The 57,671-nt window shown below is 61.2% G+C and carries 47 protein-coding genes and 2 riboswitches (1 of these 49 running past the window's edge); of the genes, 27 read left to right on the top strand and 20 right to left on the bottom strand.

Annotated features, from left to right (window positions below):
- On the top strand, positions 1-398 hold the 3' portion of the coding sequence (locus HCK86_RS22450; RefSeq protein ID WP_176086728.1) for a M81 family metallopeptidase. It extends 1,066 nt beyond the left edge of the window; only the last 398 of its 1,464 coding nucleotides appear in the window; its start codon lies beyond the left edge, outside the window; it ends in the stop codon at positions 396-398.
- A gap of 346 nt (positions 399-744) precedes the next feature.
- Here the strand turns inward: HCK86_RS22450 and HCK86_RS22445 are convergent, their stop codons facing one another.
- Positions 745-1,254, bottom strand: a complete 510-nt coding sequence (locus HCK86_RS22445) for a hypothetical protein (RefSeq protein ID WP_176086727.1) — start codon at positions 1,252-1,254, stop codon at positions 745-747.
- Positions 1,255-1,924: 670 nt separating this feature from the next.
- Between HCK86_RS22445 and HCK86_RS22440 the strand changes: the two genes are divergently transcribed.
- Together HCK86_RS22440 and HCK86_RS22435 are read left to right on the top strand one after the other, a co-directional pair.
- Positions 1,925-2,695, top strand: coding sequence for a copper homeostasis protein CutC (locus HCK86_RS22440; protein ID WP_176086726.1), 771 nt, complete (start codon positions 1,925-1,927; stop codon positions 2,693-2,695).
- An 87-nt stretch (positions 2,696-2,782) separates the two neighbouring features.
- On the top strand, positions 2,783-4,000 hold the full coding sequence (locus HCK86_RS22435; RefSeq protein WP_176086725.1) for an META domain-containing protein: 1,218 nt from the start codon (positions 2,783-2,785) through the stop codon (positions 3,998-4,000).
- A gap of 125 nt (positions 4,001-4,125) precedes the next feature.
- On the opposite strand, the gene HCK86_RS22430 is transcribed toward HCK86_RS22435, so the two are convergent.
- On the bottom strand, positions 4,126-5,463 hold the full coding sequence (locus tag HCK86_RS22430) for a glycosyl hydrolase family 28 protein (RefSeq protein WP_176086724.1): 1,338 nt from the start codon (positions 5,461-5,463) through the stop codon (positions 4,126-4,128).
- A gap of 177 nt (positions 5,464-5,640) precedes the next feature.
- Between HCK86_RS22430 and HCK86_RS22425 the strand changes: the two genes are divergently transcribed.
- The 11 genes from HCK86_RS22425 (at position 5,641) to HCK86_RS22375 (ending at position 22,372) form a co-directional block, all read left to right on the top strand.
- Complete coding sequence (locus HCK86_RS22425; protein WP_246739734.1) at positions 5,641-8,766, top strand: glycoside hydrolase family 38 C-terminal domain-containing protein; 3,126 nt, start codon at positions 5,641-5,643, stop codon at positions 8,764-8,766.
- Positions 8,767-8,855: 89 nt separating this feature from the next.
- On the top strand, positions 8,856-9,926 hold the full coding sequence (locus HCK86_RS22420) for a LacI family DNA-binding transcriptional regulator (RefSeq protein ID WP_176086723.1): 1,071 nt from the start codon (positions 8,856-8,858) through the stop codon (positions 9,924-9,926).
- A 181-nt stretch (positions 9,927-10,107) separates the two neighbouring features.
- A complete protein-coding gene (locus HCK86_RS22415) occupies positions 10,108-12,057 on the top strand; it encodes an ABC transporter substrate-binding protein (RefSeq protein WP_176086722.1) in 1,950 nt (649 codons plus the stop codon).
- Positions 12,058-12,247: 190 nt separating this feature from the next.
- Complete coding sequence (locus tag HCK86_RS22410; RefSeq protein WP_176086721.1) at positions 12,248-13,234, top strand: ABC transporter permease; 987 nt, start codon at positions 12,248-12,250, stop codon at positions 13,232-13,234.
- A gap of 7 nt (positions 13,235-13,241) precedes the next feature.
- Entirely contained in the window at positions 13,242-14,378 is a 1,137-nt protein-coding gene (locus tag HCK86_RS22405) for an ABC transporter permease (RefSeq protein WP_176086720.1), read from the top strand.
- A gap of 7 nt (positions 14,379-14,385) precedes the next feature.
- Entirely contained in the window at positions 14,386-15,420 is a 1,035-nt protein-coding gene (locus tag HCK86_RS22400; protein WP_210260014.1) for an ABC transporter ATP-binding protein, read from the top strand.
- Between the two features lie 2 nt (positions 15,421-15,422).
- A complete protein-coding gene (locus HCK86_RS22395; protein WP_210260015.1) occupies positions 15,423-16,460 on the top strand; it encodes an ABC transporter ATP-binding protein in 1,038 nt (345 codons plus the stop codon).
- Complete coding sequence (locus HCK86_RS22390) at positions 16,457-17,719, top strand: HAD family hydrolase (protein WP_176086718.1); 1,263 nt, start codon at positions 16,457-16,459, stop codon at positions 17,717-17,719. The genes HCK86_RS22395 and HCK86_RS22390 overlap by 4 nt, the downstream gene beginning before the upstream one ends.
- A complete protein-coding gene (locus HCK86_RS22385; RefSeq protein ID WP_176086717.1) occupies positions 17,712-20,207 on the top strand; it encodes a hypothetical protein in 2,496 nt (831 codons plus the stop codon). The genes HCK86_RS22390 and HCK86_RS22385 overlap by 8 nt, the downstream gene beginning before the upstream one ends.
- 12 nt (positions 20,208-20,219) lie before the next feature.
- Entirely contained in the window at positions 20,220-21,302 is a 1,083-nt protein-coding gene (locus tag HCK86_RS22380) for a glycoside hydrolase family 88 protein (RefSeq protein ID WP_176086716.1), read from the top strand.
- Entirely contained in the window at positions 21,302-22,372 is a 1,071-nt protein-coding gene (locus HCK86_RS22375; RefSeq protein ID WP_176086715.1) for a CehA/McbA family metallohydrolase, read from the top strand. The genes HCK86_RS22380 and HCK86_RS22375 overlap by 1 nt, the downstream gene beginning before the upstream one ends.
- A gap of 77 nt (positions 22,373-22,449) precedes the next feature.
- Here the strand turns inward: HCK86_RS22375 and iolB are convergent, their stop codons facing one another.
- From iolB to HCK86_RS22345, 6 genes are all read right to left on the bottom strand, one after another.
- Complete coding sequence (gene iolB / locus HCK86_RS22370; RefSeq protein ID WP_176086714.1) at positions 22,450-23,244, bottom strand: 5-deoxy-glucuronate isomerase; 795 nt, start codon at positions 23,242-23,244, stop codon at positions 22,450-22,452.
- Positions 23,241-23,483, bottom strand: a complete 243-nt coding sequence (locus HCK86_RS22365) for a DUF3329 domain-containing protein (protein WP_176086713.1) — start codon at positions 23,481-23,483, stop codon at positions 23,241-23,243. The genes iolB and HCK86_RS22365 overlap by 4 nt, the downstream gene beginning before the upstream one ends.
- Before the next feature lie 25 nt (positions 23,484-23,508).
- A complete protein-coding gene (gene iolE, locus HCK86_RS22360; RefSeq protein WP_176086712.1) occupies positions 23,509-24,420 on the bottom strand; it encodes a myo-inosose-2 dehydratase in 912 nt (303 codons plus the stop codon).
- Positions 24,421-24,455: 35 nt separating this feature from the next.
- Positions 24,456-26,285: a 3D-(3,5/4)-trihydroxycyclohexane-1,2-dione acylhydrolase (decyclizing) gene (iolD, locus tag HCK86_RS22355; RefSeq protein WP_176086711.1), complete on the bottom strand. Its 1,830-nt coding sequence runs from the start codon at positions 26,283-26,285 to the stop codon at positions 24,456-24,458.
- The gene (iolC, locus tag HCK86_RS22350; RefSeq protein ID WP_176086710.1) at positions 26,282-28,222 is read right to left on the bottom strand and encodes a 5-dehydro-2-deoxygluconokinase; all 1,941 of its coding nucleotides are present in this window, start codon (positions 28,220-28,222) and stop codon (positions 26,282-26,284) included. The genes iolD and iolC overlap by 4 nt, the downstream gene beginning before the upstream one ends.
- 467 nt (positions 28,223-28,689) lie before the next feature.
- Positions 28,690-29,532 carry a MurR/RpiR family transcriptional regulator gene (locus HCK86_RS22345; RefSeq protein ID WP_176086709.1) on the bottom strand — a complete coding sequence of 281 codons (843 nt, stop codon included), beginning with the start codon at positions 29,530-29,532 and terminating at the stop codon, positions 28,690-28,692.
- 88 nt (positions 29,533-29,620) lie between these two features.
- Here HCK86_RS22345 and iolG point away from each other — a divergent pair, with 88 nt between their 5' ends.
- The 5 genes from iolG to HCK86_RS22320 all read left to right on the top strand — a co-directional run bounded on the left by iolG (position 29,621) and on the right by HCK86_RS22320 (position 34,322).
- Entirely contained in the window at positions 29,621-30,619 is a 999-nt protein-coding gene (iolG, locus tag HCK86_RS22340) for an inositol 2-dehydrogenase (protein ID WP_176086708.1), read from the top strand.
- 182 nt (positions 30,620-30,801) lie between these two features.
- On the top strand, positions 30,802-31,824 hold the full coding sequence (locus HCK86_RS22335) for an ABC transporter permease (protein WP_176086707.1): 1,023 nt from the start codon (positions 30,802-30,804) through the stop codon (positions 31,822-31,824).
- 44 nt (positions 31,825-31,868) lie between these two features.
- Entirely contained in the window at positions 31,869-32,726 is an 858-nt protein-coding gene (nikC, locus tag HCK86_RS22330) for a nickel transporter permease (protein WP_141150923.1), read from the top strand.
- A 4-nt stretch (positions 32,727-32,730) separates the two neighbouring features.
- The gene (locus tag HCK86_RS22325; protein WP_176086706.1) at positions 32,731-33,579 is read left to right on the top strand and encodes an ABC transporter ATP-binding protein; all 849 of its coding nucleotides are present in this window, start codon (positions 32,731-32,733) and stop codon (positions 33,577-33,579) included.
- Positions 33,576-34,322, top strand: coding sequence for an ABC transporter ATP-binding protein (locus HCK86_RS22320; RefSeq protein WP_176086705.1), 747 nt, complete (start codon positions 33,576-33,578; stop codon positions 34,320-34,322). Before HCK86_RS22325 ends, HCK86_RS22320 begins: the two co-directional genes overlap by 4 nt.
- 36 nt (positions 34,323-34,358) lie before the next feature.
- Here the strand turns inward: HCK86_RS22320 and HCK86_RS22315 are convergent, their stop codons facing one another.
- The 6 genes from HCK86_RS22315 to HCK86_RS22290 all read right to left on the bottom strand — a co-directional run bounded on the left by HCK86_RS22315 (position 34,359) and on the right by HCK86_RS22290 (position 41,647).
- Positions 34,359-35,792, bottom strand: a complete 1,434-nt coding sequence (locus tag HCK86_RS22315; protein WP_176086704.1) for an amidase — start codon at positions 35,790-35,792, stop codon at positions 34,359-34,361.
- A 20-nt stretch (positions 35,793-35,812) separates the two neighbouring features.
- A complete protein-coding gene (locus HCK86_RS22310; protein WP_176086703.1) occupies positions 35,813-36,712 on the bottom strand; it encodes an ABC transporter permease in 900 nt (299 codons plus the stop codon).
- Positions 36,709-37,764, bottom strand: a complete 1,056-nt coding sequence (locus HCK86_RS22305) for an ABC transporter permease (protein WP_176086702.1) — start codon at positions 37,762-37,764, stop codon at positions 36,709-36,711. Before HCK86_RS22305 ends, HCK86_RS22310 begins: the two co-directional genes overlap by 4 nt.
- Positions 37,761-39,248 carry an ABC transporter ATP-binding protein gene (locus HCK86_RS22300; RefSeq protein WP_176086701.1) on the bottom strand — a complete coding sequence of 496 codons (1,488 nt, stop codon included), beginning with the start codon at positions 39,246-39,248 and terminating at the stop codon, positions 37,761-37,763. Before HCK86_RS22300 ends, HCK86_RS22305 begins: the two co-directional genes overlap by 4 nt.
- Positions 39,249-39,341: 93 nt before the next feature.
- Positions 39,342-40,364, bottom strand: coding sequence for a BMP family protein (locus tag HCK86_RS22295; RefSeq protein WP_176086700.1), 1,023 nt, complete (start codon positions 40,362-40,364; stop codon positions 39,342-39,344).
- Positions 40,365-40,537: 173 nt separating this feature from the next.
- A complete protein-coding gene (locus HCK86_RS22290) occupies positions 40,538-41,647 on the bottom strand; it encodes a ring-opening amidohydrolase (RefSeq protein ID WP_281409629.1) in 1,110 nt (369 codons plus the stop codon).
- A 109-nt stretch (positions 41,648-41,756) separates the two neighbouring features.
- Between HCK86_RS22290 and HCK86_RS22285 the strand changes: the two genes are divergently transcribed.
- Together HCK86_RS22285 and HCK86_RS22280 are read left to right on the top strand one after the other, a co-directional pair.
- On the top strand, positions 41,757-42,566 hold the full coding sequence (locus HCK86_RS22285) for an IclR family transcriptional regulator C-terminal domain-containing protein (RefSeq protein WP_176086699.1): 810 nt from the start codon (positions 41,757-41,759) through the stop codon (positions 42,564-42,566).
- A gap of 176 nt (positions 42,567-42,742) precedes the next feature.
- Entirely contained in the window at positions 42,743-43,111 is a 369-nt protein-coding gene (locus HCK86_RS22280; RefSeq protein WP_176086698.1) for a hypothetical protein, read from the top strand.
- A 4-nt stretch (positions 43,112-43,115) separates the two neighbouring features.
- On the opposite strand, the gene HCK86_RS22275 is transcribed toward HCK86_RS22280, so the two are convergent.
- Positions 43,116-44,723 carry an IclR family transcriptional regulator C-terminal domain-containing protein gene (locus HCK86_RS22275; protein WP_176086697.1) on the bottom strand — a complete coding sequence of 536 codons (1,608 nt, stop codon included), beginning with the start codon at positions 44,721-44,723 and terminating at the stop codon, positions 43,116-43,118.
- A 183-nt stretch (positions 44,724-44,906) separates the two neighbouring features.
- Here HCK86_RS22275 and garL point away from each other — a divergent pair, with 183 nt between their 5' ends.
- Both garL and HCK86_RS22265 read left to right on the top strand, forming a co-directional pair.
- On the top strand, positions 44,907-45,698 hold the full coding sequence (gene garL, locus HCK86_RS22270; RefSeq protein WP_176086696.1) for a 2-dehydro-3-deoxyglucarate aldolase: 792 nt from the start codon (positions 44,907-44,909) through the stop codon (positions 45,696-45,698).
- 42 nt (positions 45,699-45,740) lie between these two features.
- Positions 45,741-46,631: a 2-hydroxy-3-oxopropionate reductase gene (locus HCK86_RS22265; protein ID WP_176086695.1), complete on the top strand. Its 891-nt coding sequence runs from the start codon at positions 45,741-45,743 to the stop codon at positions 46,629-46,631.
- Positions 46,632-46,658: 27 nt separating this feature from the next.
- Here HCK86_RS22265 and HCK86_RS22260 read toward each other — a convergent pair whose 3' ends face one another.
- The gene (locus HCK86_RS22260) at positions 46,659-47,405 is read right to left on the bottom strand and encodes a FadR/GntR family transcriptional regulator (protein WP_176086694.1); all 747 of its coding nucleotides are present in this window, start codon (positions 47,403-47,405) and stop codon (positions 46,659-46,661) included.
- Between the two features lie 235 nt (positions 47,406-47,640).
- On the opposite strand from HCK86_RS22260, the gene HCK86_RS22255 reads away from it, so the two are divergent.
- The 4 genes from HCK86_RS22255 to HCK86_RS22240 all read left to right on the top strand — a co-directional run bounded on the left by HCK86_RS22255 (position 47,641) and on the right by HCK86_RS22240 (position 54,086).
- A complete protein-coding gene (locus HCK86_RS22255; RefSeq protein ID WP_176086693.1) occupies positions 47,641-48,789 on the top strand; it encodes a mandelate racemase family protein in 1,149 nt (382 codons plus the stop codon).
- A gap of 76 nt (positions 48,790-48,865) precedes the next feature.
- Entirely contained in the window at positions 48,866-50,458 is a 1,593-nt protein-coding gene (locus HCK86_RS22250; protein WP_176086692.1) for an ABC transporter substrate-binding protein, read from the top strand.
- A 379-nt stretch (positions 50,459-50,837) separates the two neighbouring features.
- A riboswitch (Fluoride riboswitch) is annotated at positions 50,838-50,900 on the top strand.
- 19 nt (positions 50,901-50,919) lie between these two features.
- The gene (locus tag HCK86_RS22245) at positions 50,920-52,560 is read left to right on the top strand and encodes a DNA mismatch repair protein MutS (protein WP_176086691.1); all 1,641 of its coding nucleotides are present in this window, start codon (positions 50,920-50,922) and stop codon (positions 52,558-52,560) included.
- The gene (locus HCK86_RS22240; RefSeq protein ID WP_176086690.1) at positions 52,557-54,086 is read left to right on the top strand and encodes a DNA mismatch repair protein MutS; all 1,530 of its coding nucleotides are present in this window, start codon (positions 52,557-52,559) and stop codon (positions 54,084-54,086) included. The genes HCK86_RS22245 and HCK86_RS22240 overlap by 4 nt, the downstream gene beginning before the upstream one ends.
- 42 nt (positions 54,087-54,128) lie before the next feature.
- Here the strand turns inward: HCK86_RS22240 and crcB are convergent, their stop codons facing one another.
- The 4 genes from crcB to HCK86_RS22220 all read right to left on the bottom strand — a co-directional run bounded on the left by crcB (position 54,129) and on the right by HCK86_RS22220 (position 57,211).
- Positions 54,129-54,518 carry a fluoride efflux transporter CrcB gene (crcB, locus tag HCK86_RS22235; protein ID WP_176086689.1) on the bottom strand — a complete coding sequence of 130 codons (390 nt, stop codon included), beginning with the start codon at positions 54,516-54,518 and terminating at the stop codon, positions 54,129-54,131.
- 44 nt (positions 54,519-54,562) lie between these two features.
- Positions 54,563-55,834 (bottom strand): phosphopyruvate hydratase, encoded by a 1,272-nt coding sequence (eno, locus tag HCK86_RS22230; protein ID WP_176086688.1) that lies wholly within the window; start codon positions 55,832-55,834, stop codon positions 54,563-54,565.
- Positions 55,835-55,921: 87 nt separating this feature from the next.
- Positions 55,922-56,761 (bottom strand): universal stress protein, encoded by an 840-nt coding sequence (locus HCK86_RS22225; protein ID WP_176086687.1) that lies wholly within the window; start codon positions 56,759-56,761, stop codon positions 55,922-55,924.
- Between the two features lie 12 nt (positions 56,762-56,773).
- On the bottom strand, positions 56,774-57,211 hold the full coding sequence (locus HCK86_RS22220) for an EamA family transporter (protein ID WP_176086686.1): 438 nt from the start codon (positions 57,209-57,211) through the stop codon (positions 56,774-56,776).
- 149 nt (positions 57,212-57,360) lie between these two features.
- Positions 57,361-57,421, bottom strand: a riboswitch (Fluoride riboswitch).
- Between the last annotated feature and the right edge of the window lie 250 nt (positions 57,422-57,671).

The raw sequence follows: 57,671 nt of genomic DNA, 5'->3' as shown, positions 1-57,671 counted from the left end.
AAAGTCCGTCCATCACGCTGGCCGTGGACGTGCTGCAGCTTGATGATCCGGGTGACGCGGACGAGCGGCAGGCCGTTGTCGCCACGGGCGGCATCACGGTGGTGCTTTCGGCGCGCCGCCGTCCCTATCACAACATTGCCGATTTCACCCGTTTCGGCTTCGATCCCGAGACATGGCGGCTTCTGGTGGTAAAATCCGGCTATCTGTCGCCGGAACTGGCGCCGATTGCACGGCCCAACCTGATGGCGCTGACGGATGGCGCGATCAATCAGGACATCGAAGCCCTGCCGAATGCACGCCGGATCAAGCCGACCTATCCGTTCGAGAAGGGCTTTGATTTTGCGCCGCAGGTCCGCTGCTCGGCGCGCTGGGCCGCGGCGGATGGCGAGGACTGTTAAGCGTGACCAAAACGCCTTGTGAGGGCTATATTGATGGGGTTGCGCCTGCCTCTTCAATGTCGGCCATGTTCCCGCTCGTGCGGAGCACACCTGCCATCCGTATTCCAACGGTGGGGTGATTTTTGTTCGCAATCGCGCTGAAGGAGTTGGAAGAAAGGCTTGACCTTGCGGCAAAGCAGCCTTTCCTCAGAGCATTCTCCGTTTTTTCCGGTGCAGTGCTAGCGTAGACCAGAGATGCCGTGGTGCAGTTGATTGTGCAACCGATGCGGCATGCGTTGAGGCTACCCTAAACAAAACCCGCCAATGGGAATGATAGCGGGTTTGTCTTCCCAAATGAGAAAGTTTGTTATGCAGCTTTCTCGAAATGATGATGAACGGATTTTGTATGGTGTTTTGTTGATGCAAAAGCCGCTTTTTTCGCTGCTTCCTTGACCGGCAAAGTGATCACGATTGCCAGTGCCATCCATACAAAAAACAGAATGAACGCACCAAGGCTATTTGACAGGATCGATAGAGTGGCGAGCCGCAGAAACTGGAGAAGCTGGCGTTTATAGGGCGGATCTATCGTTTGCTGTTTGCGGCTAAAATTTTTCAGCTTCATGATTGCAGCAGAAAAAGAGAAGATAATGGTCGCAAACGCAAAACCCCATGCAGCACGGTTGCTGTATAGGCAGTCTAATATCATCTCGATCCCATTACGGTCTTGCTCCTTCATCCTGGGATGATTGAGCAGTTCTTCAGCGCGGTCGACAAGCTCCATCTTAACTGGATGGAAAAATCCAGATAATCGCCGTCCGGCGTAGGCATATGTGACCACGATAATCAGAGACCAGATGAGCGGCACGTACCAGGTCATCGATTTCGTCTCCTACCTTTCTTGGGTTTCTTCTTTCTTTTTGCCCTAGATGCTTCGAGTTTATCATTGTACTCAGAGCGCTCTTTGTCCACGGGTATATAGAAGAACAAATGGACCAAAACAACAGTGCAGACAAGAGCGATGATAACCCCGAATGGGTAATTGAATATCAAAAAACTGATAGTTTGAAAAAGAAGCGAGATTTTGTCGAGAAGCCATAGGGCGTGGTTATCCTGCTTCAGTCTAGGATCGCCATTGATGATGGCTGCGACCGTACCGCACGTTATAAGGAAGCCAACTGTGTATTTTATCACGCGAAACGCAGTGCGGATGAGACCCAAAATACGAACCCGATTTAGCGAATTTATGTCGGGAATATAGCCTCAAATTAATCTGCTTTTGCATATGTAGACTGGAATTAAATATTTATTTTTCGATTTTTCACATCTTTTTTCATCAACCAACTTTATGTGGTTACGAAATACCGACAGAACATTTCATGTTATCTGGCTGCAAAAGTGAGACCGATGATAATGTACCCATTTGAGAAGCTATTCAGTGAAACGGTTGCTCGGGAGAGATTAGCGAATTAGGCAGCGATCCTTGCCGCTGCGGCGGGCCTTGCCGGAGCGCTGCTGGTTCTTTATCTCGACGGTTTTCGGAGGCATCCATGACAGAGAGACCCAACGATCCTTTCCGGCTGGAAGTCTGTGTGGAAAATGCTGCGGGACTGGATGTGGCCATCCGCAGCGGGGCTGACCGGATCGAGCTCTGCGCCGCTCTGGATTGCGGCGGGCTGACGCCCTCGCCGGGTTTCATCACCCTGGCCGCCAAGACAAGGTTGCCGGTCAATGTTCTGATCCGTCCGCGCGCCGGCGGTTTCTGTTACGACGCGAACGAGCTGGCGATCATGTGCGACGACATTGCCTTTTGCCGGGCTGCCGGCGCTGCCGGTGTGGTGATCGGGGCGCTTGATGCTGGCCGACGGCTTGACCGGACGGCAATGGCGCGGCTTGTTGCCGCCGCCGGCGATCTCGACATCACGCTGCATCGTGCTTTCGATCTGACAACAGACCCCGATGCGGCGATGGACATGGCGATGGCGCTCGGCATCGGCCGGATCCTGACATCTGGCCAGGCACCGACGGCGCCTGCCGGGATCGCGCTGATCGCGCGGCTTGCAGCGCGTGCGGAAGGTCGGGTGTCGCTGATGCCGGGTGGTGGCGTCACCGCTGAAAATGCCGCATCCTTTCTGGCCATTCCCGGCATCGTCGAGCTGCACAGCTCCTGCAGCCGGGCTGCCGCGACAGAGCCTCTGCCGCTTGCCGGTTTTACCGCACCGCGCCCGCGTGAAACCGATGCGGGCGCGGTGCGTGCGCTCAGGAAGGCGATGGCCGAAACGTCCGTATGCGCTGACAATACGGACATAAAAACGGTCTGAGAGGCATATTCTTTTGCGCTGAGAGTTGTCTTTCTGTGCGTGACAGACAACATTGTCGCGACAGGCAAATCAGCAAGGGAGATGAAAATGTTGCGCTTTTTGATGGTTTTGTTGGCCATGGCAGCGGTGACGCCAGCGCTGGCTGACGAGATGCGCAGCATTTCAGGCAAGGCGGCCTATCGCGAACGCGTCATCCTGCCAAAGGATGCCGAGCTTGTGGTCGAGGTCACCGGATTTCAGGATGCCGAACTCGGCCTGACGACGGAACCGACCGACGGCAAGCAGGTGCCGGTCGATTTCAGCGTCGATATTCCCGACAAGATGCAGGGCCTTCTGCGGGTTGCCTTCACCGTTGAGGGGCAGGTGCGCTGGATCAGCGATCCGGTTCATATTGCCGCCGGTTCCGGGGCGCTCGATCTTGGCACCGTCATGCTGCATGGCTATGTCGACACCGGCTATTCGGATCTGCTGATCTGTGGTGACGAGACCATGCGCATCGGCTTCAATCAGGACGGCGCAGTGCTCGAGCGCAACGGTGTCGCCGAAGAACTTGCGCCCACGGTGGTGGTGAGCGGCGTGCGCTACCAGAGCCTTGATGGCAAGACCATCTTCAGCGGCAATGGAAAGTCCGGCACCCTGACACTTGAGGGCCGCGATCCGGCCGATTGCACGCTGAAGCCGATTGCCCGCAAGGTCTGGTCTGCGCAGGGCAATGAGCCGGGCTGGATGGCCCGGATTGATGACCAGCGCCTGACGCTGGATCTCAATTACGGCGCAGACCGGCTTGATCTCGATCTGCCCGAACCGGAAATCGAAAGCGGCGCCTATCATTATGGTTTCCCGCAGCTCGGTCTGGATTTTGCGGTCAGCGACGGGATCTGCCGTGACGATATGAGCGGGCGGATCTATCCCCAGACGATTACATTGAAGACTTTGACAGAAACGCTGAAGGGCTGCGGCGGCAACACGCTGAGCCTGCTGTCCGGCAAGGCATGGACGGTTGAGGAAATCGGCGGCCATGCGCTTGCCGTCGACAACCCGCCGACACTCACCGTGATGGACGACGGCACGGTTTCGGGCTTTGCCGGCTGCAACCAGTTCAGCGGCGCTTTCGTGATCGATGGCGAGGGCGCCGTCAAGATCGGTCCGCTCGCCGTCACGGAAAAGATGTGCGCCGCCGGCACGATGTCACAGGAAAAGGCCTTTCTCGACACGCTGGTCGCGGTCACCGCTTTCGATATCAGCAGCAACGGCAAGCTCAAGCTGATGACGGGCGATACGGTCGCGGTGCTCGCCGGCCGGTGAGGGCCGGGCGCCAGTGTGCCGTGCTAGAGCGCCGTGCGTCCTTTTGGACGCAGCAGGACGCTCTATCGTGTTGAATCTACGCATCGTTCTTTTTGAAAATCGAGTCCGATTTTCGAGCCGGTGCGCTAGGCCGGGCCCACGGCGACGACGGCCTGCTGGTTGAAGCCGTCGGGCAGCGGGTCCGGACGGGAAATCACGATTTCGGCGAGCGCAAGATCGCCGACATTGGCACTGAATATGCCGGGCATGCCGCCCGGATAATCGATCAGCCCAATCACCCGTCCATCGCTGCCTTTCCGCCAGGCATTCATGCGCCCACCTCCTTCGGGTGCGCCGCCAAGATCGGCGGGCGTTGGCCTGAGGTCATAGCTTCGCGCCGTTCCATGGAAGCCCTGACGCTGCTGCAACGCGATGTTCTTCAGGTTGACGCCGGTGATATCGCCGCTCTGTTCGGCGCAGATGTTGATAGCCCCTTCCATGGTGCCCGAAATATTGCTGACCTCGACATCACGGACCCAGCCGGCCCGCCGCTCTTGCGGTCTGCGACTGATGACGTTGATTGTCAGGGCCTCGCCGGACCCCCAGAAACCATCCGGCGTCTCGCGGCAGTCCAGCCGGATTTCGCAGAAGCGGATCCGCTCCACCGTGCCGCCATCACGGGAAAAGATGCCGAGCCCGCGATTGGAGCCGACGATCTCGCAATGTTCAAAGACGATGTTGCGGAAGGGCGAAAAGCTCTCGGTCCCGATCTTCAGCGCACAGGACTGCGACGAGACCCGGCAGTGATGGACATGGATCCGTTCGCAGCTTGCGGCAAGGCTGCCGTCGCGCCGCCGTGTCGTCTTCAGCACCACGCCATCATCGGCGGTGGCGATGTCGCAATCGCTGATCGTCACGTCGTGGCAGCCATCAATGACGATGCCGTCCGTATTGGGCATGCGGCAGTCATTGTCGATGGTGACGCCGCGGATCACAACCGCGCTGCAGTCGACGAAATGCAGGGTCCACATCGGCGAATGGACAATGGTGATGTCCGTTATGGTGATGGCGCTGCAGCTGTCGAGCACCAGAAGCCGGGGGCGATGCATTGCCGGGACCAGCGTCCCCATCTCCGGGTCGTCATCGCTGGCAAAGGCACCGGAATTGCATAAGATCCGGCCCTCGCCGGTAATCGCGATATCGCGCGCGCCTGCGGCAACCAGCATCGCCCGGTCGCTCTCCTCGGCGATGATGTCGACCGTGTTTCCCGCATAGGCGTCATAGCTGTCGGCAAAAATCAGCTCGGCCGCGGCTTTCAGATGCAACGTGACGCCGGAGCGCAGCTGCAAGCCGTCGCAATGATGCGGTCCCGGTTCCAGAACGATGCGGACAGGGCCGTCAACGGCGCTGTCTATCGCGTTTTGTATGCGCTGGGTCGCAGGGCTCGCACTGCTTGCGATCCGGATCTCCCGTGGCTGCGCCATGTCTCCTCCGATCATAAAAAAATTTTTATAATTCCGTCCATTCTGGACAACATAAGCACCAGCGGTCACTAGACTGATCCGCAATGATTTGCAATAGTGCGCTAAATTCAACCATCTTTGGAGGGATCTGGTTTTCAGATCAGATGGTGCAAAAAATTTTATGAATTTCGCATATGTTTGTTCAGGGAGGGCAAGCTGGCTCAGTTTTCCAAGGTCGCACATCTGCTTGATGTGCTTGCGCAGCGCATATTCACGACAACCGAACATAGCGTTGCCTTTCAATTTGCCGAGGCCGTGCCGGAGCAGCGCGATCACATGCTGGCGGGACCGCATGCGGACTGGACAGCCGTGACGCGGGACACGGTCTGGGGTGAGCCGCAACGCTATTTCTGGTTTGCCGGCCGGGTGAGCGTGCCGGCCGCGCTTGCGGGCAAGCGGCTCTATCTCGGCATTGAAGCCGCCTTCGGGCGGGTCATGGGCCGATCGGACCCGCAATGCCTGGTGCGCATCAACGGCAGGATCGCGCAAGGGGCGGACTATAACCACCGCGAGATCCTGCTGACGGAGACGGCGCAGGCCGGCGATTGCTTTGACATCATGATCGAAGCCGGAACGATCGAGGACCGGCGCCAGCTCGGCTTCGGTGCCCGGCTTTTGGTCCATGACCTTGCCGCCGAAGCGCTCTATTATGATCTTCGGACACCTCTCGACGTCGCAAAACATCTCGATCAGAATGACCATCGCCGCGATTTCCTGCTGAAATCGATCTATGAGGCGCTGAATGCCGTGGATCTGCGGCCCGGCGATCCGGCGCGCTTTGCCGCAAGCCTTGAGCGTGCCAGCGTGATCGCCGCGCGGATCTATGCCGCCCGCGACAGTGACATCGCGCCCCGGATCACCGTCACCGGTCATACCCATATTGACGTCGCCTGGCTGTGGCGGGTGCGCGAGACACGACAGAAAATGGCGCGCTCCATGGCAACGGCACTGGCGCTGATGGCGCAATATCCCGAGTACCGTTTCATGTATAATCAGGGCCTGCTGCTTGACTATCTCGAGCAGGACTATCCGGCGCTCTTTGACGAAATCAGCGCGCGGCAGAAGGACGGGCAGTTCGAAATCGAGGGCGCCCTGTGGCTGGAGCCCGATGCCAACATGACCGGCGGAGAATCGCTGGTGCGCCACATCCTGCGCGGTGTGCGCTATCATGGCGAGAAGTTCGGCGTCCGCCCGCATGTGCTCTGGCTGCCGGATACATTCGGCTACAGTGCCGCCTTTCCGCAGCTCATGAAGCTTTCCGGGCTGGACGTCTTTGTCACCCACAAGATGTCGTGGAACGACACCAACCGGATGCCGAACGAGACCTTCTTCTGGCAGGGGATTGATGGCAGCCAGGCGCCGACCTATTTCCTCACCACCCAGCCGATGGAGAGCACCTCGATCGGCACCACCTATTGCCCCGATCTCAAAGCCAGCCACGTGATGGGAACCTGGAAGCGCTATGCCCAGAAGGAGACCAATGACGAATTGTTTCTCGTCTATGGTTTCGGCGATGGCGGCGGCGGGCCGACCCGCGAAATGCTGGAACATATCCGCCGCATGGAACGCGGCATTCCGGGCTGCCCGAAAGTGGAGCAGGGTTTCATGGGCCCGGTTCTGAACCGGATCGTCGAACGCATACGCCAAAGCCCGAGCGATTACCCGGTCTGGGTCGGGGAGCTATACCTCGAGTTCCATCGCGGAACCTTCACCTCGGTCGGCGAGGTCAAGCGCAACAATCGCCGTGCAGAAGCGACGCTGCGCGAACTGGAAGTGCTTGCCACACTTGCATGGCGTGGCGGCGTTGCCGATTACCCGGCAGAGGCGCTGTCAGCACTCTGGGATATCGCCTTGCTTAACCAGTTTCACGATATCCTGCCGGGGTCCTCCATTGGCCTGGTCTACGAGGACAGTGCGCGCGACTATGCCGCCTTTTTCGCGGATGCTGCGGTCTTGCGGCAGGGCCTTGCTGAAAGGCTTGCCGGCGGTGACACGGTGCTTGTCGTCAATCCTTTCGCACAGGCTACGGGCGGCCTTGTCAGATTGCCGGGCTCTGGACCGCAGATGCTCGCGGACAAGGCAAGCCAGACGGTCTATTGCGCAGATGGGACAAAAGCCGAGGCGGCGCCGGTCGCGCCAGTTCCCGGCCTCTCCGCCAGTCGCCTGCCGGTGGGACCGGCGCCGGCCCCGGCTTCCGGCAGCGGCGGTCTTAAGGTTGCGCCGGATCGTCTGGAGAATGCACATCTTTTGGCGCGCTTCGACGCCAGCGGCCGTCTCTGCTGCCTGATCGACAAGGCCAGTGGTCGCGACGCGCTGGTGGCGGGAATGACCGGTAACCGGCTTCAGGCCTATCGCGATCTGCCGGCTGAATATGATGCCTGGGATATCGACCGCACCTTCGAGGATCAGCTTTTCGAGATTGACGGGCTGGTCGAAGCCGAGGTGGTCGAGCGCGGACCCTATCGCGCGGCGATCCGCTTTGAATGGCGCTACGAGTCATCAACGCTGGTGCAGATTGTTGCGCTGGAAGCCGATGATGACGTCTTGCAGTTTGATAGCTTCATCGACTGGCATGAGAAAAACACGCTGGTCAAGGCCGCATTTCCGCTGGAGATTGCCGCCGCCGAAACCGAGGCCGAAATCCAGTTCGGCCATGTGTCGCGGCCAAGCCATGCCAATACCAGCTGGGATGTCGCCCGGTTTGAATGCCCGATGCAGCGATGGGTCTCGATGAGTGAGCCGGGTTTCGGCGCCGCCTTCCTGACCGATAGCAAATATGGCTACGACGCCAGGGGCACGACCCTGCGCCTGACGCTTCTGCGCTCGCCCACCTGGCCCTTTGACGGGGCGGATCAGGGCGTACACCGCTTCCGTTATGGCATTATGCTCCATCGCGGCATCGCCGCCTCGCAGATTCCGGCCCGGGCGGAGGCTTTCAATCAACCGCTCACGGCCATTGGCGGGCTCGGTCCCGGCACGAAAGTGGACCTTTCGGCACCCATAAGTGTCGATAACCCGGCCATTGCCATCGAAGCGATGAAACGGGCCGAGGACAGTGAGGCCGTGATCATCAGGCTCTGGGAGCGCCACGGCGCCCGCCAGCAGGCGGTCCTTGCGCTCGGTGCGGATATCGCCACAGTGCATGAAACCGATCTGCTTGAGGAACAGGCGAGGGCCTTGCCGCTGGAAGGGGGCAGGGTGCAGCTTTCCTTCAGGCCGTTCGAGATCAAGACGATTGCGCTGCGCGGCAGGAAAGGCGATTGAGTAGCCAGGCGGCGGGGGCGCACCATGTGTTTCGGATGGCGACGCATCCGCTTTCGGCGGATGCATGACAGGATGGTGAAGCAGGCAAAATGGCACGGCAATCAGATAAAGGCACGGGAAGCAAGATCGGTATGCGGGAGGTCTCCGAGCGCGCCGGCGTGGCAATTTCCACGGTATCACATGTGCTGAACGGCACAGCGCCGATATCGGAGGAGGTGCGTGCACGGGTGCTGGAGGCGGCGCGCGATCTTGGCTATCTGGCCCGTCGCTCGGCCAAGGCCTCGCTCGCCTCGCTGAGCCGGATATTGCTGGCGGTGCCAGAAGACGCCCTGCCGGACAGCGATGTGAACCTCGTCTCCTGGACCATACTGAACGGGCTGACGCGCGAATGCGATGCGCAGGGCATCAAGATCGTCCCGCATACGCTGCGCCGCGATGCGCCCGTCAATGCGGTGGTGCTGGCGGCCCGCGACAGTCAGGCCAACGGCATCATCCTCATCAATGATGATCGCAGCGCCCTTCTGGATGCGATCGGCCGTTCGGACATTCCCGCCGTCCTGATCAATGGCGAGGATCCTGACATGCATATTGACAGCGTGACCCCCGGCAATCGCTTTGCCGCGCTGAAGGCGACGAAGCGGCTGATGGCGCTCGGTCACCGCAGGATTGTCCATCTCACCTGGAAGGGGCGGAAAACCGTGGGGCGGCGGCTCGACGGCTTTCTTGATGCCTTTGACGAAAATGGCATCGACCGGGAAAACGCCATCGTTGTTGTTGCCGAAGGGTTTGAGCCGCAGCATGGCGACGACGCCATGACGCGCTGGATTGCCGATTATCCGGATCTGGCCGGTGCGACGGCGGTGTTCTGTGCGGCCGACAATCTTGCTTTCGGCGCGATGCGGGCGCTGAAGCGGATGGGGCTTGTCGTCCCGGATGACCTCTCGGTGATGGGGTTTGATGGCGTGGCGCTGGGCGCGCTGAATGATCCGCCGCTGACGACGATTTTCATTCCATTGGAACAGTTTGGCCCGGCGGCGCTCAATCTCCTTCAGGAGCGCGCGCGCGCCGGTAATGAGACGCGGGCGGCACACCGGCTCGAGCTGGGCTGTGCCCTGATAGAGCGCGCCAGTGTCGCTGCGGTCAGGGCGAGGAGACAGTGACAGTCTTGTAACAATAATGAAATTGTTTGCATTATGACACATTTTGGAATGCTTATCGCGTGAAATAGAATTTTTTTATTGATTTTCATGCGTAGAGCCGTCAAAGATGGCATCGAAATCTGTATTGAGCAGGAAAATTGGGAAATTTCCGGCACATCTGGATTCAAATTGGGAGGAGTTCATGAAATTTTTTGCAATTGATTTGCAGCGTGTCCGTCATGTCGATGGCAGGACGTTCCGCACCGGGCTGGCGACAGCGCTTTTGGCGACGGTTGCTTTCGCTGGCGTCGCGCATGCCTTTCAGGAAGCGCCAATGCTGAAGGCCGAGGTTGATGCCGGCAAGCTGCCGCCGGTTGACCAGCGCCTGCCGACGCACCCGATGGTCGTCAATGCCGTCGAGGTTGGCCAGTATGGCGGCACCTGGCATCGCGCCTATACCGGCCCCGGCGACCGCTGGGGTCCGACCAAGCTGATGGAAGAGCGTGTTCTCAAATATGTGCCGGATGCCGACGGCAACATCTCGCTGGTGCCGGCCTATATTGAGAGCTATTCGGTCAATGACGATTCCACCGAGTTCACCTTCACGCTTCTCGACGGCATGAAATGGTCGGACGGCGAGCCGGTGACCACGGAAGACGTTGCATTCTGGTACAATGACGTCTTCATGAACAAGGCGCTGACGCCGACTGTCGACCCGACCTTTTCGCCGGGTGGCGTGCCGATGACGCTGGAGGTCAAGGATGATCGCACCTTTACCATCAAGTTCGCCCAGCCCTATGTCTATTTCCTCAACATTCTTGCCAAGGATTCGACCGGTGAGCCGAGCCTTGACCGCCCGTCCTTCCTGTATCCGAAGCACTATCTGATGCAGTTCAACGACCATTATGCAAGCGCTGACGATCTCGCCAAGGCGGCTGCAGATCATGGCGTTCAGCGCTGGATTGATCTGTGGGGCTCCAAGGGGCCGATCACGTCCTGGTGGCAGAATCCGGATCTGCCGGTCATTACCGCCTGGAAGATCGAGACCCCTGCGCCGGCGAATGTCGTGACCATGGTGCGCAACCCCTATTATTGGGCGGTCGATCAGGAGGGCAATCAGCTTCCCTATATCGATCACATCGAGCATCGCCTGTTCGACGCTGCAGACTCGTTCAACCTGATGATCGTTCAGGGCCAGATCGACATGCAGATGCGTTACGTCAACACCAGTGATTTCACCTTCTTCAAGGAGAATGAAGCCAAGGGTGACTACCATGTCGGCACCTCGATCTCGGCCAATGTCTGGTCTTTCGTTCCGAACCTGAACACGACGGACGAACAGCTCCACACCTTGTTCAACAATGTCGACTTCCGCCACGCGCTGTCCGTCGGCATCGATCGTGAGACGATCAATGAGCTTGGTTTTGCCGGTCTCGCCGAGCCTCGCTCCGTGTCTCCGGTCTCCGGCTCGCCCTATTTCAACGCCGACTGGGAGACCCACTGGACCGAATATGATCCGGATCTTGCCAACGAGCTTCTCGACAAGATCGGCCTGAGCGAACGCGATGCCGATGATTACCGGTTGCTGCCGAACGGCAAGCGCCTGCAGATCGTTGTCGAAGCCTATCAGGACTATGCTGCTCCGATCCTGGAAGTTGCCGCTGATTACTACAAGGATATCGGCATCGAACTGCTGCCGCGCATCATCGACCGCACCCAGTGGGACGACAACCGCGACAACAACAACTTCCAGATTCAGTATACGCCGGTCGACCGTCTCACCGTGGTTTCCGCTGACCCGCGCAACACCATGGGCAATGACAGCTACGCCCAGCAATACTACGTCTGGTATTCGACCGAAGGCAAAAGCGGTATCGAACCGCCCGCCGATGATCCGATCCGCACCATCTGGGCCGATTGGGACAAGGCTTCGGTTGCAGGCTCCGTTGCGGATGCCGATGCTGCCCTCAATGACATGATCGGCACCTTTGTTGATCAGGGCTTCGTCATCGGGCTGGTTGGCGAGGAAAAGGCACCCATGATTGTCAAGAACAACTTCATGAATGTGCGCGACAACCTCATTCAGGATGATGTCACACGTGGCATTGGCTTCGCCCAGCCGCAGCAGTTCTGGATCAAGCAGAGCCAGTGACAGAGGCTCCGGCGATCCATCCGGATACCTGAAATTTGTCATCGCGCGGCGCCGCAGCCATTTTGGCCCGCGGGCGCCGCGTGAACCGGGGCCTCCTCCCCGATAGCGATGGCTTCTCTGGAAGGAGGAGCCAGCCGGCTGCCCGTGCTCATCGGGCGGTCGGTGGATGGCATAGCGCGGAGAGCAGACGATGACTCAGTTTCTATTGCGACGACTTCTGTGGGCCATACCGACCCTGATCGTCGTATCCTTCATTTCCTTCATTATCATCCAGCTACCGCCTGGAGATTATGTCACAGCCTATGCTGCTGAGCTGCGCAATGGCGGCGAATATATAACCGCTGCACAGGAAGACCTGATCCGAACCCAGCTCGGGCTCAATGATCCGATCCTGGTGCAATATTTCCGCTGGATCGGCAATATTCTGCTGCATGGTGATTTCGGGCAGTCCTTCCACTGGAATGCACCGGTTTCCGATCTCATCTGGAACCGTCTGGCGCTGACGCTGCTGTTGTCATCGCTGTCGCTGGTGTTCACCTGGATCATCGCGATCCCGATCGGCGTCTATTCGGCCCAGCGCCAATACTCGCTGCTTGATTATGTGTTCACCGTCTTCGGCTTCCTCGGCAAGGGCATTCCTGACTTCCTGCTGGCGCTGATCCTGATGTGGATCGGTTTTGCCTGGTTCAATCTCGATGTCGGCGGGCTGATCTCACCAAGTTTCCAGGGAACGCCCTTCAGCATGGCCAAGGTGGTGAACATCCTCAGCCATGTCTGGATCCCGATCGTGGTACTGGCAACCGGTGGTGCGGCAGGTCTCATCCGTGTCATGCGGGCCAACATGCTGGATGAACTCGGCAAGCCCTATGTCGAGACCGCCTATGCCCAGGGTCTTTCCGAGCGGCAGGTAGTCTGGGGCTATCCGGTGCGCGTGGCACTGAACCCGTTCATCTCGACGGTCGGCTGGGCACTGCCGGCGCTTTTTTCCGGCGATATCATCACCGCCGTCGTGCTCAACCTGCCGACCACCGGGCCCTTGATGCTGCAGGCGCTGAAAATGCAGGACATGTATCTCGCCGGCGCCTTCATCCTGATCCTCAGCGTCTTCACCGTTATCGGCACGCTGCTGTCAGACATCCTTCTCGCGTGGTCCGATCCGCGCATCCGTTACGCGTGAGGCCATCATGACCTACGAAACGACCGTCTACGCGGAAGAAAACGAGCTCACCGGCGCCAAGAGCAGCATCTACACCGCCAATTCCTGGAAACTGATGTGGTGGCGTTTCCGCCAGCACCGGCTGGCGGTGGTGTCGCTGGCATTTCTGTTGCTGGCCTATCTGGTAGCGGTCTTTGCCGAAATCGTCGCGCCCTATGCGCCAAGCTCGATCGAGCGGCTGGAGACCTTCGTGCCGCCGCGCATGGTTCATGTCATTCATGATGGTTCGCTGATGCGACCCTTCGTCTATGAACTGAAGCGCACCCGAGATCCGGAGACAGCCCGCGTCACCTATGTTGCGAATACCAGCAAGCCGCAGCCGATCAGGTTTTTTGTCCATGGCGAGAAATACAAGTTCTGGGGCATCTGGAAATCCGACCTGCATCTCTTCGGCATCGATGCCAAGCGCGAGAAAATCAATCTTCTCGGTACGGATTCACTTGGCCGCGACCTGTTCTCGCGCCTCGTCTATGGCGCCCGTGTGACGCTTTCAGCCGGCCTTGTCGGCGTGTTCTTCTCCTTTGTCCTCGGCATCTTCTTCGGTTCCATTTCCGGCTATTACGGCGGCTTTGCCGATACGGCGATCCAGCGGATGATGGAGTTCATCCGCTCCGTGCCGACCATCCCGCTATGGATGGGTCTTGCGGCAGCATTGCCGATCTCATGGAATCCGCTGTTCGTCTACGTGCTGATCACCCTCATCCTCGCACTGATCGGCTGGACTCATCTCGCCCGTGTCGTGCGCGGTCGGTTCCTGTCGCTGAAATCCGAAGACTATGTGATGGCAGCGCGGCTTGCCGGTGCCTCGGAATATCGGGTCATCACCAAGCATATGTTGCCGGCGATGACCTCCTACATCATCGCGGCGATGACGCTCGCCGTACCGGAGATGATCCTCGGCGAGACGGCGCTGTCCTTCCTCGGCCTCGGCCTCAGGCCGCCGGTCGTTTCCTGGGGTGTGCTGCTGCAGGACGCGCAGAACCTTCGCTCGATTTCGCTTGCCCCATGGCTGCTTGCACCCGGTCTTGCCGTGGTCGCGGTCGTGCTGGCTTTCAATTTCCTCGGTGACGGCCTGCGCGATGCGGCCGATCCCTACGGACAATAGGTGACGCATGCTGGACACAGTAAAGATGCCGCCGGAACGGCTGCTGCAGCTCGATGATGTCGAGGTTGCCTTCAAGACCCGCGACGGGCTGGTGACAGCTGTCAACGGTGTCAACTATCACGTCAACCGCGGCGAGGTGCTTGGCATTGTCGGCGAAAGCGGCTCGGGCAAATCCGTGACGGTGCGCGCCATCATGCGGCTTCTGGCCAAGAATGCGCGCGAGGGAAATGGCACGATCCGCTTCAATCCTGACGGCGAGACCGAATATCGCCTCGACGGCGTTGCCCGCGACAGCCGGCTGATGCGCCGTCTGCGCGGCGGCAAGATCGGCATGGTGTTCCAGGAGCCGATGACGGCGCTCTCGCCGGTGCATTCGATCGGCACCCAGATCATGCGCACGGTGATGCTGCACCGTCACGTCGGCAAGGAAGAGGCCCGGCTGCGGGCCATCGACCTTCTGAAACGGGTGCAGCTTCCCCAGCCGGAGCGCCTCGTCGACAGCTATCCGCACCAGCTTTCCGGCGGCATGCGCCAAAGGGCGATGATCGCGCTGGCGCTGGCCTGCGATCCGGCGCTGCTGATTGCCGACGAGCCGACCACGGCGCTCGACGTGACGACCGAGGCGCAGATCCTCGAACTGCTGAAATCGCTGCAGCAGGAATTGGGCATGGCGATCATCTTCATCACCCACAATTTCGGCGTGGTCGCCGATATCGCCGATCGGGTGGCGGTGATGTATCTCGGCCGGGTCGTCGAGACGGGGCTGGTCGACGACATCTTCTATCATCCGCAGCATCCCTATACCCGGGCGCTGCTCGGCTCGATCCCGCGCCTCGGACAGCAGAAGCAAAGGCGGCTGAACGTGATCCGCGGTTCGGTTCCAGATCCCTATAACGTCCCGTCGGGCTGCGTGTTTCACACCCGCTGCGACTATGCCGATCCGGCCATTTGCGGGCGCGATGCGCCGCCGAACATTCCCTTTGCAAACGGTCAGGCAGCACTCTGCCACTTTGCCGGAAAACTGCCGGAGGCCGGCCAATGAGCATGAACAAGACCATTTCCCCGCCTGTGCCCGATGATGTGCTGATCTCCGTGCGCGGCCTGAAGAAGCATTTCACCGTCAAGGGGGGAAATCGCGGCCGCGAACTGCGGACGCTGAAGGCCGTCGATGATGTCAGCTTCGATATCAGGAAGGGCGAGACCTTCGGCCTTGTCGGCGAGAGCGGCTCGGGCAAGTCGACCGTGGCGCGGCTGATCCTCAGGGCCTACAATCTTACGGAAGGCCGGGTTCTGTTCCGCCAGAAGGATGAAAGCATCATTGACATTTCCGATCTCGGTGACAAGGAAATGCGTCCCGTCCGCCGCGAGATGCAGATGATCTTTCAGGACCCCTATTCCTCGCTCAATCCGCGCATGACACTGCTGGACCTCATCGGCGAGCCGATGGTGGTGCACGGCTATTCCAAGGCGGAGATCGCCGATCGGGTTGCCGAGCTGCTGAGCTGCGTCGGCCTTCGACCGGAATATGCGATGCGTTACCCGCATGCCTTTTCAGGCGGTCAGCGTCAGAGGATCGGCATCGCCCGGGCGCTGGCTCTGTCGCCGGCCTTCATCGCGGCCGATGAAGCGGTGTCGGCGCTCGACGTTTCGGTTGCGGCACAGAATATCAACCTCCTGCAGGACCTGCAGGAGCAGTTTCATCTGACCTATCTGTTCATCACCCATGATCTCGGCATGGTTGAGCATATTTCCGACCGGATTGCCGTGATGTATCTCGGCCAGATAGTTGAAATGGGGGAGACCGACCGGCTTTTCGCCCGCCCGCGCCATCCCTATACGGAGGCATTGCTGAAAGCCGTGCCGCAGCCCGATCCGCGCCAGCGGTCGACGGAAAAGCGCGGTGTGCTGAAGGGTGAGGTGCCGGATGCTTCCGATCCGCCATCCGGCTGTCCTTTCCATCCGCGCTGCGCCTATGCCAGCGATCGCTGTGCAGCGGAAAAGCCGTTGCTGCGCGACGTCGATGGCCTGCAGGTGCGTTGCCACCACGCCGAGACGCTGACGCTTGATGGGGTGGGGGCATGACGCTGCCAGTACCTGACGATTACCCCCTGCCCGTGGGCGTTGCCGAGGATGCCGATGCCGCCCTTGCTGCCCGCCATCGCCCCGTTCTGATGCTTGATGCGGCGGAGCCGGCGCCGCCGCTCGTGCTGGGTTACACGCTGATGCGCGCAGCAGGCCCCTCGCCATCGTCGAAATTTCTGATCCACCCGCAAAGTGGCGGCCTGGTGATTGAATATGCGATCTGGCACGACTGGGATATCCAGCACCTTTACGATCTTGAACATGTCTGGGTTCATATCGATGCCAGCGGTGCGGTTTGCCGTGTCGAGGGGTCGATGCATGGGCTGCGGGTGGCGATGGACCGGGGCTCCGGTCTGCCGGACATGCTGGGGGAGCGTCCGGTTGTCTATGTCGAGCCCGGAAAACACGCGATCTGGTCCTGCGCCCGCGCCATGACCTTCATGGCCCGCGCTAATATTATGCGCATGTGCGGGGCGGATGCCGGGCAGGAGGGCGTGCATCTCGGCAATCGCTTCGCCGAGCACGGCGCCTATGAAGCGCGCGCGCTTGACCACCGCCTGGCACGCCTGGCGATGAAACGCGCCGCCTTTACCCCGACCTTCAGCTTCAGCGCGGGCGAAACGGAACCGGTGCTGGTGCCCTGGGGTGAGCTTGAACGCTGGATCGGCGGGCGGATGCGCGCATTGATTGCCGCCCTTCCCGCCAAGGTGCCCCATCTTGCCGCGATCTTCCTCGATTGCGGTGACACGCTGATTGACGAGACGACGGAAGAGCGGGAAGCGGGCGACGAGATTGTCCAGCGTGCCGAGGAAATTCCCGATGCCATGGATGCGGTGCGGGCGCTCAGCGTTGCCGGGCACCGGCTGGCCCTGGTGGCGGACGGGCCGCGCGGCACGTTCGAGAACCTGCTCAAGCCACGCGGCATCTGGGCGCTGATGGAAACCCATGCGATTTCCGGCGATGTCGGTGCGCTGAAGCCTTCGCCCGCCATGTTTGCCGCCGCGATGGCCGGTATGGGTCTTGATGATGATGCCCGCGCGCGGATCGTGATGGCGGGCAATAATCTCGCTCGCGATATCAGGGGCGCCAATGAATTCGGCCTGATCAGCCTGTTTGTCGGCTGGTCGAAGAAACGCAGCCATGAACCGGCCGGCGCCGCCGAAGTGCCGGATTTCTCGATCACGCGCCTCGACCAGCTGGTGCCGATGATCGAGGCAATCGAGGTCGCACTTGAGGATCGGGAGGTGGACCATGACTGATCAGGCCATCTTCATCTCCCATGCCGGCGAAACGGTCACCGCCTTTGCGCTTGGTCCGCTGGAAGCGCGCTATTATCCGGGTGTCGTCAGGCGTGGCGTCGACAATGTCGATTATAAATTCGTCAACGGCTTCACCGATGTTGGCGAATTGCCCTGCCGCACGGCTGTGCGCGCCGAGATCGCCGCGCGCGGTGCTGTCCCGGTCCCGGACTTCGAGATCGTTGCCACCAATCTTCCCGGCTTCAACCGGCGGCTGGAGTTTTCCGGCTTCTGGCATCGGCCGACAAGGCTGTCGCGCGCCGTGCGCACCCGGCTGGTGCCCGAGGCTTCCGGCGACCTTCGCTTCCGGCTTTCGACCTGCGGCGGCGTGCATATCTTTGTTGATGGCAAGGCCGTCGCGGCCTTCGAACCCTATACCCGCAATGCGGCGCAGGAGACAGAGATTGCGTTGCCGCTGAAGGCTGAAGGCAGCGATGTCGTCATGCTGGTTGAGGAAATGGCCGAGCGCGATACCAATTATTTCGTCGAACTCACCTTTCTCGGTCCCGGCACGCTTGCCGCCGTCATTCCCGGCAATGCCGATAGGGATACACTCACCACGCTGATGGCGCTGGCGCGCTCGATTCATCCGGCCAAGGTCGTCTTTGGCGGTGATGAACCGCTGGAACTGGCGTTTGACCGCCCCGCCAGCAGCGATGTCGTGGTGGAGGCCAGGGTTCATCAGAGCGTTCATATGCGCCACCTGCCGCCGCTTCTGGAAGCCAGAGCAACGCTGAAAGCAGGGTCGGACCGGGTGATGCTGGCCCTGCCCGCCAGCCTGCCCGACGATTATCATGCGCTTGATGTCACGCTGTCCGTGGGGGAAAGCCGGGTTCACCGCGATATTGCCTTTGCCCTGTTGCGCGAACAGTCTGCGGCCACGTTTGCCGACGAGCTGGAAACACGCAAGCGGCTGGCACTCTCCTATCTCGCCGAACATGGCGAGCAGCGTCCCGGCCGGGTTCTGGCGCGCCTCGCCCTTGGCCTTGATCTCGGGCCCGCCTGTTTTGCCGCGCTGGACGATACGCTGACGGCCATCGAGGACCGGCGTGACTGCTCGGACTTTGTCATGGTGCCGCTGTTGTGGATCCGCAGCAGATGGGCGGATCGACTGCCGGCAAATGTCCGCGCCCGCATCGATGCGGCGATCCTTGGCTACCGCTACTGGATGGATGAGCCGGGCAATGATGCCATGTGGTTCTGGAGCGAAAATCACGTTCTCTGCTTTCATGTCAGCGAACTGATTGCCGGGCGGCTGTTTGCTGACGCGATCTTTACCAATTCCGGGCTTTTGGGCCGTGAACACGCCGCGCTGGCCGAGCGAAGGCTTGCCCGCTGGTTCGACGCGATCGAGGACCACGGGCTGGCGGAGTGGAATTCCGCCGCCTATTACCCGATCGATTTCATTGGCCTGCTGGCGCTTGAACATTGTGTCGGCGATAACCTGAAGGCGCGGGCGAAGACCGTGCTGGACCGGCTGTTCACCATGATCGCCCTACATGTGATCAACGGCGTCGCCGCCGGAACGATGGGCCGTGCCTATGACAAGGAATTGCGGGCCGGACCGTTAAGCGAGCTGGCGCCTTTCGCCACCGTTGCGTTTGGCCGGGGCTGGCTCAATCGCGGCGTTGCGGCGCTGCCGATGTTCTGCGCCGGTCGCTATGCGCCGCCGGCCGGGCTTGAAGCGCTGGTGAGGCCGGAAGACGGCCAGGCCGTCACCGCACGCTATGTGCAGGGCTATGGCCGCGCCGCACAGCTTTCGCTTTACAAGACAGCGACGATGCAGCTTTCCGCCAGCATTGATGCAGCGCCCGGCAAGAAAGGCCACCAGCAGCATCTGATTGATGTCCAGGCGGCCGGTCATCCGATGGCGCGGGTCTGGGTCAACCATCCCGGCGCCGACGATCCCTGGGGTGAGGACCGGCCGTCGTACTGGGCCGGAAACGGCATCATGCCGCGTGTGGCGATGTTTGAGAATATCGTTCTGGTGCTGAGCGATCTCGGCGATAATCCGCGTCTTGCCTTTACCCATGCCTATGCGCCGCTTTCGGTCTTCGACGATTGCAGGACCGGGCCTGACTGGCTGGCGCTCAGAGCCGGCGGTGGCTTTGTGCTGCTGAAGGCGACCGGTCCGATCCTGCCGGTGAACAGCGGCCCCGGCGCCGGGATCGAGCACCGGGTTCAGGGCAGGACGACGGGCTGGGCGATCATGATCGGCGATCTGCCGGATGGCGATCTCGCTCCTGTCGCCGAACTGGCGGAAGCAGGTGCATTGCGGCTTGAAACGGGTCCGCTGCGGCTGGTCTTCACTGCGCCCGGCCGCCCGGAACTCACCCTGGACTATCGCGATGGCCTTTCCGTCGACGGGCGTCCGCATCCCTTTCTGACCCAATCTCAACTGCCCGAGATCGCCTGGCACGCTGCCGCGACCCTTCCGGCCAAAACATAAAAGACGAGCATCATGCATCAGACACGACAGGAACTTCTCGGCCATCTTTCCAATGTCGCCACCGGGCTGTCGCGGATCCGCGGGATCAATGAGACCGCGCCGATTGCCGAAGGCGCCTTCTCGCTGCAGTTCGATGAATGGGACTGGGAGATCGGCGTCGGTGTTTACGGTCTCTACCGCCATGCCCGTGCGACCGGCGACAAGGCTCTGATTGCCGCTCTTGCCAACTGGTATGACTGGCAGATCGGACGCGGCCTGCCGCCGCGTCAGGTCAATTCGACGGCGCCGATGCTGGCGCTCTCCATGCTGATTGACGAGGTTGAGCGACCCGACTGGGAGGAACTGGTGCAGGACTGGGCCGACTGGCTGGTGACGGGCCTTGCCAGAACCGAGGACCGCGGCTTTCAGCACGTGGTCAAGGAGCGGATGAATGACGGCGAGTTATGGGATGACACGCTGTTCATGACCTGCCTGTTTCTCGCCAATGCGGGCAAGCGCTTCAACCGGGCAGACTGGATCGAGGAGGCCGTCTACCAGTTTCTCATCCATGCGCGCTATCTCTCCGATCCGAAGACCGGGCTGTGGTACCACGGCTGGACATTCAACGGCCGGCATAATTTCGCCAATGCGCTGTGGGCGCGGGGCAATTCCTGGATCACCATCGCCATCCCGGAGCTTTTCTCCATCGTCGGCGATCTGCCCGAGGCAACCCATGACTACCTCGCCAATGTGCTGGCGGCACAGGTCCGGGCACTGGAAAAGCTGCAGGATGCCGGAGGGTTGTTTCACACCTTGCTTGATGATGCGACCTCGCCGGTCGAGGCATCGGCAACGGCCGGCATCGCCTATGGCATTTCGCGCGGCATTGATCTCGGTATTCTGCCCGAAAGCTATCGTCCGGTGGCCGAGCGGGCTTTCGCCGTTGTCATCGGCTGTATCGGCGATGATGGCATTGTCGCCCATGTTTCCGACGGCACGCCGATGGGCCATACGCTCGATTTCTACAAGCAGATCCCCGATATTCCGGCACCCTACGGCCAGGCGCTGACCATGCTGATGCTGGTCGACGCGATTTCCCGCAGTGAGGCGGGCTGATGGGGCGCGAAGGCATCTGGCTGAAGGGCGACTTTCATCTCCACTCTCGCCACAGCAGCGATTCATCCCATAATCCGGTCGAAAAGATCATCGGCTTTGCCGAGGCTCATGGTTTCGACTATCTCGCCATTACCGACCATGATGTCCATGTTGCCGGCGATGTCGCCGGCCATACATGGGCCGATCCCGCCTATCGCTCGGAAAAACTGCTGCTGTTTTACGGCGCGGAACTGACGGCGCCGCGCGGGCACGCCAATATCCTGAGCGCTGAACCCTATAACCACCAGCGGGTTTTCGACCATCGCAATGCCCGCGACTGGGATCTTCTGACGCTGAAGCGCGATCTTGGCATTCACTGGTCTGCCAATCATCCGGTCACCAGCAATCACTACGGCTTTTCCTTCGATATCGCCGATTCCATCGAGATCTGGAACACCAGTGTCTGGCCGAAGAACGCCGCCAATGTCCGGGTCTGGGACAACATGCTGCTGTCGGGGCGGATGATCGGTGCGCGCGGCGGCTCCGATGCCCATCATGGATTGCCGGAAGATCCGGCGGATGCGACGCCATGGACCCCCGAAGCAACCGCCAATTATGTCGGCACGCCGACGACCTGGGTCTTTGCCGCCGAGCGGACCAAAACGGCGATCCTTGCGGCGCTTTGCGCCGGGCGCGCCTGTATCTGCGCCAATCCGTACAATCCGCGCGTCGCGCTTGTTGCCGATGCGGATGGCGACGGGACGATGGAGATGATGATGGGCGACAATGCGCCCGCCACCGGCAGGCCCGTCCAGTTTGAGATCCGGCTGTCCGAAGGCGGCATTGCGGGTGCGGCCTATCAGGCGCATATCATCAAGAACCGCCAGCCTTTCGCCACCGTGGCGATTGACCCGCAAACGCGGATTGCCCGTTTCTCCGATATCCCGGCCCAGGATGCGACCAGCTATTATCGCGTCGAGATTGACGGGCCGCAGGCAATCTATGCCGATATCCCCTATTCCATGGCGCAGTCGGCGCAAAAGGTGGCCCTGTCCAACCCGCTCTATTTCAATTACGACCCGGATTTTTAGGCCGGGCCGCAGCGCTGGTGCCTGTCCCGGATCATCGGGTTATCGAAAAGCCGGCGACCACTATTTCGCCCGATGCGTTAGAGCCGGGCGATCCAGTCGTGATCAGGATGGTTCTTGAAGCGCCACTTGCGCAGAGGACCGGCCATGACATTGAGATAGTACATGTCGTAGCCATGGGGCGTGCCGCAGGGATGATGGCCTTTCGGCACCAGCACCACATCGCCGTTCGAAACTGCCATGGTCTCGTCAAGAGACCCGTCTTCGGTGAAAACCCGCTGGAAGCCGAAACCCTTGGCCGGGTTGAGCCGGTGATAATAGGTCTCTTCCAGATAGGTCATATCGGGGAAATTGTCCTCGTCATGGCGATGCGGCGGATAGGAGGACCAGTTTCCGGCGGGCGTGAAAACCTCGGTCACCAGCAGGCTGTCGGCGACATCCCTGTCTTCCATGGCGATTGGATGGATATAGCGCGTATTGGCGCCCTTGCCGCGGGTTTCAGAACCGATATCGCCGATCACGCTCGCCTTGTGTCCGCCCTGGCCGGGCGCTGAGCAGACGGCAAGCGTGCAATCCGTTGCCGCCTTTGCGTGCCAGCGATCACCATTCGGCAGGTAGACGCAGGCCGGTTTGTCGCGTTCGAAGACATCCATGCGGCTGCCGAGAAGGCCGAAAGTCCGGTCGCTGTTGGCGATCTCCGCCTTGCCTTCGACAAGAACGAGAATGACCTCGCGGTCGCCGGTTTCCTCTGCCGCTGTTTCACCGGCCTTCAGCCGGTAGAGGGTGAAGCCGACATAGCCCCAGCCGGCTGAAGCCGGTGTAATTTCATGGACCTTGCCGTGATCGCCTGCGGGCTTCACCAGAAGCGTGCTCATTTTTCCTCCTCGTCATCAATTCTTGTGAAATAGTGCCTGTCCGACGACAGAAAGAAGACCCAGACCATGTAAAGGCCTGCCGCGATGACGGCGCCGGCCCAGAAGCGCGATCCGATGGTCAGCTCGACAGCAGCCCAGCCGAAGCAGACGGCGATCAGCAGAAGGCGCAGCCAGAGCGGTTTCAGCATCGGGTGTTTCAGGTCGAAATTCTTTCGCCAGTCTCGCTTGTCGTCTGCCATGTCGCTTTCTCCCTCGCGCGCGTGCTCAGCTTGGCGAAAGAGCTGCCGTAAGCCCGGCCTTTGCCGCCAGTGCCTTCAACGCCTTCAGCCCCATCGACTGATAGGCAAAGGGATTGCGCACAGCCGGGTCCTGCTCCGCCTCGATCACCAGCCATCCGGCATAGCCGTGCCGGGCGGCAATTGAAAGCACGGAAGCGAAATCCACCATGCCGTCCGGATCACCCGGAACGGTGAAGACGCCGCGCCGGACACCCTCGAGGAAGCTCAGATTGTCTGACCGCACCTGTTCCATGATCTCGGCGCGAATATTCTTGGCGTGGATATGGCCGATGCGATCCATATACCGGTTCGCCAGTTCGGCGGGATCGGCGCCGGCGAAGGTGGCGTGGCCGGTATCGAGCAGAAGCTGCGTCTTCGGCCCGGCAACGGCCATCAGCCGGTCAATATCGGCGGCACTCTGCACGATCGTGCCCATATGGTGGTGATAGACCAGCGCGATGCCAAAAGTGTCGCAATATTCGGCGATCTCTTCCAGGCGGCGGGCGAAATCGGGCCATTGGCAAGCACCCAAATGCGGCCGGTCATTCAGGCCGACGGCATCATTGCCGTGTATGGCGTTCGACGTTTCGCAGACGATCGCGACTTTCGAGCCGAGTGCGTTCAGCAGTTCAAGATGCGGCCGGATCGCCGCTCTCTCCGCCTCGACTGACCGGGTCAGCAGGTTGAGCGAATGCCAGCCGGAAACGAAGCGCAGCCCATAGGCCTCAAGCACACGTTTCAGGGCTGCAGGCTCGGTCGGGAATTTGTGGCCCTTTTCGATGCCATCAAAGCCGATCTCGGCGGCCTCGGCGAGGCAGGTCTCAAGCGGGGTATCCGCGCCAAGGCTCTGGTCATCATCATTGGACCAGGCAATCGGATTGGTTCCGAACAGGATCATATGCCTTCCTCCTCCAAGAAGACTGCGATGGCCGCCTAATCGGCCACGCGTTGTTTTGTCCGTGCATTGACATAAGCCTGCCGCGCCTGATTGACGGCGGGCCGTACTGAGACCTCCGGTACGGCGACATCCCACCAGTGGCCACCGGCCTTAGTTGTCGGCAGCGGATCGGTGTCGATGACAATGACATGGCTTTGCTGGCTCTGCCGTGCGCGCAAGAGGGCCTCCTCCAGCGCCGCGATGCCATCCACCTTTTCCGACATGGCGCCAAGCGCCGCCGCATGGGCGGTAAAATCGATCGCCGAGGGTGAAACGTGACGGGCGGTATCAAGCAGATTGTTGAAGCTTGCCCCGCCGGTCGCCATCTGTAGCCGGTTGATGCAGCCAAAGCCGCGATTGTCGAGCAGGACGACGGTGATTTTCAGCCCGAGCATGACGGCTGTGGCGAGCTCGGAATTGGCCATCATATAGGAGCCGTCGCCGACCATGACGACGACGTCGCGGTCCGGCTCCGCCATCTTGATGCCAAGGCCTGCGGCAATCTCGTAGCCCATGCAGGAATAGCCATATTCGACATGGTAGCCGCCGGGCCGGGCCGCCTGCCAGAGCTTGTGCAGTTCGCCCGGCAGCCCGCCTGCGGCACAGACGACGACCGTGTCCTCATCGCTCTGACGCTGAACGGCGCCGATGACCTGAGCGTCTGACGGCAGCTGATTGCCTTCAGGCGCAGCGGTCGCGGCGGCAACCGCGGCCATCCAGCCTGCTTTCAGCGCCGGATCTGGCAGGGCGTAGCGATGATCAGCAAGCCGTGCCTCAAGCGCTTCAAGCGTGGCCGCCACGTCGCCCGTCACCGCAATGGCATTATGCTTCACGGTATCGAAAGGGGCGATGTTGACCGAGATGATGGAGCGGCCGGGATGGTTGAACAATGCGCGCGAGCCGGTGGTGAAATCCTGAAACCGTGTGCCAAGACCAATGATCAGATCGGCGGATTCCGCCACATGGTTGGCGGCGGAGGACCCTGTGACACCGATGGAACCGAGGTTGAGCGGATGGCCGGCGGCGAGCGCTGATTTGCCGGCCTGGGTTTCGGCAACGGGGATCTGATGGCGTTCAGCAAAGACCCTGAGCCGGTCACAGGCCCCGGCATAGTGAACCCCGCCCCCGGCGATGATCAGCGGCTTTTCTGCGTGCTTCAGCGCCGCGAGGGCGGCGTCCAGTTCGGCACTGTCCGGCGCGGGACGCCGCCGGTGCCAAAGGCGCGGAGCGAAGAAGCTCTCGGGATAGTCAAAGGCCTCGGTCTGCACATCCTGGCAGAAGGCCAGTGTGACGGGGCCGCAGCGCTCGGGGTCGGTTAGCGTTGACATGGCGCGCGGCAGCGCGGTCATCAGCTGTTCCGGCCGGGTGATGCGGTCGAAATAGCGGCTGACAGGGCGGAAGCAGTCATTGACGGAAACGGTTCCGTCGTCGAAATCCTCCAGCTGCTGGAGCACCGGATCCGGGCCGCGCCCGGCAAAGACATCTCCGGGAATGATCAGCAGCGGCAGGCGGTTCACATGGGCGAGTGCTGCGGCGGTCACGAGATTGGTGGCCCCGGGACCGATCGAGGTGGTCACCGCCATCAGCTGGCGGCGGGCCTTTGCCTTGGCAAAGGCGATTGCCGCATGGCCCATGCTCTGCTCGTTATGGCCGCGCCAGGTGGGAAAGCTATCGCCTGCCGCATGGAGGGCCTCGCCAAGTCCTGCAACATTGCCATGACCGAAGATCGCCCAGATCCCGGGGATGAGCGGTTCACCCTCGGCATTCTTCTGGTGCGAGAGATAGCGCACCATGGCCTGTGCAGCCGTCAGACGGCATGTTGTCATGACAGGGCCTCCTCAGCATGGCTCATTTCGGGGTGGAGCTGGTCCCAGGCGCTGCAGAGCCTTTCGAAATTGTCGCGCATGACGGTTACGGCCTGATCGTCACTGATCTCGCCGGCAAGCCACAGCCGTGCCGCCTGGCCGAAAATGGTGCGGCCGACGGCGAAGCCCTTGACCAGCGGGAAGGCTTTCGCGGTGCGGAAACTTTCGATCAGCGTTTCCTCCGGCTGATCAAGGCCGAGGATAACGATGCCGCGGGTGAAGCGGTCGTGGCGCTCGATCACACCGCAGACCCTCTCCCAGGCTTTCTCGGAGGTCAGCGGCTCGAGCTTCCACCAGTCGGGATAGATGCCGATGGCGTAGATCCGCTCGATCACCTGCGACAGCGTCGCATCATCCGTATCGCCGGATTTCGAGGCTATGATTTCCAGCAGGAATTCCAGCCGGTGGCGGCGGGTTGCGACAAAAAGCCGGTGCAGCGTTTCCTCCTGCTGCTGCCTGAGGTCGGGGGGATCGTCGGGATGATAGAAGCAGAGCACCTTGACGACATGACCGGCCGGCCATTCCGAAAGCCCGCCGAAATCGGCGCCGAGTTCCTGTTCCAGCGTCAGCGGGCAGGAGCCCGGCCATTCGGCCGGCCGGCCGATCCAGAGCCCGGTATCGGCGGCTTCATACAGAGCGTCGCGGCCAAGACGGTTGTCGCAGAGAATGCCAAAGCCTCCGTCTGATCCGGCAACCGCAACGGCAGCCTTGAGGCAGAGGCGCTTGAAGGCGGCGATGGCTGCTGCATCGGCACCCGTTTCCGCTGCCATGTCCTCCAGCTGGATACGGTGATCGAAGGCGAAGATGCGGATCTCCGGCCAGTCGCCGGCGCGGTTGGTCGACCAGTGGACCTGTTCCAGCTTCTCATCCTTGCGCAGGGCGGGCGTGGTGGCGCCATTTTTCAGGAAAAACCGCAACTCCTCAAGGCTTGGATAAGCGGGCGTGCAGCCATGCCGTGACACGGCAAAGGCGCCACAGGCATTGGCATAGGTCAGGGCTTGCGCCCAGCCCGCATCGTCCAGCCAGCCCTTCAGCAATCCGGCCATGAAACCGTCGCCAGCGCCGAGAACGTTGAACACCTCGATGGCAAAGCCCTTGCCGGCGATGCCACCATCGAGACTGTCCGGGATCGCCCCGGTAAAGGCGGAAGCGCCTTTCGCGCCGCGCTTGAGAACGAGCGTTGCGGCGGTGACGGCGCGCACCTGGCGCAGCGCTTCAAGCGTATCCGTCGTGCCGCCGGCAATATGAAATTCCTCCTCCGTGCCGACGATCAGGTCGAAGAGATTGAGCGTCGAGCGCAGCTTCGCCGTGACCTTCTCGGAGGCGATGAAACGGTTTTCGCCATCGCCATGGCCGGAAAGGCCCCAGAGATTGGGGCGGTAGTCGATATCAAGGGCGGTGCGGGCGCCGCCTTTGCGCGCAAGGCCAAGCGCTTTCAGCACGGCAGCTTCGGTGCGCGGATGGCTGAGATGCGTCCCGGTGGCGACAATCGAGCGGGTCCGGGCGATCAGTGCCGGATCGATATCATCCTCGCTCAGCGCCATATCGGCACAGTTTTCGCGATAGAAGATCAGCGGAAAATGATCCTCGTCGCGAATGCCGAGAATGACGAGCGCAGTCAGGCGTTCAGGGTCTGTCGTGACGCCGGTGACATCGACCCCTTCGCGCTGCAACTGCTCGCGGATGAAACGGCCCATATGTTCATCGCCGACTCTGGTGATCACGCCTGCCTTCAGCCCGAGACGCGAAGCGCCCGCCGCCATGTTGGTTGGCGAGCCGCCGAGATATTTATCGAAGGAACGCATATCCTCCAGCCGGCCACCAATCTGACCGCCATAGAGATCCACCGATGAGCGGCCGATCGTCAGGCAGTCGAGTGTCTTGTCGTGAGCATTCATAAAAGATCTCCTCCGCGCCACGCTCGCGGTTTCATCACCAGCCCGGTGTCAACGGGCCTGAGCGCCGGATGGGCCGGCGACTTGTGATACTTGCTGACCGGGAAAATGCGCCGCCAGAGCGGCGCCGAGGCACAAGATGCATTTTCAGCCCGGCGCGTTTCCGGGAAAAATGGGCGCTGCTGTTCCGTCCGCAGCCGCATAAGAACAATGAGACGAAGCGCTCTTCGGGGAAAAGCGGATGCGATCCAGAGCGCCGTGCGTCCTTTTGGACGCGGCAGGATGCTCTATCTTATTGAGCCGATGCGCTAGGTGCTGGCTGGTCCTGCATTGCAGCACTTCGGCGCGATGAACCGGATCATGTTCCATGTCTCCTCCCTCATTCCCCCGGAACGGCATTTCGTCCCGTGCCCCGTGCGGCAGGCACTCCCTCCTGCGCAAGAGAATTTATATTCCAATATTTTCTCAATTCAATATTTATTTTCCATTTTTAACGTATCGCGCTGCGAACCGACCGCCACGGCCAGCGTCAGTGCCAGCGACAGGCTGGCCGAAAGCGCGCGGAACGCGCCGACATCCAGTTCGGCGACGTAAAGCGGGATTGCCGCCGGTTTCACCAGCGGTGAGGTCACGTAATCGGTCATGCTCACCAGCGTTGCGCCCTGTCGGGACGCCGCTTCGGCAAGGGCAATCGTGTGCTCGCTATAGGGCGCGAAACTGATGGCGATCAGCGCATCGCCCGGCCGGATGGTATGGCTGAGTTCGATATCGGCGAGGCCGCTATGCAACAGGCAGGCAATCCCCATCTTCTCGAACGCATAGGCCAGATAGGTCGCGATCGGAAAGGCGCGGCGGAAACCGGCGAGATGGATGGTTTGGGCGTTTGCGAGCGTCGTGACCGCCTGCTGCAGCGCATCCGGATCCACCGATGTCAGAAGATTTTCCAGAGACATGCGGCCGACATCGACGAATTCTGCCAGAAGGGCGGCGGGAGAGCCATTGCCGTGATCGCGCAGCGCCTGAATGCGGGTGGAATAATCCGGCCAGCGGCGGGAAAAATCGGTGCGGAACAGGCGTTGCATTTCGGAAAAACCGGAAAAGCCGAGCTCCTGACAGAAACGCATGAAGGCCGAGGGCTGTACGCCTGCTGCTTCCGACAGTTCAGCGACGGTGGAAACGGCGACCCGCTCCGGATTGGCGGCGATATAATCACCGCATTGCCGGAGCCGCTTGGGAAAGCCCGGCAGCTTTTCCGACAGGCGGTCGAAAAAGACATCGATTGTTTCCGGTGGCGTGTTGCTGGCCACATCCATTTCGCTTCATCCTTGACATATTCTAGAATTGGTGTTTTTAGAATTTTTATTCTATCGTGGCAAGTCCGCGATTTCTGGGAGGATATTCATGACAATCGGATTGGCGCTGATCGGGGCAGGCCGGATCGGCAAGGTGCATGCACGCGCCATAGCACAGACGCCGGGCGCGAAACTTGTAGCGGTGACAGATGCTCTGGCGGAAGCCGCATCGGGTCTCGCCGCACAGTATGATGCCGCAGTGAAAACCATTGACGCGATCGAGGCTGACGCGGATGTGGCGGCGGTGGTGATCTGCTCGCCGACGGATACCCATGCGGATCTGATCGAGCGTTTTGCCCGTGCGGGAAAGGCGATCTTCTGCGAAAAGCCGGTCGACCTGTCGGTGGCGCGGGTGCGGGCCTGCCTTGCGGTGGTGCGGGCGGAAAAAGCGAAGCTGATGCTGGGGTTCAACCGCCGCTTCGATCCGCATTTTCGCGCCGTGAAAGCGGCGATTGACGCGGGGCGGATCGGCACGGTTGAAATGGTGCAGATCACGTCGCGTGATCCTGCGCCGCCGCCGCCGGCCTATGCCGCTGTTTCGGGCGGTATCTTTCGCGACATGACCATCCATGATTTCGATATGGCGCGCTTCCTGCTCGGTGGAGAGGTCGAGACCGTGCAGGCCAGCGCTGCGGCCATTGTCGATCCTGAAATCGGCAGAGCGGGTGATTTTGACAGTGCCTCGATTATCCTGACGACAGCGGACGGGCGGCAATGCCAGATATCCAATTCGCGCCGCGCCACCTATGGCTACGACCAGCGCATCGAGGTGCTGGGTTCGAAGGGTGCCGTTTCGGCCGAAAACCAGCGGCCCGTTGCCATCGAGATCGCCGATGCCGAGGGTTTTCACCGCCCGCCGCTGCATGATTTCTTCATGACACGCTATATCGAGGCCTATGCCGCCGAGATCAGTCATTTTGTCGCTGCGATAGAAAACGGCACTGCGATCGCGCCGGATGGCGAGGACGGCCTGAAAGCGCTGATCATTGCCGAAGCGGCGCTGCTGTCCGTTGCCTCCGGTCGCAGGGTGGCGCTGTCGGAGATTTGAGCCGGCGCTTGTCAAAGGCAGTCGATCGGGACTGTTCCGTCATCACTCCAAGGCCGGTGCCAGCAGCGCCGGCCTTGTTCATTTCAGCTCTTCCCAAATCCTGTATAACAGATTATAAGGATATGTAATACAGGAATGGGCTGCCCTGAATGGCCCGTTCCGGCACTTTGGGAGGAGTTGCAATGACAGATGAACAGGGCCGGACAGGTGCGCTGTTCGAGCGGGCCGGGTCCATTTTGGTCACGCTTTTCGGCCTTCTTGTCCTGACCTTCGTGATCGGGCGCGTCATGCCGGTGGATCCGGTGCGAGCCATTGTCGGTGAGGATGCGACCAAGGAAGTCTATCAGAACGTCTATCACCAGCTTGGTCTCGACCGGCCGATGTGGGAACAGTTCTTCTTCTATATCCGCGATGTCCTGACCGGCAATTTCGGCACGTCGGTGCGCACCGGCCAGCCGGTTATCCAGGATATTCTCCATGTCATGCCGGCGACGATCGAGCTTGCCACCTTCGCCATCATTGTCGGCGCCGGACTTGGCATTCCGCTTGGCGTTCTGGCGGCGATCAAGAAGGATCGCTGGCAGGATCAGGTGATCCGCGTGTTCAGCCTGCTCGGCCATTCCATGCCGATCTTCTGGACCGGCATGATCGGGCTTTTGATCTTCTATGCCGGGCTTGGCTGGGTCGGCGGTTCGGGGCGGATGAGCCAGTTCTATATCGGCATCGTGCCGGAACGGACCAATTTCCTTCTGATCGACAGTGCCCTTGCCGGCGACTGGGATGTGTTCAGGAGTGCGATTGATCACATCATCCTGCCGGCCTCGCTGCTTGGCTATTCCTCTGCGGCCTACATCACCCGCATGACCCGCAGTTTCATGCTGGATCAGATCAATCAGGAATATGTGACCACGGCCCGGGTCAAGGGACTGAGCCAGCGCCAGACCATCTGGTTTCATGTTTTCATCAATATCCGCGTCCAGCTCGTTACCATCATCGCGCTGGCCTATGGCGGCCTGCTCGAAGGCGCGGTGCTGATCGAGACGGTCTTCGCCTGGCCGGGCTTCGGCCAGTATCTCACCTCCAACCTGCGTATCGGAGACATGAATGCGGTGATGACCTGCGTTCTGCTCGTCGGCCTGATCTTCATCGGCCTCAACATTCTCTCCGATGTTCTCTACCGCGTATTCGATCCGAGGACCCGATGACCATGTCCGATAGCACGCCGCTCAAGGCGACCCGTTCCAGGACCATGCCTCAGGCGCTGGTCACGACCAAGAATATCCTGATCTTTCTGGCGAAATCGCCAACCTCGGCCTTCGGCCTCCTGGTGCTCGCCATCCTGATCATCGGCGCCCTGTTCGGCCCGATGCTGGCAACCCATGATCCCTATCTGCAGGATCTGCAGGCGACATTGCAGCCGCCAAGCGCGGCGCATTATTTCGGAACCGACGAACTCGGCCGCGACATCTACAGCCGGCTTCTCTATGGCTCGCGGATCACGCTGAGGATCATCTTTCTGGTTTCGATCGTGGTTGGGCCGATCGGCCTCCTCGTTGGCACGGTGGCCGGCTATTTCGGCGGCCGCATTGACAATATCATGATGCGGATCACCGATATCTTTCTCTCCTTCCCCTCGCTGATCCTGTCGCTGGCCTTTGTCGCAGCCCTCGGCCCGAGCCTCAACAATGCGATCATCGCCATCTCGCTGACGGCCTGGCCGCCGATTGCCCGGCTTGCCCGTGCCGAGACCATGACCTTTCGCAGTGCCGACTATATTTCGGCGGCACGGCTTCAGGGCGCGTCATCGGCGCGCATCATCTGGCGCTCGATCGTGCCGATGTGCCTGCCGTCGGTGATCATCCGGCTGACGCTGAACATGGCGACAGTGATCCTGACGGCGGCTGGCCTCGGCTTTCTCGGCCTTGGCGCCCAGCCGCCGCTGCCGGAGTGGGGGGCGATGATTGCCACCGGCCGGCGCTACATGATCGACAGCTGGTGGCTCGTCACCTTCCCCGGCGTTGCGATCCTCTGCGTCAGCCTCGCCTTCAATCTCCTGGGCGATGGCCTGCGCGATGCGCTTGATCCGAAACAGATGAACAGGCGGTGAGACCATGAGCGACGACAGACTGCTTGAGGTCGAGGACCTCTCCATCCATTACCGTGGAACGCCCGAACCGGCGGTGCGCCATGTCAGCTTCACGCTCGGCCGCGAACGGCTCGGCATTGTCGGCGAAAGCGGATCGGGCAAATCCACCGTCGGCCGCGCGCTGCTGAAGCTGCTGCCAACCGCCGACATCACCGCAAAACACATGCGGTTCGGGCAGACGGATCTCCTCGCCGCCAGCGAGCGTGCAATGCTGAAGATCCGCGGCGCCCATATGTCGATGATCCTGCAGGACCCGAAATTCTCGCTCAATCCGATCCAGCGCTGCGGCGATCAGGTGGCGGAAGCCTTCCGGACCCATGTTCATTGCTCAAAGGCCGATGCGCACGCGAAAGCGATCGCGATGCTGGAAGCAGTGCAGATCCGCGATCCGGAACGGGTCTATGAGCTCTATCCGCACGAGGTATCCGGCGGCATGGGGCAGCGTATCATGATCGCGATGATGCTTCTGACCGATCCGGATTTGGTGATCGCCGATGAGCCGACCTCGGCACTTGATGTGACGGTGCGGCTGCAAGTGCTGAAAATCCTCGACGATCTGGTGCGCGAGAAAGGCATCGGCCTGATCATGATCTCGCATGACCTCAATCTGGTGCGCAATTTCTGCGACCGGGTGCTGATCATGTATGCCGGCCGCGTTGTCGAAACGCTGGCGGCGGCCGATCTCGACAGGGCACAGCATCCCTATACGCGCGGGCTGCTTGCCGCCCAGCCGCGCATTGGCGGCGCCCGCACGCCGCTGCCGGTGCTGCATCGTCAGAACAGCTGGCTGGACGCGGAGGAGATGCGGCCATGAAATCGATTACCGTTGACAAGATGACGATCCGCTTCGGCGCGCTGACGGTTCTGCCGGAGGTGAGTTTTACCGTGGAGCCTGGCGAATGTTTCGGTCTCGTTGGTGAAAGCGGCTCGGGCAAATCCACCGTGCTGCGCTGTGCCTCGCTGCTGCTGGAAAAATGGCAGGGCCGCGTGCTGATCGGTGATCGCGATGTGCGTGAGATGAAGCGGGAGGAGCGCTGCCGCACGGTGCAGATGGTGTTTCAGGATCCTTATGGCTCGCTGCATCCCCGCCACTCGATCCGCACGGTGCTGAGCGAACCGCTGAAGATCCACGGCATTGGTGATCGCGAGGCGCGGATGGCGCGCGCGCTCAGCGATGTCGGTCTGCCGGAGGATTTTCTTGATCGCTATCCGCACCAGCTTTCCGGCGGCCAGCGCCAGCGCGTTGCCATCGCCCGCGCGCTGATCATGGAGCCGGATGTACTGTTTCTCGATGAGCCGACCTCGGCGCTTGATGTTTCGGTACAGGCCGAAATCATCAATCTGCTGGTCAGGCTGCGCGCCGAGAAGGGCTTCACCTATCTGATGGTCAGCCACGATCTCGCCGTGATCGACTATATGTGTGACCGCTTCGCGGTGATGCAGGCCGGCAATATCGTCGAGGTGCTGCCGCGCGAGGCGATCCTTGGCAATGGCGCGAGTGACCCTTACGCGCGGGAGCTGATCGGTGCCAGCCTGACCTACGAACAGGCGATGTGAGGTTCTGCCGTCGTCAGGCGCGCTCCTCCTCTCCCCTCAAAAGGCGCCTGATGATCCATGAAGGGCGCGGCCGCTCTGCTGAGTGGCCGCGCTTTGCGGCAGATCCGGCAGGGCGATGCAGTGCTGCCAGAGCCCCTCGGCGAAGTCCAGCAGCGCTGCATCCGCGCCAAAGGCGGCAACGAGCTGAATGCCGATCGGCAGCGTCTCCCGCGAGATGGCGATCGGCAGGCTGATGGCGGGCAGGCCGCCGACATTGACCCAGCCGGTAAAGACGGCATGATCGCGCGGCCCCGCCGGCCGGCCGTCAATCATGTCAGGATAGGGTTTTTCGACCGGCCAGGGCAGCGCACCGGCGGTTGGGGTGATCACCAGATCATATTGCGCAAAAAGCCCGGCGAGACCGGCGCGCAGGGCAGCCGTCTTCTCCAGCGCACCGATATAGTCGGCGCCGGAAATGGCCGCACCGTCTTCGGCAAGCGCCCTGACGCTTGGCGAGGCGCCTGATTTGAGCGCGCCGTGATGCCAGTCCATCATATAGGCAACGCCGGAGCGGGAGATCACCCGCCAGATCTCGTTGACGCTGTCGAGGTCGAAGAACAGTGCGCTTTCGGTCACCGTGGCGCCCCTCTCCCGCAGGCCGTCAACGAAGCGGCGGCAGGCCGACGAGACTTCCGGGTCGACGGGGATATCACCGAATGTCGGCACGAACAGAATTCTCGGCGCTGCCGGGATCGGCGGTGCTGTCGTTTCCAGCATGGAGCGGCGGTCGCGGGGATCAGGCGCGCGCAGAAGCTGATCGAGGATTGCGGCATCCCTGACCGAGCGGGTCAGGAGGCCGATGACCTCGAAATCGGTCAGGATCGCAGGAAAGCCATCAAGCCGCGGCATATGCCCTGAAGAGGGTTTCCAGCCGACCAGCCCGGTGTGACAGGCCGGCCTGCGCGTCGAACCGCCGCCGTCCGTCCCCATTGCCGCGGGCACAAAACCCGCTGCAACGCTTGCTGCAGCGCCGCCGGAAGAGCCGCCAGGCGTCAGCGCATTGTTCCAGGGATTGCGGGTGGTGCCGAAAAGATCGTTGCTGGTAAAACCGTCCAGTGTCAGTTCGGGCACATTGGTCTTGCCGATGATAATGGCACCGGCGGCACGCAGGCGGGCCACGGGCAGTTCGTCCGTTGCCGGCATGAAATCGGCAAAGGCCCGGCTTCCCCAGGTCGCAGGCATGTCCTTGACCAGAATATTGTCCTTGATCGACAGGGGGATGCCATCAATGGGCGACAGCAAAGCACCGCGTTGACGGCGGGCATCGCTGGCTTTCGCAGCCCTGCGGGCGCCGGCGACGTCCATCGCAACGAAGGCATTGAGCGCCGGATCACCGGCTGCGATCCGTGCCAGGCTCCGCTCCAGCAAGGCTTCTGCCGTAAGCGTGCCGTTCGCAAGCGCCTCTGAAAGGCTGCTGATGTCCTCCATCATGTCTGTCTCCGTCACGATTTTCAAAGGGGCTTGCCGATCGAAGCCGGCAGGCGGCTTGACCGGCCAATGCCTGCCAGAACGGCAATGGCGATGATGTAGGGCACCATCTGGATGATATAGGAACTGACCGGCACGCCGAAGCTCTGAAGCCGAAGCTCAAACGCCTCTGCGGCACCAAAGCCGAGGCAGGCAAGCGCTGCTCCGAAGGGGTTCCAGCGGCCGACGATCAGCGAGGCGAGCGCCAGATAGCCGCGCCCGCCGGTCATGCCGTCGGTGAAGGTGCCGATCTGGCCAAGCGACAGCGCCGCACCGCCAAGGCCGGCAATCGCGCCGCAGGCGATCACCGCGATCATCCGGGTTCGCATCGGATCGGCGCCGGCGGCAAAGACGGCTTCAGGGTTCTCGCCGACGGCGCGCAGCAGCAGTCCTGCCTGGGTGCGGTAAAGCACGAAGGCGAGAACGATGCAGCCGAAAATGACGCCATAGGTGAAGGGCGGCAGCGAAAACAGCAGCGGTCCGGCGACAGGCAGGTCAGACAGGCCGGGAATATGGATGGCGGTCAGAGGATCAAGGTTGATCGCCAGCGTTCCGTCGCCGATGATGTGCATCAGATAGGTGGTGAGCCCGAGTGTCAGGATATTGCTGGTCAGTCCCGTCACCATGTTGTCGGCGCGATAGCGCACGGTGACGATGGCGATGATGAGGCCGATCACGGCGCCGCCGAAGGCCGCAAGGGCAATGCCGGCAAGCGCGCTGCCGCCGGCCCAGGTGCCGACGATGGCGGCAAAGGCGCCCATCAGCATCATGCCTTCAAGACCGACGGCGAAGACGCCGGCACGTTCCGACAATATGCCGCCAAGGGCTGCGAAGGCGAGCGGGGTGGCGATACGGATCGCGGCGGAGGCAAAATCAACAATCATGCGCGTCTGACCGTGGCTGTGAGGATGAAGAGCATGGTGATCCCCTCGATCACCACCACAAGGGCGGAGGGCACGCCGATCTGACGCTGCATCGACAGCGATCCCGTCTCCAGAAGACCGATAAAGAGGGCTGCCGGAATGACGGCTGCAGGTTCGATTGCGCCCAGAAGTGCCACCGTGACAGCCTTGAAACCGAAACCTTCGGAGAAGCCCTCGATCATGCGGTGATGCAGGCCGAGAATTTCCATGCCGCCGGCAAGCCCGCCCAGCGCTCCGGCAATCAGCATGACGCTCCAGGTGATGGCGGGGACGGAAAAGCCGGCATAGGCGGTGGCGCGGCGCGACCTGCCGACAACGCGGAGTGCAAAGCCGAAGGGCGTTTTCCAGAGGATGAAGGACAGTGCGATGGCAATGACGATGCCGACGACAATCCCGATATGGAAGCCGAATTCGGGGATCCGCGTCAGCCAGACGGGCTGCGGCATGCGCGGCGACTGCAGGAACCCCGCCCCCTTCTGTCCCATCGGACCGGAGAGAACCTGCTGCACGAGCAGGACGGCGACGAAATTCAGCAGCAGCGTTGCCAGCACTTCATGCACCCGGCGATAGAGATGAATGCCGGTGGCAAGGGCCGCCCAGCCGGCGCCGAGAAGGGCGGCTGCCGCCAGGGCTGCAAGCAGGGTCAGGATCCCGGGCTCGCCCGGCCAGAATAAAACGGTCGCCGTTGCGCCAATGCCGCCAAGCGCGATCTGTCCGTCCGATCCCATATTGATGACACCGGCGCGGAAGCACATGGCAAGGCCGGAACCGGCGAGAAGATAGGGACAGGCGCGGTTGAGCGCCACACCGATCTGGTGCGGTGAGCCGAACGCGCCGCTGATGATGGCGCCAAAGGCCACGAGCGGATTTTTGCCGGCCAGAGCCACTAGCACAGCGGCGCAGAGGATTGAGAGTGCCAGTGCGATGACGATCCGCACGAAGAAATCCTCGCGGCGGAAACGCAGACCGAAACCGCGCGGTTGCGGGGTGAGAATGGTCTCCTGCTCGCTCATGCCGCATGCTCCGACATCCACAGGCCGATCTGGGTCATGTCGGCGTCAGCGCGGTTGACCGTGCCGGCGATCGTGCCGCCCGACAGCACGGCGATGCGGTCGCTGATGGCCATGATTTCCTCCAGCTCGGAGGAAATATAGATGACAGCGCCGCCGCGATCGCGCAGCGCGATCATCTGCTCCATGACAAAGCGTGTTGCGCCGGGATCAAGCCCCCATGTCGCCTGATGGGCGACGAGAACGGAGGGCTGGCGATCAAGCTCGCGGGCGATCACGATCTTCTGCTGGTTGCCGCCGGAAAGGCTGCGCGCCGGGGTCGTCGGCTGCGGCGCACGAATATCGAAACGCTGCATGAGATCCTTTGCTTTGGCGATGGCCGCGCGGGCGCGCAGCACGCCGCGGCGGCTATAGGGGCTGCGGCGGCTATCGCGCAGCATCAGATTGTCGGCAATCGAGAGCCCCGGCACCAGCGCCGTCGTCGAGCGATCGGCCGGCATATAGGCAAGACCGGCGCGCGTGCGTGCAGCGACCGGCATTGCAGTGATCGGTGTGCCATCAAGCGTGATATGGCCGGCACGAACCGGCCTGAGACCGGCGATCGCTTCCGCCAGTTCCAGCTGGCCGTTGCCGTCGACACCGGCAATGCCGAGAATTTCGCCGGCTCTGACATGAAGCGTCAGCGGCCCGAGACCATCGGCCGAAAGCGCGGACAGTTCGATCCGGTCCGCGCCCGGCCGGTTGGGCTTCAGCACGTGCGGGCTCGAAATATCGCGGCCGACCATCATCGCCGAAAGCTCAGCCCGCGTGACCTTGTCGGCGCTGGTCCTGCCGGTCACACGGCCGGCACGCAGCACGACGATAGTGCTGCAGACCGCCAGCACTTCTGGCATTTTATGGGAAATGAAAATGATGCCTTTGCCCTCGTCGCGCAGCCGTTCCATGATGGCGAGCAGCTCCTGCACTTCGACGGGGGCAAGGTTTGAGGTCGGCTCGTCAAGCACCAAAAGCTCGGCCTCGCGCAGAACCGCCTTCAGAATTTCGATGCGCTGACGGCGGCCGAGCGGCAGATCGGCAACCACGGCGTCGGGATCGAGCTCAAGCCCAAGCCTGCGGCTGACGGTACGAATGTCTTCAGCAATTGCCGCCCGGTTCAGGACGCGACCGGCGCGCGGCCAGCCCAGCATGATATTTTCAACCACGGTCATGGCCTCGACCAGCATGAAATGCTGATGGATCATAGCAATGCCTGCCGCCATGGCCTCGCGCGGCCGGTGGCCGGACAATTCACGATCGCGAAAGACAATGCCGCCGCCATCGGCGGTGACCATGCCGAACAGGACCTTCATCAGCGTGCTCTTGCCGGAACCGTTCTCACCGAGAAGGCCGACGATCTCGCCCTCATGAACGTCAAGATCGATACCGTCATTGGCGCGCAGCGGGCCGTAGCATTTGACGATGCCGCGCATTTCCAGAAGTCTTGCCATCAAGGCCTCACCGCAGTCTCAAGAAAAGGGGCAGAGTGGCGCGGATCACCCGCGCCAATCCTGGATCTCAAGGGGCATGCCCCGCTTCCGCCATCAGCTGCCGCTGCGGGCGTCCTCTTCCGTCGGGTCGAGCTTCAGTTTGCCTGACTTGAAATCATCCGCCAGCGCGTTGACCTTGGCGACAACATCGGCCGGAACGATCGGGTTGAATTCGGCATCTTCGCTATATTTCAGCGTCGCGCCGGTCGTGCCCTCGGTATCGTAGCCGTACATCATGTAATTGCCGAACAGCTTGCCCTGCTTCACCTGGTCGGCGGTGGAGCCGATCATCTTCGGCCAGTCCTCGACAATATTGGTCAGAACGAGATCGGGGGCGATGGCTGTCTGGTCGAAGCCACGGCCGGTGACATAGACGTTGTTCTCCTTGGCCGCCTGAACGAGGCCCGCCTCTCCGGCGTTGAGCTTGCCGGTCAGAACGTCGACGCCCTGATTGATCATGGTCAGTGCCGCTTCCTTGGCCTGGGCGGCATCTTCCATGTCCTTGACATAGAGAATGGTCACTTCGGCGCCCGCCTTTTCGGCGCAGATGCGGAAACCGCCAGCCTGGGCGGTGATGTTATAGACGCCCTGCAGCCCGTAAATGCCGCCGACCTTGTGGTTCTTGCTCATCAGCGCGGCCAGCGTGCCGACCTGGCAGCCGAACTGGGCGTTGTTGTAGTCGATCGACATCACATTCGGATCCATGCCCTCATTGCCGCTGACGGCAATGAACTGGGTATCCGGGAAATCGGGGGCGACATCTTCCATGGCGGAAACGAAGCGGCCGGAATGGCCAAGCACGATCTTGTAGCCCTGGTTGGCATAGTCGCGCAGGGCCTCGGCCTCGTCGGCATCGGCAACATTTTCGGAATAGGCGGTCTCGAAGCCATCCGTGCCGAGGCTCTGGATGATGGAGTAACCGAGAGCGTTCCAGCTCTGGTCATTGATGCTGCCGGGCAGCAGGATGGCCGCCTTGTCTTCAGCAAAGGCGGGCGTTGCCGCGATGGCAGCGAGCGAAACGAGGGCAACAGCGGAGGCTGCCTTCAGCCGCGAACGGCTGATGGATTGGGTCTTCATGGCGATTTGTTCCTCTGGTTGGTTCAGTCTTCAGTTATATTGATGCGCATTCCTTTACGCGGCGCCGGCGGATCTGTACCGGTTTCGCGCATGCCCCGGCGTCATATCGTGGGAACGGGACCTGCCGGTGCTCCCGATCCTGAAGCTGCGGCGCGTCGGCGCGCCATTTCGGATCAGTTCGGGACCGAAACGATCGCCGCAATCGGCGCCTCTCCGGGCTTGCACTGATGCTCGGTCCCGCCGGAAACGAAGATCCGCGGATCGCCCGTGACCGAGGCGATCACGGCGCCAAGGGCGGCGCGGGCGTGACGCTCGTAATTGATATCGGCATCCGACAGCATGGTGGTGCGCTGACCGTTCAGCAGGCCGCCGACCGGGGCTTCGGCCTTGGCAAAAATCGCCTTTACCAGCGACGGGTCGATGCTGGCATCCTCGCCAACGCCGAGCGCATCGCAGACTGCGGCGCGCACGCCCGCGGCATCAATCACACTTCTCAGCACCCCGTGGCCGATCTTCAGATCGCCGGTCGCCTTGTCGGAATTGCCGAACAGCAGCACTTCGCAATTTTTCAGTTCGCCGCCGGCGGAGGTGTTGGCGACGAGGGTGTAAAGATCCATCGCCCTGGCAATGACAGCATCGTTCAGCGCGCCTTCATCCACCTCGCCCAGCGCCAGCGCCACGCCGAGCGCGGTTGCACCGCGGGCATAGGGCTTGGACCCATTGGGATCGGCTGTCACGAGCTTTGCGCCGCGTTTTGTTGCGTCCTGCACGGCCGCGGGCGTCAGCAGCGGGCCTTTGACCTGGACATAATGCACATCGGCCGGATCGCTGATCTCGGCCTCGGCAAGCGCCGCCTTCACCGCTTCAGCGACGGCTTCAACCTCGACCATGGTGCCGACTTCTTCGGGCAGAAGATCGCGGGTGATTCCGATGCCCATCGACAGGCGCTTGCCCGAGGGGGGCGTGCTGTCGGGGCTGCGGGTGAACAATGTTGCATGCGGGCTCAGCACGCCTTCGGTCCCGCCGGACCAGACAAAGGCGATCCGCTTTGTCACCGCGTCCGGGGTGATGCCGAGATGGGCCGAGAGCGCCAGCGCCAGCGACTGGGTGGCGAAGCCACGGGTAAAATCATTGGCGCCACCATTGCCCTCTGTCTTGCCGATCAGCGCAGTGATCTCCTCCGGCTTGACGGTGCCATCCGCAATCAACGCCTCGAGAGCGGAAACATCGCCAGGATTGCCCATAGACAGCTTGTGAACACCAATGCGCATCATCGTCTCCATGCCTGTTTTGCCTATACTCTATGCAGGGGCATTTTTTGTGCAATGCATCTTGGAATAAATTTCACGATGTGGAATGGTGGCGGCTCTTTATCACGGAGCGGGTGCAGCAATGAATGAGATCGCCAAGGCGGACAGGACAACGGCAAGCAAGAGCGAAGGCGGCGTTCAGTCGATCGTGCGGGCGCTTTCGATTCTTGATCGGCTGGCCGAAAGTGATGAGGGGCTGACGCTGACCGAACTTGCCCGTGCCGTCGGCCTGCCGCCCTCTAGTGCGCACCGCATTCTCACAACGCTGCAGCGGCAGCGCTTCGTGCGCTTCGAAAACGCCACCATGTGCTGGCTGATCGGGGTTCAGGCCTTTGTCGTCGGCTCGTCCTTCGTGCGGTCGCGGGATGTGGTGGCGCTTGCTATTCCGCATCTGCGGCGCCTGATGAAGGAGACCGGCGAGACGGTGAATTTCTTCATGCTGGAGGGCGAGGAGGTGATGTGCATTGCCCAGGTGCAGAGCCAGCAGATGATCCGGGCGATCTCGCGGCCGGGCGGCGGCGTGGAGATGCATCGTTCCGCTGCCGGAAAGGCGATCCTCGCGCAGGGGGATGACCGCGATGTCGATGCCGTGATCGAACGCACCGGCCTGCCGCGCTACACCAAGAACACGATCACAACGCCGGAGGGACTGCGCGCCGAACTGGCCAAAATCAAGCAGCTTGGCTATTCCGTCGACAATGAAGAATTTTCACTCGGTCTGCGCTGCATTGCAGCACCGGTGTTCGACGAAAACGGCGTCGCCTATGCGGCTGTTTCCATTGCCGGACCCGCATCGCGTATTACCGAGCAGCGCGTCGCCGCACTCGGTGCGACGATCATGACCTGTGCCGGACATGTGACAGAGGAGATCGGCGGCTGCGCCAAGGACTGACGCAGCGAGATATATTCCGGAAATTTTTGTCATGAGCACCCATCTGGCTCACTCTGTCCTGGCTGCAGCAAAAGCTGAGAAAAGGGGGAATGATGGGACAGGACGGACAAAAAACGCGGTTGCACGGATCGAAACCGCCTCGATGCAGGCATACGGACAGCGCCATTGACGCACGGATGGTAGCGGCCGGTCTGTTCGCTCTGACAATGCTTCTGGCCGCCCGTCCGGTCAGCGCCACCGAACTGCTTGGCAAGGACACCTATTCTCCCGTTCCCGGCACGATTTGCGACACGTATATCTGCGCTACGGGTACGGGTGGACTTTCGGTTGAGATGACCGACAAATATGTCGGACCGGCCGCCGCGGCCCAGCTGCAGAGGGACATGAAGAGCGAGCATTTCTCCGGCACCTCCTTCACCTTTGCTGATGGCGTCAACTGCGACATGACTCTGCGCCAATGCTATGTCGATCGATACTTCACCGTGGGCGACGGTCGTTCGGCGGTGGATGAGACCCACAGCAACGCCCTGTTTCCATCGCGCTGACGGATCAGCTTTTCACCGCCAGCATCAGCAGCCTTCCCGAGAGCGGGGCATTTTCGAGAATGTCGCGCGCAATACCGATCCGTTCGCTGGTGACGTAGAGTGTCGATCCGGCGTTGCCGCCAAAGGCTATGCCCGTCGGGCGCGGCACGGGCAGCGCTACGGCTTCGGCAATTTCGCCGTTCTCATCCAGGCGCACGACACTCCAGCCATCGCTGAGCGCGACCCAGAGCCGGCCGCGCCGGTCAAGCGTGAGCGCAGTCGGAATGCCGGAACCGCGCGGGATCCGGCTCAAGACCATCGGCACCTCGCGCCCGGTCTGCAATGCGTAAATGGTGCCTTCATGCGGGCTGAGCGCGAAAAGGCTGCTGCCGTCTTCACTGAACGCCATATCGGTGATGTCATGGCCGACGCGCCAGGCGGGCTGAAAGCCGTCCCGCGCCGAAAGCCGGCCGATCTGCGTGACCCCGCCCAGATGTCGTGCCGCCCAGAGTGACCCGGCCGGGCCACGGGCAAGGGCGTGTTCATCGCCGGCAATCGGCCGGTCGATGGCGACGCAGCCGGCGTCTCTGGTCACGTTGAACCAGCCATTCTCGCAAATGAGATCGAGCCCGCCGGACCTGCCAGGCAGCGCATGGGTGATCGGCCCCGGCGGCCGGGCGATCGTTTCGGCGCCTCCGCCCTCCGGCAGCACATAAACGGCCGGTGCCAGCCGGTCGATCCAGTAAAGGCAGTTCTCTCGCGGCAGCCAGAATGGCCGGTCCGCGTGAAAGGCGGCCGGCCCCGTGGCAGTAACATCATTGCGTGCCGGCCGGGCCGTCTTTGCCGTCTGGCTTTGCACCATGAGCCCCAGCCGGCGGCCAGCGGCGATCAGTTCGGGTGCCAGCTGTTCAACCCGTTCCGGTGTCATCCGGTAGATCGGTCCGGAAACGCTGATGGCGGCGACGGGCACCCCCTTTTCATCCAGGACCGGCACGCCGATGCAGCGGGTTCCAGCGATATTTTCCTGATCATCAATGGCGAAGCCGCGCTGGCGCACGAGGGTGAGATTGCGTTTCAGGCTTGAGATATCCGTCAGCGTGAAGGGGGTGATGGCCTGAAACGCAAGCGTCGCCATAATCTGCTCGGCCTGACGTTCCGGCAGAAAGGCGAGTACCGCCTTTCCCTGGCTGGTGGCATAGACCGGCTTTGCCTTGCCCATGGCCGCTGTCGATGCATTCTCATGGGCGCCGACGGATTTGGCGAGCGAAACCATCTGATTGCCGGCAAGGGCCGCGAGATAGGCCGTCTCACCGGTCATCTCGCGTAAGCGCCGCAACTCGTCCGCCGCAAGGGCGGCCAGATCCTGCCCGGCGCCGACATTCTGCGCCAGATCGAGATAGTGGAAACCCAGCAGCAGGCTCTGTCCATCCGCCCCGTTGCGCAGGAAACCGCGTGTCACCAGCGCCGAGACGATGCGGTAAAGCGTCGAGCGGGAAAGCCCGGTCTCGGCCACCAGCGCGCTCACCGTCCACTGGCCCGGCGCCTCGCCGACAAGATCGAGGATATCGCAGGCCTTCATCAGCAACCCGGCGCCCTGTATCGCCGGTTTTTGTACGGCGCTGTTCTGGCTCATCGCGATCTCCCGCATTTAGGAAAGTTGTGATTCTCACAATGTGAAACATAATTCGCCTAAATCGGCTTCATTTTCAATATAAACCCACATTGTGGTTGACCTGAAAAGCGTTCGGAGAAAATCCTCGCTCCAGATCCGGCGCCGGACATCATGATCCGGCTACCGGGAGGAAAGGAGCAACCAATGTCTGAAACCACGCCCTATCAGGGGATTCCAAACCGCTTTCGCCAGAACATACTGGCGCGCAAGGTACAGATCGGCTGCTGGTCGGCACTGGGAAGCCCGATCACGGCAGAGGTTCTTGGCTGTGCCGGTTTCGACTGGCTGCTTCTGGATGGCGAACATGCGCCGAATGATGTTCTGAGCCTCATTCCGCAGCTGATGGCACTGAAGGACAGCCCTTCCGCCCCCGTTGTCCGCCCGCCATGGAATGACACGGTGGTGATCAAGCGGCTGCTCGACAGCGGTTTTTACAACTTCCTCATTCCGTTTGTGCAGACGGCCGAAGAAGCGGAAAAGGCCGTGGCCGCCACGCGTTATCCGCCCCAGGGCGTTCGTGGCGTGTCGGTTTCGCAGCGCTCCAACCGCTACGGCACGGTTGCTGACTACATGAAGCAGGTGAATGACAACATCACTGTGCTGGTTCAGATCGAAAGCCCGCTTGCGGTTGCAAATGCCGATGCCATAGCAGCCGTTGATGGCGTTGACGGTCTGTTTGTCGGCCCTTCCGATCTTGCCGCCGGCTATGGCCATCTCGGCAATGCCGGTGATCCGGAGGTTCAGGCGGCAATCCGCCATGTCTTCGATGTTGCCGCCAGCCACAACAAGGCGTCGGGCATTCTGGCGCCGGTGGAAGCCGATGCGCGCCGCTATCTGGAGATGGGCGCAAGCTTTGTCGCGATCGGTTCCGATCTCGGCGCATTCCGCGGCGCCACCCAGGCGCTTTGTGACAAGTTCAAGAGCGGCGCAGCCTGAGGCCGCGCTCAAGCAGAACACCATTTTACAGGGAGTTGAGTGATGACGAAAATAGGATTTGTCGGCCTCGGGATCATGGGCACGCAGATGGCCGGACGGCTTGCCGATGCTGGCCACGAGATCTTCGCCTATGACCGCAAGCCGCTGGCCGAAACGCTGATGGCAAAGGGCGTCACCGCCTGTGGGTCCTCGAAGGAGGCGGCGGAAAACTGCGAGGTCTTCATCTCGATCGTGCCGGATACGCCGGATGTCGCAGCGGTTCTGTTCGGCGAGAACGGCGCTGCCGAGGGGCTGAGTGCCGGCAAGATCGTGATCGACATGAGCTCGATCTCGCCGGTTGAGACCAAGCAATATGCCGAAAAGATCGCCGCCCTTGGCTGCGCCTATGTCGATGCGCCGGTCTCGGGCGGTGAAGTCGGGGCACGGGATGGAACGCTTTCCATCATGGTCGGCGCCGATGAGGCGATTTTCGAAACGGTCAGGCCGCTGTTTGAAATCATGGGCAAGAATGTCACGCTGGTCGGCGATATCGGTGCTGGCCAGACCGCCAAGGTGGCCAACCAGATGATCGTGGCGATGAATATCGAGGCAGTGGCTGAAGCGCTGCTGTTTGCCGCTCGTGCCGGTGTGGATCCCGAGCGCGTGCGCCAGGCGATTTCGGGCGGCTTTGCCTCTTCGAAAATCCTGGAGCTTCACGGGGCCCGGATGATCAAGCGGACCTTTGATCCCGGCTTCCGCATCAATCTGCATCAGAAGGACCTCAACCTGGCGCTGACCGCCGGGCGGCAGATGGGGCTTTCGCTTCCCAACACCGCCAATTGCCAGGAATTGTTCAACGCCTGCGCCGCCCATGGCGGCAGCGGCTGGGACCATTCCGCCATGGTCAAGGCACTGGAGCTGCTGGCAGGTTACGAGATCGGCCAGAACGACTGAGCCATCGCGCAAGGGCGGCCGGCGGGTTCAGTTCTGCCGGCCGCTTTTCAGCATGGCGCGGTAGCGCCCGAGACTGCCCTCAAGATGAACCTTCATCGCCGCTTCGGCTTCCGCCACATTGCCCTCGATGATCGCATCAACGATCCGTTCATGCTCGGCCACCATTTGCGGGTTCGGCACATAGGGCCGCGGCGCACCGTCATGTGCCTCAAGCTCGACCCGCGGCACGATGCCGGGGCGGATCAGCGACAGGAATTCGGGAAAGCGCTTGTTTTGCGACGCCTGGGCGATGGAATAATGGAAAGCGAAATCCGCTTCGCGCGGTGATCGCCCGTCCCTGAAACACTGAACGACATCCTCATGCGCCTTGACGATGGCGTCGATCTGGGCAGCGGAACGACGGCCGGCAGCAAGACCGGCAGCAGCGATTTCAAAGGCACTGCGCAGCTCGAACAGTTCGATCACGCCAGACAGCCGCTCCATGTCGAGATCGGCAAAGGGACGGCGGCGTTCGGCCTTGGCGGGGTCCAGGGCAAAGACGCCCGAGCCCTTGCGCGCTTCCACCAGACCTTCGGTGCGCAGAAGCGCAAAGGCCTCGCGCACGACGGTGCGGCTGACGGCATGCTGTCGCGTCAGCTCCGATTCGCTTGGCAGCCGGTCGCCGGGACGAAATCGTCCGGCCTCGATGCCGCGGCGCAGATCGTCGGCAATCTCACTGACACGCGTGCGTGTCGATACGGTCTTGGCAGGTTTCAGCGTCTCGGTATCGGTCATTCAGGCCTCGGTGAACCCCGTCTGTGTAATATGTCTGTTTAGCATAGATGCGGCGGACAAATCCATATCGCGATGAACATGCTGGTTTTTATGCATGGCTTGGCGCAGATCATGCGCTTTGCCTGTTGACCTGTATAGCATATTTATCATACAAAGTTATTATACAGATTATCAGCGACCGACAGCTCCATCAGAATGGGTTCACGGTCGGAGGAAGCCAGGGAAGGAACCGGCCGTGATCATTACGGATGTTTCGGTTAGCGTATTCAAACACAAGACGAGGCGCCACAGTGACAGCGCCGGGCACGGCCATCCGGGCCCTGAACATTTCGTCCAGCAGGCCATGGTGACGATCACCACCGAGGACGGCCATAGCGGCTACAGCTTCTGCCCGCCGGAAGTGGTGCGCCCGCATGTGCTGGATAAATTCGTTCGCAAGGTGCTGATCGGCCAGGATTGCCGCAACCGCGAAAAGCTGTGGCAGGATCTCGCCCACTGGCAGCGCGGCTCGGCCGCCCAGCTCACCGATCGCACGCTTGCCGTGGTCGACTGCGCCCTGTGGGATCTGGCCGGCCGGATGCTCGGCCAGCCGGTCTACAAGCTGATTGGCGGCTATCGCGACAAGGTTCTGGCCTATGGCTCGATCATGTGCGGCGATGAGCTTGAGGGCGGGCTCGCCACGCCGGAAGATTATGGCCGTTTCGCCGAAAAACTGGTCGCGCGCGGCTATAAGGGCATCAAGCTGCACACCTGGATGCCGCCAGTCAGCTGGGCGCCGGATGTGAAGATGGATCTGAAGGCCTGCGCCGCGGTGCGCGAGGCGGTTGGTCCCGACATCGAACTGATGATCGACGCCTTCCACTGGTATTCCCGCGTTGATGCGCTGGCGCTTGGCCGGGGCCTCGAAAAACTCGGCTTTGCCTGGATTGAGGAGCCGATGGACGAACAGTCGATGTCCTCTTATCGCTGGCTTGCGGACAATCTCGATATCCCGGTTGTCGGTCCGGAAAGTGCGGCCGGCAAGCACTGGCACCGCGCAGAATGGATCACGTCCGGGGCATGCGATATCCTGCGGACCGGGGTCAATGATGTCGGCGGCATCACGCCTGCCATGAAAACCATGCATCTGGCCGAAAGCTTCGGGATTGCCTGTGAAGTCCATGGCAACACGGCGATGAACCTCCATGTGGTCGCGGCATCAAAGGCCAGCAAATGGTATGAGCGCGGCCTCCTGCATCCCTTCCTCGAATATGATGACGGCTTTGACTATCTGAATGCCCTGTCCGACCCGATGGATGCAGACGGTTATGTCCATGTCCCGGATCGACCCGGCCTTGGTGAGGATATCAATTTCGACGTCATCGAGAACAACCGCGTCGCCTGACGCTTCAGATCTGCCGGCGCCGCCTGATGCGGCGCCGTTTTTGTAAATGGATGTCAAACAACCTTTGGGAGGAGACATGAGACATCTTCTGGCAGGGGTCGCACTTGCGACCCTGATGACACTTGCCGCACCGGCTTTCGCCGAAACGCCTGACAACCAGCTGGTCGCCGCTTTCAATATGACCAATGTGCTGACCATGGATCCGGCTGCCATTACCGGCGGTGAAACGGTGCAGATCCTCAACAATGTCTATGATGCACTGGTTGAGCTGAACCCCGAAACCAAGGCGCTGGAACCGCGCATCGCCGAAAGCTGGACGATTTCCGACGACAACATGTCGGTGACGATGAAGCTCAAGCCCGGCGTCACATTTGCCTCCGGCAATCCGCTGACGGCCAATGACGTCAAATACAGTCTTTCGCGCGTTCTGACACTGAACCTCGCTCAGGCATCGGGCCTGAAAAGCCGCGGCTTCACCACCGAGAATATCGACAAGGAATTCGTTGTCGATGATGATCTCACCTTCACCATCAACCTGCCTGAGGCGGGTGACCCCAAGCTGATCCTGATGTATCTGGCACAGGCTGGCGTCGGCTCGATCCTTGATTCCAAACTGGTCGAACAAAATGCCAAGGATGGCGATATGGGCCGCGCCTGGCTCACCAATAACTCGGCCGGCTCCGGTGCCTATACGCTCAATCAGTGGCGTGCCAATGAATATGTCATCCTGACCCGCAACGATAATTTCTGGGGCGACAAGCCGCAGATGGCCCGCATCCTCATGCGCCATCTGCCGGAATCGCAGACCCAGCGCCTCGGTCTTGAACAGGGCGACATTGATGTCGGCTTCTCGCTGGCCGCCCCCGATCTGAAGGCGCTTGCCGCCGAGAAGGGCATCACCGTCGAAACAGTTCCGAGCGCCGGCTTCTACTATCTCGCTGCGTCGATGGGGGACGAACATTTCGCCAATCAGAAAGTGCGTGAAGCCCTGCGCTATCTGATCGACTATAAGGGCATCAACAGCGCGATCATGCCCTATTTCGGCGTCGAACGTCAGCGCCCGGTCAATTCCACTGCCTTTGCAGCCCTGCCGGACCCCGGCTATGCGCTCAACATCGAAAAGGCCAAGCAATTGCTGGCTGAAGGCGGCTATCCGAACGGCTTCGACACGACGATCCGGGTGATCTCGACCCAGGAATTCCTCGACAGCGCGACGGCGATCCAGGGCACGCTGGCCAAGGCCGGCATCAATGCCGAGATCATCACCGGCGATGGCGGCCAGATCTATGGGGCCATGCGCGAGCGCAAGTTCAACCTGCTTGTCGGTCGCGGCGGCGGCGGTCTCGAACCGCATCCCGATTCCAACCTGCGCGCCACGGTCTATAATCCCGACAACAGCCAGGAAGCAGGCCTCACCAACTATCAGGGCTGGCGCACCGGCTATTATGACGAGGAACTGAATTCGATGATCGAGGCTGCCCTGGTCGAGCGCGATCAGGACAAGCAGATCAAGATGTACAAGGACATTCAGGATCTGATCGATCAGAAAGTCACCGCCATCCAACCCTTTTCCGAGCGCGTGGTGACGGCGGCCTATCAGGATGATGTTTCGGGCCTGATCATCGATCCCTGGGTTTCCCGCTTCGAGGACGTCAAGAAGACGCGCTGAACCGAAACGGCGCTGATGCCGCGGCATCGCCAGATCATGCCCCGGCCCGGAAAGCACATGCGATTTCGGGGCCGGGGCGCACCAGCTGGCCAGGCCTTGCTGGCAGATGACAGGCCGACAGCCCGATCGAAAGCGCAACGCTTTGCTCTTGGGCATCGTGTCATCCGGGGCCGTCAGAATGACGAGGAAGTGGGGGCGGAACGCGAAAGCCTTCTCTGGCCGCAGTTGCCCCATGCCCTTGGCGGACGCATGGGGCTTGGTGCCGCCAAATGTGGGCAGCTGCGAGAACGGCTTGATCAATTGGCACAGAGGACCACCGGAAATCAAAGATTATCCATAAAGCCCGACTATTGAAATCGCAGACGAAGAGCTTACCTAAAAACCTATAGGCGATGGAGTTCGCCCTTAACCGCCACGACCGGCTGATGACTCCTCTGGTTCTCACGAGAGAAGGATTCGTCATGGCGGAAGAAAGTGGAATTTCCTGCAAGCTGTCGGATGGAAAACAGGACGGGCAGCCATCCGGCGAAATGACGGGCGCTGGGCGTGGTTCCGGCACAGAGAAGGGGTTGGGCCATAAGCTCAGCATCCTGCAACCGGATGGTTCCGAGGCGGTGGTGACCGCCGCAATGCCGGCCTGCTTTCATGACATCAATTTCGACCAGTTCGAACATAGTCTGACATCCGGACGCATGCGCTTTCACCTCGATGCGGTGCTGCGAGCGGGGCCGGTTTCACCCGAGACGGCATATTTCCGCCAGCGCGTGATGAAGGATCTGGAGCGAGAGAAAATCCTGCCCCTTGCACGGGCCTTGATGAGCGGGATGACCAATATTCGCGACAAGTTCGATCGTATCGAAAAGCTTCGCTATCTGCATCAAAAGACAGCGCTGTTCCTCGAAACAGCGGATATTTATGGCAGGATGGTCGACGCCCTCGCGAAAGGACTTTCAGCGGCGACACTTCAATCGGAAGGGCTTTCGGCATTCGCCGATTTCCTGGCCGGCTATACCGGCTCGGAGGAATTCCGGCAGCTGCGCGCCGATATCGAAAGCTTGCAGGCGCAGCTCGGCGCCGTGCGATACAGCGTCCTGATCCGGGGCGACACTGTCACTGTGGCCCGGTATTCCAACGAGGAGGATTACAGCGCCGAAATCCTGGAAATATTCAAACGGTTCCGGCTTGCGGAGGCCGAAGTTCCGAAATTTTCCACGCAAGACTCTTTCGAAATGGATCATGTTGAAGCCGGCATCCTTGATGGCGTGCGTCATCTTTACCCGGCAGTCTTCGATGCGCTGGAGCAATTCTTCGCCAGCCGCCGCGATCTGGTGCATCCCATGCTCGTCCGCTTCGAACGCGAATTGCAATTTTACGTCGCCTATATCGACTATATCGCACCGTTGCGCCGCGCCGGGCTCGACTTCTGCTATCCGAAACTGGCGGAACGATCCGAAGGGATTTCGGCTGAGGGCGCTTTTGACATCGTGCTGGCACGCAAGCTGACGCAAGACAAAAGGCCGGTCATTGCCAATGACTTCTTTCTGGAGCGCGCGGAGCGTATTTTCGTCGTCTCCGGTCCCAATCAGGGCGGTAAGACAACCTTCGCCCGTATGTTCGGGCAATTGCATTATCTTGCGGGACTGGGGCTGCCTGTTCCCGGCAAACGGGCCAGGCTTGCCCGGTTCGACAGCGTCTTTACCCATTTCGAGCGGCAGGAAGATATTCACGACCTCAAAGGCAAGCTCCAGGACGATCTCGAGCGCATCCACGAGATTCTCGCCAATGCCACTGGCGACAGCATCATCATCATGAACGAGATATTCACCTCAACCACGCTGCGTGATGCGCTTTTTCTCGGCACCCGCATTCTTGAAAAGATCGAGGCGCTCGGCGCGCGCGCCGTCTGCGTCACCTTCATCGATGAATTGTCGCGGCTCGGACCGGCGACCGTTAGCATGGTCAGCGCCGTCGACCCGGACGATCCGTCCGAACGCACATACAAGATCCTGCGTCGTCCCGCCGACGGTCATGCCTATGCTATGGCGATCGCCGAAAAACACCGGCTCACCCCGAACGCCCTGCGTGAAAGGATGAGGACATGAAGGCCTTTCTCCTGCACAGAGACCGGAATTTCAACTTCAAGGCCGATCTGTGTGCCAACGCAGCCAGTCTGACGGAGGATCTGGGGCTCGAAACGCTTTTTCAGACCATGGCAGATGGCGACCCTTTCGTGGAAGATATCGCGCGGCACGTTGTCCTGACCGCCGCGCCGACAACGGTCGAGGAAATCCGCTATCGCCAGCAAATCCTCGCCGACTGCAACGACCGGACCGCGTCGGCCATCCGACAGATCTTTGCGCTGGCGGGCGAGGCGCTTGAAAAGGAAAAGCATATTCATGTCGGCATTTTTCGCGATTCGCCAGAGGCTGTCCTTCACCGCTCGATCGAGGTGCTCAAGGTCGTTCTCGAGGTGCTGAAGCGCATGCGCGCGCACGTCGAAAGCAATAGAAACGCTTTCGTGTCGGAAGGTTTCAGTACCGCGTTTTCTTCCCTGCTCACGCAACTCGACGACGACTATTTCGCCGTGATCGAGGATCACCTCAAGCGGTTGGGGTTTCGCGGCGGTGTTCTGATCAGCGCGGAGCTCGGCGCCGGCAACAAGGGAAGCAATTATACATTGCGCAAACCGCCGCCGCGGCCCGGCTGGCTGAAACAGGCGGCGGACTGGGTTCTGGACAAGGGAGCGGATACCTACAGCTTTCAGCTTCCGCCCCGGGACGATGCCGGTTTCCAGGCGCTTTCGCGCCTGCGCGATCACGGCCTTGCCATCGCCGCCGCTGCTCTCGGCGAAGCAGTAACCCATGTCATGCGCTTTATCGAAACCATGCGCGCCGAGCTTGCCTTCTATATCGGCTGCCTCAATCTTCGGGAAACCCTGCAGCAGCTTAATTGCGCCGTTTGCCAGCCGGATCCTGCCCCAATCGAGGACGATGCGTTTTCATGCCGCGCGCTCTATGACGTCTGTCTCGCCCTCGAGCTGAAAAAGGCCATCGGCGGCAACACGATCGAAGCACTGGGCAAGCGTCTGGCCGTGATCACCGGCGCGAACCAGGGCGGCAAGTCCACCTTCCTGCGCAGCGTCGGGCTGGCGCAGCTGATGCTGCAGAGTGGCATGTTCGTCGCGGCCGAGAATTTTACCGCAAACATCGTTTCGGGTGTCTTCACCCATTACAAACGAGAGGAGGATGCTGAGATGGGCAGCGGCAAGTTCGATGAGGAGCTGACCCGCATGTCGACCCTGATCGATCTGATCGCGCCGCGCGCGCTGGTGCTTTTCAACGAAAGCTTCGCCTCGACGAACGAGCGCGAGGGATCGGAGATCGCCCGGCAGATCGTCGAGGCGCTTTTGCAGCAGGTATCGAAAGTCTTCTTCGTCACCCACATGTTCGAGCTTGCCGAAAGCCTGCGACAGGAACCACCGCGGCCGGCAATCTTTCTGAGGGCCGAACGCGATGATGAAGGTCGCCGCAGCTTCCGCCTGACGGAAGGCGAGCCGCTGGCGACCAGCTATGGCGCGGACCTCTACGACGCGATCTTTCCGCAAGATGCAGATACGCAGCCGGCCTGAAACCGACCGCGCGGCACTGCCGGACAGGCCGGTTTGCCGACCTCAGACACTTGCCGGCGACAGCAGCAGGCGCATGAAAGCCAGCCCGGCAAACAGGGCGGCAAGCGACACCACAATCGACGTTGCCGCATAGGCGAATGCGGTCAGTTGCTGGCCGCGCTCCAAAAGCACTGCCGTGTCGAGCGAAAAGGTCGAAAAGGTGGTGAAGCCGCCGAGCATGCCCGTGGTGATGAAAAGCCGCGCCGGTTGAGGCAGGCCGCTTCTCAGCGACCAGTATTCCGTGACCAGCCCCATGACCAGACTGCCGATGATATTGACGGCAAGCGTGCCATAGGGAAGCCCCGTGCCCAGCATCTTCGTCGCGGCCATGTTGACACCGTGGCGCAACGCGCCGCCGACGCCGGCCCCTATAAAAACAAGCAGATAGCCCATAAAATTGTCCCTGAAAAAGCGAGAGATCAAATGCCCGGACACCCTCAGGCGAAGGGCGAGCGAAATTCCGCCACCGCACCGAGTTCCGCCTCGATCTCAAGAAGCCGGTTGTATTTTGCAATCCGCTCGCTGCGGCTGGCCGATCCCGTCTTGATCTGGCCGCCGCCCATGGCGACGGCGAAGTCGGCCATGAAGGCATCCTCGGTCTCGCCGGAGCGATGGGAGACCACGTAATTCCAGCCGGCCGACCGGCAGAGATTGATCGTCTTGATCGTTTCTGTCACCGTTCCGATCTGGTTGAGCTTGATCAGGACCGCATTCGCCGATTTCTCGGCAATGCCGCGCTGGACGAAATCAACATTGGTGACGAAGATATCGTCGCCGACGATCTGTATCCGCTCGCCCTGGAGCGCCGTCTGGCGGGCAAAACCGGTCCAGTCGTTCTCGTCCAGCCCGTCCTCGATCGAGACGATCGGATAGGCATCGATCCAGCTCTGATAGAGATCGATCATCTCGTCAGCACTCTTGAGCCCCTGCCCCGATTTGTGCAGGTCGTATTGTCCCTTGGCGAAAAAGGAACTGGCGGCGGGATCGATAGCGATCGCCGCGTCCTTGCCGGGCTCGTAGCCGGCGGCGCGGATCGCCTCGACGATCAGTTCACAGGCTTCCTCGTTGCTTTTCAGGTTCGGGGCGAAGCCGCCTTCGTCGCCGACCGCCGTGGAATAGCCCTTGCCGGCCAGAATATGCGACAGGGCATGGAACGTCTCGGCGCCGCAGCGCAGGGCTTCCGCAAAGGTCGGTGCGCCGACCGGCATGACCATGAATTCCTGAAAATCGACGCTGTTGGCCGCATGCTTTCCGCCGTTCAGAATATTCATCATCGGGACCGGCAGGCGTGTTGCGCCGACGCCGCCAAGATAGGCGTAAAGCGGGAGCTTCGAAACGGCCGCGCCGGCCCGCGCCACCGCCATGGAGACGCCCAGAATGGCATTGGCGCCGAGCCTGGCCTTGTTGGGCGTGCCATCGAGCGCGATCATCACCTGGTCGATTTCCGCCTGGCGGGTCGGGTCCAAGCCCTTCAGCGCCGGCGCGATGGTGTCGGTCACATTGGCCACGGCCTTCAGAACGCCCTTGCCGCCGAAGCGGCCGGTATCGCCGTCGCGCAGTTCGATCGCCTCATTTTCGCCAGTCGATGCGCCGGAAGGCACGGAAGCCGAAAACGTCGCTCCGTCATCGAGGCCGACGTAAACGCGGACGGTGGGGTTGCCACGCGAATCGAGGATTTCGCGCGCGGTGATGGTTTCGATGGAGGTCATTTTCCTGTCTCCGTTCCTGATTCCGTCCCGGCATGACACCCGGAGGCGGAGATGTTCAAGATCGCGTGCTGCGCCGGCATTTCCGGCTCAGCACATCATGAAAACGGGAAGCTGCGCGGCGGCCAGCACATCCCGTGTGACGCCGCCCAGAATGGCTTCCCATAATTCGCCGTGTTTGAAGGCGCCAATCAGCAGGCTGTCGCTGCCCAGCCTTTCGGCTTCGGCAAGGAGCTGCTGGCCAACGCTGCCATCACCCTTGGTCACTGTGGTAATGTCGGCGCGCAGGCCCGCCTTGTCGAACCAGTTCCGTGCGTTGTCGGCATAGCCGCGCCGCCCGGCCGTCTCGACGCAGACGACCGATATCTTGTCCGCTTTCGCCAGCCATGGCAGGGCGTTTTCCGCAGCCCGCTCCACCGGCGCGCCGGGCTTCCAGCCGACGACGATGTTGCGACCGACGACCGTATGTCGCGGCGAAGCCGACGACGGTGCGACCAGAAGCAGGCGCCGGGAGCGAAACAACACACTGTGGAAGGCATCGCGACCATCGAGCGTGGCGGGATTGGCCATGACCACCAGATCGGCACGACGCGTTTCTTCCGCGACCAGAACGCCGACATTCCCCTCGTCGTCCTTCCAGGTGACGGCAGGCGCGCTGCCTATGTCCTCCGCCCAACTGTCCAAAGCGGCCTTCACCGCCTTGCGACGCTCTTGCGCCGATCCCTCCTCCAGGGCGCGAAGCTGCTGGATATCAACCTCCTCCGGTGTGGCGAAGGCGGCGGCGGCATCGAAACCGATATGAATTGCGGAAATCCGCGCGTCGAAGGGCACCGCTGCGGCCCTGGCACAATCAAGGCAGGCGGAAACCGTCTCGGGCGCTGGCAGAAGCGCGACAATGATGTGTGGTGACGGCCTTTCAATGCTGCTCATGGTGGTCTCCTCTCATGCCTTGTATGCGATCAGGATCGCTCCCGCCCCGATCATCGCAACGCCGAGCCAATTGGGCAGCGTCAGCCTTTCGCCGAGAAACAGGACCGCAAAGACGGCAACCATGACGACGCTCAGCTTGTCGATCGGGGCGACGCGGGCGGCCTCGCCGATCTTCAGCGCGCGAAAATAGCAGAGCCATGAGGCGCCTGTCGCACAGCCGGAGAGGATCAGAAATATGTAGGTGCGCGGCGTAATCGTCCCCGGTGCCTGCCACTGACCGGTGGTCCAGACGATCGCTGCGGTAACCGCCAGAATCACCACCGTGCGGATCAGTGTGGCAAAATCGGAATTGATTTCCTCAACGCCGACCTTGGCGAAAATCGCCGTAAGCGCCGCGAAGGCTGCGGAAAGCACGGCCCAGAATTGCCAGGATTGCAGCAGCGCCCTCATGAGAGCCTCCGCATCAAGAAGACCGTCACTTCCGTCAAATGGTCAGCGCATGGCATCATCCGTCATCCTCTTCGTGGTTGGATACGGACAACAAAAAACCCGCTCTCGGCGGGGGCAATCACGACCCCCGCCAGACGGATCGATGTCCGTTTCCAGCAGGAGCTATCAGCAACAAGGCGGTTATCGGGAAGCTCCATTCCCATCACGTTGATAACCAATACCCCTCGGCAAGAGCGCTGTCAAAACAAGTTTTGCCGCTGTCGAGATGCAAAAGCAAGCCTCAGGCTCTTCTGTCCGGCCTGGTCTATTGCGGGCGCATCATAAACGAATACCAGCCAGGCCCTGAATCACCCTGCTGAGAGAGGGCAGGCATCTCAGCGCGCGGGCGGAAGCTGGGTCTGAGCTCGCTGGTGATCGGCTCGTCATTGGCGGAGAAACGCCAAAACCCCTGCAGCTGGGC

Source organism: Martelella sp. HB161492 (assembly GCF_013184775.1).
GTDB lineage: Bacteria > Pseudomonadota > Alphaproteobacteria > Rhizobiales > Rhizobiaceae > Martelella.
This window is presented reverse-complemented; position numbering and strand designations above follow the sequence as displayed.

What these genes read in the sequence shown, in the direction of transcription:
- HCK86_RS22445 (WP_176086727.1), bottom strand. Translation starts at nt 1,254, where the DNA reads ATGACCTGGTACGTGCCGCTCATCTGGTCTCTGATTATCGTGGTCACA.
- HCK86_RS22440 (WP_176086726.1), top strand. Translation starts at nt 1,925, where the DNA reads ATGACAGAGAGACCCAACGATCCTTTCCGGCTGGAAGTCTGTGTGGAA.
- HCK86_RS22435 (WP_176086725.1), top strand. Translation starts at nt 2,783, where the DNA reads ATGTTGCGCTTTTTGATGGTTTTGTTGGCCATGGCAGCGGTGACGCCA.
- HCK86_RS22430 (WP_176086724.1), bottom strand. Translation starts at nt 5,463, where the DNA reads ATGGCGCAGCCACGGGAGATCCGGATCGCAAGCAGTGCGAGCCCTGCG.
- HCK86_RS22420 (WP_176086723.1), top strand. Translation starts at nt 8,856, where the DNA reads ATGGCACGGCAATCAGATAAAGGCACGGGAAGCAAGATCGGTATGCGG.
- HCK86_RS22415 (WP_176086722.1), top strand. Translation starts at nt 10,108, where the DNA reads ATGAAATTTTTTGCAATTGATTTGCAGCGTGTCCGTCATGTCGATGGC.
- HCK86_RS22410 (WP_176086721.1), top strand. Translation starts at nt 12,248, where the DNA reads ATGACTCAGTTTCTATTGCGACGACTTCTGTGGGCCATACCGACCCTG.
- HCK86_RS22405 (WP_176086720.1), top strand. Translation starts at nt 13,242, where the DNA reads ATGACCTACGAAACGACCGTCTACGCGGAAGAAAACGAGCTCACCGGC.
- HCK86_RS22400 (WP_210260014.1), top strand. Translation starts at nt 14,386, where the DNA reads ATGCTGGACACAGTAAAGATGCCGCCGGAACGGCTGCTGCAGCTCGAT.
- HCK86_RS22395 (WP_210260015.1), top strand. Translation starts at nt 15,423, where the DNA reads ATGAACAAGACCATTTCCCCGCCTGTGCCCGATGATGTGCTGATCTCC.
- HCK86_RS22390 (WP_176086718.1), top strand. Translation starts at nt 16,457, where the DNA reads ATGACGCTGCCAGTACCTGACGATTACCCCCTGCCCGTGGGCGTTGCC.
- HCK86_RS22385 (WP_176086717.1), top strand. Translation starts at nt 17,712, where the DNA reads ATGACTGATCAGGCCATCTTCATCTCCCATGCCGGCGAAACGGTCACC.
- HCK86_RS22380 (WP_176086716.1), top strand. Translation starts at nt 20,220, where the DNA reads ATGCATCAGACACGACAGGAACTTCTCGGCCATCTTTCCAATGTCGCC.
- HCK86_RS22375 (WP_176086715.1), top strand. Translation starts at nt 21,302, where the DNA reads ATGGGGCGCGAAGGCATCTGGCTGAAGGGCGACTTTCATCTCCACTCT.
- iolB (WP_176086714.1), bottom strand. Translation starts at nt 23,244, where the DNA reads ATGAGCACGCTTCTGGTGAAGCCCGCAGGCGATCACGGCAAGGTCCAT.
- HCK86_RS22365 (WP_176086713.1), bottom strand. Translation starts at nt 23,483, where the DNA reads ATGGCAGACGACAAGCGAGACTGGCGAAAGAATTTCGACCTGAAACAC.
- iolE (WP_176086712.1), bottom strand. Translation starts at nt 24,420, where the DNA reads ATGATCCTGTTCGGAACCAATCCGATTGCCTGGTCCAATGATGATGAC.
- iolD (WP_176086711.1), bottom strand. Translation starts at nt 26,285, where the DNA reads ATGACAACATGCCGTCTGACGGCTGCACAGGCCATGGTGCGCTATCTC.
- iolC (WP_176086710.1), bottom strand. Translation starts at nt 28,222, where the DNA reads ATGAATGCTCACGACAAGACACTCGACTGCCTGACGATCGGCCGCTCA.
- HCK86_RS22345 (WP_176086709.1), bottom strand. Translation starts at nt 29,532, where the DNA reads ATGGATGTGGCCAGCAACACGCCACCGGAAACAATCGATGTCTTTTTC.
- iolG (WP_176086708.1), top strand. Translation starts at nt 29,621, where the DNA reads ATGACAATCGGATTGGCGCTGATCGGGGCAGGCCGGATCGGCAAGGTG.
- HCK86_RS22335 (WP_176086707.1), top strand. Translation starts at nt 30,802, where the DNA reads ATGACAGATGAACAGGGCCGGACAGGTGCGCTGTTCGAGCGGGCCGGG.
- nikC (WP_141150923.1), top strand. Translation starts at nt 31,869, where the DNA reads ATGCCTCAGGCGCTGGTCACGACCAAGAATATCCTGATCTTTCTGGCG.
- HCK86_RS22325 (WP_176086706.1), top strand. Translation starts at nt 32,731, where the DNA reads ATGAGCGACGACAGACTGCTTGAGGTCGAGGACCTCTCCATCCATTAC.
- HCK86_RS22320 (WP_176086705.1), top strand. Translation starts at nt 33,576, where the DNA reads ATGAAATCGATTACCGTTGACAAGATGACGATCCGCTTCGGCGCGCTG.
- HCK86_RS22315 (WP_176086704.1), bottom strand. Translation starts at nt 35,792, where the DNA reads ATGATGGAGGACATCAGCAGCCTTTCAGAGGCGCTTGCGAACGGCACG.
- HCK86_RS22310 (WP_176086703.1), bottom strand. Translation starts at nt 36,712, where the DNA reads ATGATTGTTGATTTTGCCTCCGCCGCGATCCGTATCGCCACCCCGCTC.
- HCK86_RS22305 (WP_176086702.1), bottom strand. Translation starts at nt 37,764, where the DNA reads ATGAGCGAGCAGGAGACCATTCTCACCCCGCAACCGCGCGGTTTCGGT.
- HCK86_RS22300 (WP_176086701.1), bottom strand. Translation starts at nt 39,248, where the DNA reads ATGGCAAGACTTCTGGAAATGCGCGGCATCGTCAAATGCTACGGCCCG.
- HCK86_RS22295 (WP_176086700.1), bottom strand. Translation starts at nt 40,364, where the DNA reads ATGAAGACCCAATCCATCAGCCGTTCGCGGCTGAAGGCAGCCTCCGCT.
- HCK86_RS22290 (WP_281409629.1), bottom strand. Translation starts at nt 41,647, where the DNA reads ATGGAGACGATGATGCGCATTGGTGTTCACAAGCTGTCTATGGGCAAT.
- HCK86_RS22285 (WP_176086699.1), top strand. Translation starts at nt 41,757, where the DNA reads ATGAATGAGATCGCCAAGGCGGACAGGACAACGGCAAGCAAGAGCGAA.
- HCK86_RS22280 (WP_176086698.1), top strand. Translation starts at nt 42,743, where the DNA reads ATGGTAGCGGCCGGTCTGTTCGCTCTGACAATGCTTCTGGCCGCCCGT.
- HCK86_RS22275 (WP_176086697.1), bottom strand. Translation starts at nt 44,723, where the DNA reads ATGAGCCAGAACAGCGCCGTACAAAAACCGGCGATACAGGGCGCCGGG.
- garL (WP_176086696.1), top strand. Translation starts at nt 44,907, where the DNA reads ATGTCTGAAACCACGCCCTATCAGGGGATTCCAAACCGCTTTCGCCAG.
- HCK86_RS22265 (WP_176086695.1), top strand. Translation starts at nt 45,741, where the DNA reads ATGACGAAAATAGGATTTGTCGGCCTCGGGATCATGGGCACGCAGATG.
- HCK86_RS22260 (WP_176086694.1), bottom strand. Translation starts at nt 47,405, where the DNA reads ATGACCGATACCGAGACGCTGAAACCTGCCAAGACCGTATCGACACGC.
- HCK86_RS22250 (WP_176086692.1), top strand. Translation starts at nt 48,866, where the DNA reads ATGAGACATCTTCTGGCAGGGGTCGCACTTGCGACCCTGATGACACTT.
- HCK86_RS22245 (WP_176086691.1), top strand. Translation starts at nt 50,920, where the DNA reads ATGGCGGAAGAAAGTGGAATTTCCTGCAAGCTGTCGGATGGAAAACAG.
- HCK86_RS22240 (WP_176086690.1), top strand. Translation starts at nt 52,557, where the DNA reads ATGAAGGCCTTTCTCCTGCACAGAGACCGGAATTTCAACTTCAAGGCC.
- crcB (WP_176086689.1), bottom strand. Translation starts at nt 54,518, where the DNA reads ATGGGCTATCTGCTTGTTTTTATAGGGGCCGGCGTCGGCGGCGCGTTG.
- eno (WP_176086688.1), bottom strand. Translation starts at nt 55,834, where the DNA reads ATGACCTCCATCGAAACCATCACCGCGCGCGAAATCCTCGATTCGCGT.
- HCK86_RS22225 (WP_176086687.1), bottom strand. Translation starts at nt 56,761, where the DNA reads ATGAGCAGCATTGAAAGGCCGTCACCACACATCATTGTCGCGCTTCTG.
- HCK86_RS22220 (WP_176086686.1), bottom strand. Translation starts at nt 57,211, where the DNA reads ATGAGGGCGCTGCTGCAATCCTGGCAATTCTGGGCCGTGCTTTCCGCA.